The sequence below is a fragment of the Pediococcus pentosaceus ATCC 25745 genome, assembly GCF_000014505.1.
GTDB lineage: Bacteria > Bacillota > Bacilli > Lactobacillales > Lactobacillaceae > Pediococcus > Pediococcus pentosaceus.
Map to the genome: position 1 here is coordinate 1,557,130 of NC_008525.1, position 57,671 is coordinate 1,614,800.

General features: G+C 35.3%; 45 protein-coding genes and 1 riboswitch (2 of these 46 only partly in view). Of the genes, 11 read left to right on the forward strand and 34 right to left on the reverse strand.

What is annotated here, in order from left to right:
• The 8 genes from dltD to PEPE_RS07745 all read right to left on the reverse strand — a co-directional run.
• Positions 1–492 carry the 5' portion of a D-alanyl-lipoteichoic acid biosynthesis protein DltD gene (dltD, locus tag PEPE_RS07710; protein ID WP_002832984.1) on the reverse strand. It extends 795 nt beyond the left edge of the window, so only the first 492 of its 1,287 coding nucleotides appear in the window; its start codon is at positions 490–492; its stop codon lies beyond the left edge, outside the window.
• A 2-nt stretch (positions 493–494) separates the two neighbouring features.
• Complete coding sequence (gene dltC, locus PEPE_RS07715; protein WP_002832982.1) at positions 495–728, reverse strand: D-alanine--poly(phosphoribitol) ligase subunit DltC; 234 nt, start codon at positions 726–728, stop codon at positions 495–497.
• A gap of 22 nt (positions 729–750) precedes the next feature.
• A complete protein-coding gene (gene dltB / locus PEPE_RS07720) occupies positions 751–1,944 on the reverse strand; it encodes a D-alanyl-lipoteichoic acid biosynthesis protein DltB (RefSeq protein WP_002832981.1) in 1,194 nt (397 codons plus the stop codon).
• Positions 1,944–3,470 (reverse strand): D-alanine--poly(phosphoribitol) ligase subunit DltA, encoded by a 1,527-nt coding sequence (gene dltA / locus PEPE_RS07725; RefSeq protein WP_011673742.1) that lies wholly within the window; start codon positions 3,468–3,470, stop codon positions 1,944–1,946. Before dltA ends, dltB begins: the two co-directional genes overlap by 1 nt.
• Before the next feature lie 19 nt (positions 3,471–3,489).
• Positions 3,490–3,639: a teichoic acid D-Ala incorporation-associated protein DltX gene (locus tag PEPE_RS07730; protein ID WP_011673743.1), complete on the reverse strand. Its 150-nt coding sequence runs from the start codon at positions 3,637–3,639 to the stop codon at positions 3,490–3,492.
• A 279-nt stretch (positions 3,640–3,918) separates the two neighbouring features.
• Positions 3,919–4,437, reverse strand: a complete 519-nt coding sequence (locus PEPE_RS07735; RefSeq protein ID WP_011673744.1) for a biotin transporter BioY — start codon at positions 4,435–4,437, stop codon at positions 3,919–3,921.
• 43 nt (positions 4,438–4,480) lie between these two features.
• A complete protein-coding gene (locus PEPE_RS07740; RefSeq protein ID WP_229564428.1) occupies positions 4,481–5,065 on the reverse strand; it encodes an ECF transporter S component in 585 nt (194 codons plus the stop codon).
• A 115-nt stretch (positions 5,066–5,180) separates the two neighbouring features.
• Positions 5,181–5,305, reverse strand: a riboswitch (FMN riboswitch).
• 56 nt (positions 5,306–5,361) lie between these two features.
• Entirely contained in the window at positions 5,362–5,820 is a 459-nt protein-coding gene (locus tag PEPE_RS07745) for a MerR family transcriptional regulator (RefSeq protein ID WP_011673745.1), read from the reverse strand.
• Positions 5,821–5,968: 148 nt separating this feature from the next.
• Here PEPE_RS07745 and PEPE_RS07750 point away from each other — a divergent pair, with 148 nt between their 5' ends.
• Together PEPE_RS07750 and PEPE_RS07755 are read left to right on the forward strand one after the other, a co-directional pair.
• Positions 5,969–7,447, forward strand: a complete 1,479-nt coding sequence (locus PEPE_RS07750; protein ID WP_011673746.1) for an MDR family MFS transporter — start codon at positions 5,969–5,971, stop codon at positions 7,445–7,447.
• Positions 7,447–8,211, forward strand: a complete 765-nt coding sequence (locus PEPE_RS07755) for a DUF4811 domain-containing protein (RefSeq protein WP_011673747.1) — start codon at positions 7,447–7,449, stop codon at positions 8,209–8,211. The genes PEPE_RS07750 and PEPE_RS07755 overlap by 1 nt, the downstream gene beginning before the upstream one ends.
• A 50-nt stretch (positions 8,212–8,261) precedes the next feature.
• On the opposite strand, the gene PEPE_RS07760 is transcribed toward PEPE_RS07755, so the two are convergent.
• Both PEPE_RS07760 and PEPE_RS07765 read right to left on the reverse strand, forming a co-directional pair.
• A complete protein-coding gene (locus PEPE_RS07760; RefSeq protein ID WP_011673748.1) occupies positions 8,262–9,944 on the reverse strand; it encodes a DUF4091 domain-containing protein in 1,683 nt (560 codons plus the stop codon).
• 34 nt (positions 9,945–9,978) lie between these two features.
• On the reverse strand, positions 9,979–11,277 hold the full coding sequence (locus PEPE_RS07765; protein ID WP_011673749.1) for a PTS sugar transporter subunit IIC: 1,299 nt from the start codon (positions 11,275–11,277) through the stop codon (positions 9,979–9,981).
• A gap of 218 nt (positions 11,278–11,495) precedes the next feature.
• On the opposite strand from PEPE_RS07765, the gene PEPE_RS07770 reads away from it, so the two are divergent.
• Positions 11,496–12,650 (forward strand): AraC family transcriptional regulator, encoded by a 1,155-nt coding sequence (locus PEPE_RS07770; protein WP_011673750.1) that lies wholly within the window; start codon positions 11,496–11,498, stop codon positions 12,648–12,650.
• Positions 12,651–12,740: 90 nt separating this feature from the next.
• On the opposite strand, the gene PEPE_RS07775 is transcribed toward PEPE_RS07770, so the two are convergent.
• The 8 genes from PEPE_RS07775 to PEPE_RS07810 form a co-directional block, all read right to left on the reverse strand.
• Entirely contained in the window at positions 12,741–14,018 is a 1,278-nt protein-coding gene (locus PEPE_RS07775; protein ID WP_011673751.1) for an alpha/beta hydrolase, read from the reverse strand.
• A gap of 83 nt (positions 14,019–14,101) precedes the next feature.
• The gene (locus PEPE_RS07780) at positions 14,102–15,010 is read right to left on the reverse strand and encodes an ROK family protein (RefSeq protein ID WP_011673752.1); all 909 of its coding nucleotides are present in this window, start codon (positions 15,008–15,010) and stop codon (positions 14,102–14,104) included.
• Positions 15,010–16,440: a family 1 glycosylhydrolase gene (locus PEPE_RS07785; protein ID WP_011673753.1), complete on the reverse strand. Its 1,431-nt coding sequence runs from the start codon at positions 16,438–16,440 to the stop codon at positions 15,010–15,012. Before PEPE_RS07785 ends, PEPE_RS07780 begins: the two co-directional genes overlap by 1 nt.
• Before the next feature lie 201 nt (positions 16,441–16,641).
• Complete coding sequence (locus PEPE_RS07790) at positions 16,642–17,823, reverse strand: CDP-glycerol glycerophosphotransferase family protein (protein ID WP_011673754.1); 1,182 nt, start codon at positions 17,821–17,823, stop codon at positions 16,642–16,644.
• A gap of 87 nt (positions 17,824–17,910) precedes the next feature.
• Positions 17,911–19,035, reverse strand: a complete 1,125-nt coding sequence (locus tag PEPE_RS07795) for a serine hydrolase domain-containing protein (protein WP_011673755.1) — start codon at positions 19,033–19,035, stop codon at positions 17,911–17,913.
• The gene (locus PEPE_RS07800; RefSeq protein ID WP_011673756.1) at positions 19,022–20,758 is read right to left on the reverse strand and encodes a hypothetical protein; all 1,737 of its coding nucleotides are present in this window, start codon (positions 20,756–20,758) and stop codon (positions 19,022–19,024) included. Before PEPE_RS07800 ends, PEPE_RS07795 begins: the two co-directional genes overlap by 14 nt.
• A gap of 75 nt (positions 20,759–20,833) precedes the next feature.
• Positions 20,834–21,895 carry an ABC transporter ATP-binding protein gene (locus PEPE_RS07805; RefSeq protein WP_002832970.1) on the reverse strand — a complete coding sequence of 354 codons (1,062 nt, stop codon included), beginning with the start codon at positions 21,893–21,895 and terminating at the stop codon, positions 20,834–20,836.
• A 15-nt stretch (positions 21,896–21,910) separates the two neighbouring features.
• Positions 21,911–22,726: an ABC transporter permease gene (locus tag PEPE_RS07810; RefSeq protein WP_011673757.1), complete on the reverse strand. Its 816-nt coding sequence runs from the start codon at positions 22,724–22,726 to the stop codon at positions 21,911–21,913.
• A 177-nt stretch (positions 22,727–22,903) separates the two neighbouring features.
• Here PEPE_RS07810 and PEPE_RS09025 point away from each other — a divergent pair, with 177 nt between their 5' ends.
• Positions 22,904–27,904 (forward strand): bifunctional glycosyltransferase/CDP-glycerol:glycerophosphate glycerophosphotransferase, encoded by a 5,001-nt coding sequence (locus PEPE_RS09025; RefSeq protein WP_372237475.1) that lies wholly within the window; start codon positions 22,904–22,906, stop codon positions 27,902–27,904.
• An 82-nt stretch (positions 27,905–27,986) separates the two neighbouring features.
• Here PEPE_RS09025 and PEPE_RS07820 read toward each other — a convergent pair whose 3' ends face one another.
• On the reverse strand, positions 27,987–29,615 hold the full coding sequence (locus tag PEPE_RS07820; protein ID WP_011673759.1) for a glycosyltransferase family protein: 1,629 nt from the start codon (positions 29,613–29,615) through the stop codon (positions 27,987–27,989).
• Positions 29,615–30,541: a glycosyltransferase family 2 protein gene (locus PEPE_RS07825; RefSeq protein WP_011673760.1), complete on the reverse strand. Its 927-nt coding sequence runs from the start codon at positions 30,539–30,541 to the stop codon at positions 29,615–29,617. Before PEPE_RS07825 ends, PEPE_RS07820 begins: the two co-directional genes overlap by 1 nt.
• Before the next feature lie 98 nt (positions 30,542–30,639).
• Between PEPE_RS07825 and PEPE_RS07830 the strand changes: the two genes are divergently transcribed.
• A complete protein-coding gene (locus PEPE_RS07830; protein ID WP_011673761.1) occupies positions 30,640–31,059 on the forward strand; it encodes a GtrA family protein in 420 nt (139 codons plus the stop codon).
• Positions 31,060–31,070: 11 nt separating this feature from the next.
• On the opposite strand, the gene ligA is transcribed toward PEPE_RS07830, so the two are convergent.
• Both ligA and PEPE_RS07840 read right to left on the reverse strand, forming a co-directional pair.
• Positions 31,071–33,098, reverse strand: a complete 2,028-nt coding sequence (gene ligA / locus PEPE_RS07835) for an NAD-dependent DNA ligase LigA (protein WP_011673762.1) — start codon at positions 33,096–33,098, stop codon at positions 31,071–31,073.
• Positions 33,099–33,115: 17 nt separating this feature from the next.
• Positions 33,116–33,871: an exodeoxyribonuclease III gene (locus tag PEPE_RS07840; RefSeq protein WP_011673763.1), complete on the reverse strand. Its 756-nt coding sequence runs from the start codon at positions 33,869–33,871 to the stop codon at positions 33,116–33,118.
• A gap of 161 nt (positions 33,872–34,032) precedes the next feature.
• On the opposite strand from PEPE_RS07840, the gene PEPE_RS07845 reads away from it, so the two are divergent.
• Positions 34,033–34,533: a YbhB/YbcL family Raf kinase inhibitor-like protein gene (locus PEPE_RS07845; RefSeq protein ID WP_002832962.1), complete on the forward strand. Its 501-nt coding sequence runs from the start codon at positions 34,033–34,035 to the stop codon at positions 34,531–34,533.
• A gap of 112 nt (positions 34,534–34,645) precedes the next feature.
• Here the strand turns inward: PEPE_RS07845 and PEPE_RS07850 are convergent, their stop codons facing one another.
• The 3 genes from PEPE_RS07850 to PEPE_RS07860 form a co-directional block, all read right to left on the reverse strand.
• A complete protein-coding gene (locus PEPE_RS07850) occupies positions 34,646–36,391 on the reverse strand; it encodes a hypothetical protein (RefSeq protein ID WP_011673764.1) in 1,746 nt (581 codons plus the stop codon).
• Positions 36,392–36,607: 216 nt separating this feature from the next.
• The gene (locus PEPE_RS07855; RefSeq protein WP_011673765.1) at positions 36,608–37,579 is read right to left on the reverse strand and encodes an AEC family transporter; all 972 of its coding nucleotides are present in this window, start codon (positions 37,577–37,579) and stop codon (positions 36,608–36,610) included.
• A gap of 117 nt (positions 37,580–37,696) precedes the next feature.
• The gene (locus PEPE_RS07860; RefSeq protein WP_002832959.1) at positions 37,697–39,325 is read right to left on the reverse strand and encodes a malolactic enzyme; all 1,629 of its coding nucleotides are present in this window, start codon (positions 39,323–39,325) and stop codon (positions 37,697–37,699) included.
• A gap of 135 nt (positions 39,326–39,460) precedes the next feature.
• On the opposite strand from PEPE_RS07860, the gene PEPE_RS07865 reads away from it, so the two are divergent.
• On the forward strand, positions 39,461–40,348 hold the full coding sequence (locus PEPE_RS07865) for a LysR family transcriptional regulator (RefSeq protein WP_002832958.1): 888 nt from the start codon (positions 39,461–39,463) through the stop codon (positions 40,346–40,348).
• A 53-nt stretch (positions 40,349–40,401) separates the two neighbouring features.
• On the opposite strand, the gene PEPE_RS07870 is transcribed toward PEPE_RS07865, so the two are convergent.
• The 3 genes from PEPE_RS07870 to PEPE_RS07880 all read right to left on the reverse strand — a co-directional run bounded on the left by PEPE_RS07870 (position 40,402) and on the right by PEPE_RS07880 (position 43,585).
• The gene (locus PEPE_RS07870) at positions 40,402–41,772 is read right to left on the reverse strand and encodes an FAD-dependent oxidoreductase (protein WP_002832957.1); all 1,371 of its coding nucleotides are present in this window, start codon (positions 41,770–41,772) and stop codon (positions 40,402–40,404) included.
• A gap of 193 nt (positions 41,773–41,965) precedes the next feature.
• On the reverse strand, positions 41,966–42,880 hold the full coding sequence (locus tag PEPE_RS07875) for an aldo/keto reductase (RefSeq protein ID WP_011673766.1): 915 nt from the start codon (positions 42,878–42,880) through the stop codon (positions 41,966–41,968).
• A 75-nt stretch (positions 42,881–42,955) separates the two neighbouring features.
• Positions 42,956–43,585, reverse strand: a complete 630-nt coding sequence (locus PEPE_RS07880; RefSeq protein ID WP_002832955.1) for an HAD-IA family hydrolase — start codon at positions 43,583–43,585, stop codon at positions 42,956–42,958.
• 129 nt (positions 43,586–43,714) lie between these two features.
• On the opposite strand from PEPE_RS07880, the gene PEPE_RS07885 reads away from it, so the two are divergent.
• The 4 genes from PEPE_RS07885 (at position 43,715) to PEPE_RS07900 (ending at position 49,665) form a co-directional block, all read left to right on the forward strand.
• Positions 43,715–45,235 (forward strand): ClC family H(+)/Cl(-) exchange transporter, encoded by a 1,521-nt coding sequence (locus PEPE_RS07885; RefSeq protein WP_002832954.1) that lies wholly within the window; start codon positions 43,715–43,717, stop codon positions 45,233–45,235.
• Between the two features lie 347 nt (positions 45,236–45,582).
• Positions 45,583–47,097 (forward strand): glycerol kinase GlpK, encoded by a 1,515-nt coding sequence (gene glpK, locus PEPE_RS07890; protein ID WP_002832953.1) that lies wholly within the window; start codon positions 45,583–45,585, stop codon positions 47,095–47,097.
• 17 nt (positions 47,098–47,114) lie between these two features.
• Positions 47,115–48,932: a type 1 glycerol-3-phosphate oxidase gene (glpO, locus tag PEPE_RS07895; RefSeq protein ID WP_002832952.1), complete on the forward strand. Its 1,818-nt coding sequence runs from the start codon at positions 47,115–47,117 to the stop codon at positions 48,930–48,932.
• Positions 48,933–48,945: 13 nt separating this feature from the next.
• A complete protein-coding gene (locus PEPE_RS07900) occupies positions 48,946–49,665 on the forward strand; it encodes an MIP/aquaporin family protein (protein ID WP_011673767.1) in 720 nt (239 codons plus the stop codon).
• Between the two features lie 96 nt (positions 49,666–49,761).
• On the opposite strand, the gene PEPE_RS07905 is transcribed toward PEPE_RS07900, so the two are convergent.
• The 6 genes from PEPE_RS07905 to argF all read right to left on the reverse strand — a co-directional run.
• Positions 49,762–51,303, reverse strand: a complete 1,542-nt coding sequence (locus tag PEPE_RS07905; protein WP_011673768.1) for a YfcC family protein — start codon at positions 51,301–51,303, stop codon at positions 49,762–49,764.
• A gap of 371 nt (positions 51,304–51,674) precedes the next feature.
• The gene (gene arcD / locus PEPE_RS07910) at positions 51,675–53,096 is read right to left on the reverse strand and encodes an arginine-ornithine antiporter (protein ID WP_011673769.1); all 1,422 of its coding nucleotides are present in this window, start codon (positions 53,094–53,096) and stop codon (positions 51,675–51,677) included.
• Positions 53,097–53,261: 165 nt separating this feature from the next.
• On the reverse strand, positions 53,262–54,680 hold the full coding sequence (locus tag PEPE_RS07915) for a basic amino acid/polyamine antiporter (RefSeq protein ID WP_011673770.1): 1,419 nt from the start codon (positions 54,678–54,680) through the stop codon (positions 53,262–53,264).
• A 95-nt stretch (positions 54,681–54,775) separates the two neighbouring features.
• Complete coding sequence (gene arcA / locus PEPE_RS07920; RefSeq protein WP_011673771.1) at positions 54,776–55,999, reverse strand: arginine deiminase; 1,224 nt, start codon at positions 55,997–55,999, stop codon at positions 54,776–54,778.
• A 52-nt stretch (positions 56,000–56,051) separates the two neighbouring features.
• Positions 56,052–56,981: a carbamate kinase gene (gene arcC, locus PEPE_RS07925; protein WP_011673772.1), complete on the reverse strand. Its 930-nt coding sequence runs from the start codon at positions 56,979–56,981 to the stop codon at positions 56,052–56,054.
• A 13-nt stretch (positions 56,982–56,994) separates the two neighbouring features.
• Positions 56,995–57,671 carry the 3' portion of an ornithine carbamoyltransferase gene (gene argF / locus PEPE_RS07930; RefSeq protein WP_002832944.1) on the reverse strand. The gene runs 325 nt beyond the window's last position, so 677 of the gene's 1,002 nt are visible here — the last part of the coding sequence; the start codon falls outside the window, past its right edge; the stop codon is at positions 56,995–56,997.

A 57,671-nucleotide genomic window follows, 5' to 3' on the forward strand; every position in this document is an offset into this window, starting at 1 on the left:
ATCAGTTCTTGTACCATGCTGCTTTTGTAAAAAGTTAACAGCTTGCAGTTGTGAGAAATAAAATGAAAATGCTTGAGGATTAGCCCCTTTTTTGACAAACCATTGAGGAGAAATCACAAATACGGCCTTCCCATTTTTAAGCTGGTGATTGATTCCTTGCATCTGGAAATAATGCGTTAAAGATTGCGTCCCAGCTGCTCCCATTAAGAATGGACGGAAATCCCAATTATACTTTTCTGCCATAACTGAGGGATGCGTCAAATCAAAGCGTGAAAATTCTGACGATCCGAAAAATGGTACATAATATGGATCTGATAAGGCGGCTCGCTTAACTGCATCGCCCTTTAAAATATTTGGTGACAATGATGTCGCGGCTTGCTTCTCAATTGTTGGACTGATTCGGTTTATTTTGAATGGGGAAAATAAAAGCCCAATCAAAACAACTGATGCGACTAGCAATGGACCAAATATCATCCAAAGTTTTTTACCCACGATTACTGCATTGCCTCTACTTTAGCGATAATTTTATTTGGTGTATCCCATTCACTGCGCTCAAATTCTGAAACTGGGGCCATAATTCCCAATTCTGTTTGGAGTTGGAGTAATAGTTGCACCGTACCCATTGAATCTAACAAGCCTGTTTCAAAAAGGTTTTCATCCATACTATTACTTACATCTGAACCTGTAAGATCTGCCAAAATGTTTAAAACTGTTTCTTTTGTATTCATAATTAATTATTCTCCTTTATTTTTAGTGGAACCATAATGTGTCTAAAAATCCTGAAAATACGAGGAACGTGAAACAAACAAAGTTAAACGTAATAAAAATCGCCAAGTATTCAGTAAATTTATTATGTGGGAATCGATCCGGATTCTTTTTCTTCAAGTTTAGCCACCAGTCATTAATAACTAAGGCTACCCCATGAATTAGACCGTAAACAATGTAATACCATTTCTCACCGTGCCAAAAACCCATTAATAACATGTTTAAGACATAGGTGATATTGGCAGTTGTTTTAGGATTCTTAAATATTTTATGCTTCATGAAAAAGAATACTAATCGCATATATACATAATCTCTAAACCAAAATGAAAGTGTCATATGCCATCTATTCCAAAATTCTTTAATATTTTTAGATTTAAATGGTTGATTGAAGTTCATTGGTGTTTCAATTCCCATGAAATAACTAGTTGCTACAGCGAACAAACTGTAACCAGCAAAATCAAAGAAAAGATAGAAACTATATACGTACATTACTCCTACCAGCCCCCACGACAGACCAGTCGATTGCACAGCTAAATGCTGTACCTTTGGAAGTAAAATTGTCCCAAAGAGATATGCCAACATAAATTTGTAGACAAACCCTAAGAATACGTAATGTAAGGCTTTTTCCAACATATTTAAATACTTTTCGCGGTCCGGAACGCTCTCGTAATCTTTTCTAAAACGACGATAACGATCAATAGGACCGGATGAAATTGATGGGAAGAAGGCCATAAATTGTAAAAAGAACCACGGATTGTAATCCTTTAACACTCCATCGCGAATTTCCATAACGGTTTGTACAGCTTTAAAGGTCAGGTAACTAATCCCCAAGAATCCAATAATCGATGGAGTCCCCGACATCAATGGCGTTAATTTCACGACCACTAGTGGTGATATCGCAAGAAGAACCGCAATAACGAACACCCACGTGTCGTTTTTCTTTTTACGATATACGTTATAAAGTGAAACTAAAATCACTTCAAAAATTAAAAATCCAACTAGTGCAACGCCTTGCTCCCACTTAGGTCCTCCAAAGGATAAGAGAATGAATCCGATTGATACTAATAGTTCGTACCAACGAAATCTCTTGCCCCAAAGGATTCCTACAACAATGGGAATAAATGCCACAGCTAGCATGCCAAAATACATTGGATTTTCATATGGTGTTAATGAAAGCATTAGGCATTAACCTCAGCAATAACAGATTTAATATCGATTTTTCCGTTGGCCGTTTGCGGTAAACTTTCAACAAATACAAAGCGATTTGGAACAGCATATTCCATCATGTTATCCTTCAAACTATCTTTAATCGCAACTGTTAATTGAATTTGAGAATCGAACTCATTTTTTTCAGGAACAACATAGGCCACTAATTGAGCCACCTTTTGGTCTTTCCCATATTTAGGAACTGCCACTCCAGCCTGAATTAATGGATCGTTATTTAAGTAATGGTTAACCTCTTCAAGTTCGATTCGGTAACCATGCAGTTTAATTTGGAAATCAGTCCGTCCATGATAATAAAGCATTCCAGTATCATCAATCTTAACTAAATCACCAGTTTTATAGGCACGTTGACCTTCATATTCAAAAAAGGCTTCGTCCGTTTTTTCCGGATTATTGAGATAACCTTTGGAAACACTTGGTCCTGATAGAACTAATTCTCCTTCAGCACCAGCATTGGCCATTCTTCCATTATCATCAAGGATAAATCCCAGAGTATCTTCTTTTAAATATCCAATTGGTAGACGATCATATTGTTTAAGTACCTCATCTGTAATTTCGATTGCACTAACTGCGACGGTCGCTTCTGTAGGCCCGTACGTATTAAAGATTTTTGCATCTGGAAAACGTAGTTTAAGAGCTTGCGCAGTAGCGTGTGTTAATTCTTCACCACAGAACAAGAATCGGCTCAATGCTGGTAGATGTTCTGCATCAAAAGTCGGTTGCAACAAACAGATATCCATGAAGGATGGTGTTGAAACCCACACATTTAAGCCCAAAGTGGGTAATATTTCAAATAATTTTTTGAAATCATCCGTAACTTGCTTGGGCACCGCTTTGATTGTTCCACCCATAACTAATGTGGGATATAAATCCATTACGGATAGGTCAAATGAGTAAGGTGGCTGTGATAACGTCACTGGACGTTCAGGTAAACCTAGATTGCCAATTTCCCAATTCACAAAACTTAAAAGATTATTGTGACTGATTTGTACTCCCTTAGGCTTACCAGTTGTCCCAGACGTGAAAATAATATAATAATTATCATCTTTAGTGACGAAACTATTAGGTGTTACATTTTTATTTGCATTAAAAACATCGTTTAATTCTTGTCCTTCTAGAACTGGTAGATCACCCAAATTTACAGGCAAATCTTCAACCGCGATACACATCCCAGGATTAGCAATTTCATTAATCATTGTTAATCGTTCTGCTGGTGAGTGGCGATCAATTGGGACATAAGCGTGTCCACTTTTTACAACCCCTAAAAAAGCTGCAATCATATCAAAGGTTTGAGCACCATAAACCATAATTGGCGCATCTTCTTCCAACCCTTGCGTTAAAATATATGCAGCTAAGCTATCTGAATAAGCTTTTAATTCTCCATATGTGTTCTTAGTACCTAGATAATCATAAGCAATCCAATCTGGATGTTTAACTGCGATTGAATCAATTTGCTCAATCACGTTAATTACTTTCCCCATAATTAATTAAATCCCCCGTTTAAAATTCGTTATAGATAAATGTTCCGCCAGTCATTCCGCTGTAATCGTACAAGTACAACAAGACGACTAAAACTGCAAAGTAAAAAACAGTTCGCGTAATAAATTTTACTGAATCATGTTGCCATAAATCTTTAAAAAAATTCAGCATCACAATCCCCCCTGCTAATTTTCACTAATTTGATAGTGAATTTATAAAAATCTAATTGCGTTACGTAAAAGTATGCCATTTTTTTCGTTCTTTGTAAAACTCCTGTAATATAACGGGCTAAAAAAATTCATATTTATCACATAAAGTTCATATAGTTTTTAAGAAGTGTTCCCATCAATACAGCATTTTCGACACTTATTTTAAAAAAGTTTAAAAAAAGCTAAAAATTAGAAATACCGCTGTCTCCAGCGGTACTAAATAATTTCTAGCTTTTATGTGTTATTTAAGTTTGTATGCAATCGTTGCTACCAGGATTGCTTTAAGTATATCTCCTGGGATTAAAAGGCTATTGAGTGCTACAGCTCTGATTAGTGGAATGTGCATATTAACAGCAAAGCCCATGCTACCAAACAAATCGATAATTAAGACAGCTACAATCGCAATTTTTGCAAATAGCAAGAACCATTCATGGCGATGCTTCTTCGACCACCAAGCTAATAAAACGGCCCCAATCCAATATCCTAGGAGATATCCTCCAGTCGGTCCGATAAAAACGGCCATCCCACCTCGAAGTCCAGTCAAAATGGGTAGTCCTATTAACGCCAACAATAAAAATACTCCCGTTGTTAAAAATGCTTCAAACGGCGATAACAATAACCCAATTAATAGAATCCCAATGTTTTGAACTGTCAACGGTACTGGAATTATACCAATCGGAATCGCTGGAATTAATCCCAAAACAATGACTATAGCTAATAGCAATGCCATACGTGTTAATCTTTGAGCTTCGATGTGCATTAAATTTCACCCCACTAAACTAATGAGGTTATATTATACCATTTTAATTTGAAGCTCTTCTGATAATCGGAATTAATCTAAAATATACCAATCCAATTGCAATTCCAACGATAATCCCTTTTAACAAATTAAAAGGTACCACACCATAAAGAACCATATTTAAGGTCGAAACATTAATTTGGAAACTTGCTAACTTCATATATAAGGGCAATAGAATGAATAAATTTATCACACTCATAAATACCGTCATCAAAACCGAACCGATTAAGACCCCCTTAATCAAGGCCCCCACTTCTTTTTTATGCGTGCTACCTTGAACCGCTTTAATTGCGTAGTAAATCGGTAAGATATATGACAAAGCTGCCAACCAGTTAGCAAATGCACCCAATGCACCTGCTGGATTACTATCTCGAAGGATTATATCCATCAGTCCGGCTAAACCAGCTGTCACCATCCCCCAGACTGGCCCAAATAATACCGTCCCAATTAAAACTGGGACATCCGCGAAATCAATCTTTAGGAACGAAAATCCGGGTAAAATTGGAAAATCAATGAAAATCAAAACAAACGAGATAGCTGCTAGCATAGCGACTACAACCATTTTATTAACTTTAGAAACACTCATCATACTGCCTCCTTGGATTTAGGAGCACCTTCTTGGTTTATTTACACAAAAAACACCAATGCAACTGGGGCATTGGTGTTTAGACTGTTTTATTATTACGTTAGTCTGCGCAAATAAATTCAATCTTCCTTTATCTAGACTTTAACTATCGGTTTCGGAATTTCACCGAATCAGCCATCACGAATGACAGCTCATGGACTTTACCACCGGTCGGGAATCGCACCCTGCCCCTTGAAGATGAACCGTTATTTTTTTGTAAGTATTTCATTAATAAATATATAGTACAAATAGCTTATTCGTCAATCATTTGTACTTTCTTTTTTAACTTGAAAAAAACTTTCCCCATCTTCTAGCACTTCGATAAACAAACGTTGATCTTTTGGTAAACCCTTAATTTCACCTAAGTCAAATTCATAGCCATTAGGAATCTCACGACCACCACTAAAACGTTCTTTAAGAAAGTGACGTAACGCTTTCATAATGCGTCCGTTACTTTGCGCTTTTTCAGCTGCTTTGGCTAAAGTAAAACCATCTTCAATATAGCTAGCAATATTACCAGCTTGAATCATCGTAAAATAGGTATATTTTCGTTGACCTGTTTTTGAAATTTTAGACTCAATATAACCTTTTTTCTCCCAATAACGTAATTGTCTAGTTGATACATCGACAGCATTGGCCACATCACCGATACTAAGTAACATAGCTTCGCTATCAATTATTTTCTTTACCACTGCTAGGCGACCCGCGGGGTTTTCCATGTTTGCTCCTCCTCATTAATGCTGTATATCTTGTTGCATCTTTTAAACTAATTATAACTTCTCTAACATCTTTGTCAAACAAGTTGACAAAGATGTTATGATAACTTATAGTATTAAAGAAAAGTTTTTGAAAAGAGGTTGTAAGCTTATGCCACAAGCAATTGACGCACATGGTAAACCCTATAAGAGATCCTTATTGATCCTTGTGCTATTAATAGGTACTTTTTGTACCGTTTTGAACCAAACAATTTTAACCACCGCATTTCCTACATTAATGGATGCTTTTGATATCAGTACTTCTACTGTTCAATGGTTGACAACTGGATTTTTGATGGTTAACGGTATCATGATTCCCATTAGTGCCTGGTTAACAAGTCGTGTTCCTTCTAAACGACTTTATTTATCTGCTATGGCTGTTTTCCTAATTGGAACCATTCTATGTTACACAGCTCCTACGTTCCAAGTTTTACTTGCCGGACGTTTAATCCAGGCTCTCGGAGTTGGTGTTACCATGCCACTCCTCCAAACTCTAATGTTGACAATTTTCCCAGCTAACCAACGTGGTTCAGCCATGGGTCTTGCCGGATTAGTTATTGGGGTAGCTCCAGCAATTGGTCCTACTCTTTCTGGATGGATTATTGATAACTATCACTGGAGAACCCTATTCGGAATGATTATTCCAATCGTATTTATCGTTCTAATCGCTGGTCTATTATTTATGAAAGACGTTTTGGAAACCGACAAGAAGAAGCTAGATTGGATTTCAGCTGCTTTATCTACAATTGGATTTGGTAGTTTACTCTTTGGTTTCTCCGAAGTTGGAGACAAAGGCTGGGGTGACGCAGTAGTTATTACTACATTAATCGTTGGTGTTATCTTTGTTATTTTATTTGGTATCCGCCAATTGAGATTAGAAAAACCATTCCTTGATTTACGTGTACTAAAGATTCCAGAATTTTCAATTTCTGCTACTTTAAGTTCAGTTTCAATGATTGCCATGGTGGGGGCTGAAATGGTACTTCCACTTTATATTCAAACCGTGCGTGGCGAATCAGCTTTCCATTCAGGTTTAACACTATTGCCGGGTGCTTTAATGATGGGATTCCTAAGCCCTATTACTGGTCGCCTATTTGATAAAATTGGTGCCCGTCGTCTAGCAATCACTGGAATGTTCCTCTTAACTGCCGGAACGCTTCCATTTGCTTTCATTACTAAGACTACACCAATGATTTATATCATTGTCTTGTATGCTGTTCGAATGGCCGGAATTGCGATGGCAATGATGCCTGTAACAACTGCTGGTATGAACTCTCTTCCATTTGAAAAGATGGGTCATGGTACTGCGGTTAATAACACTCTTCGTCAAGTAGCCAGTTCTGTTGGAACAGCCATCTTGGTTAGTGTCTTGACCAACGTTACCAAGAACCAAATGCCTGGTAAGCATCTTCTCTCAGCCCAACCACTCGCTTACAAAGATCAAGCATTTGACGCAACCGTTGCTGGTTACCATGCGACATTCTGGATTGCTATTGGCTTTAGTGCCCTTGGTTTAATCATCGCATTCTTTGTAAGTCGTAAAGCAGGCAGCACTGCCAAAGTACAACCTCAAGCAGGAGGTAATAAATAATGATTATCTTTCTTTTAATTATCGCAGTCATCGCAACGTTCCTTTCGATGACACTTATCTCTAAAACAGCTGTCCGTGTTATTTGTTCTGCTATTTCTGCAATCGTCGTAATCGCTTCGGTTGCTTTGATGGTAATGAATGATCGTGAACATTTTGGGATGCATAAAATTACTGAAACAACTACCCAAGAAATCTACTCAGTCTCACCTTCTAAACAAATGAGCATGTTACTCTATAAGAGTATCGGTACCGCTGATAAAGATCGAGTTTATATCTACAATAAGACTACTTCTCAAAAGAAACCTAGTCATACTGAAACTGATAAAACTACTAACAAGGTTAAAACAACTAAAAAGAGTACGGCTCGTTTAGTTAAATCTACAACCCGTTGGACTTATAAGAACAACACTTACAAGTTCTGGTTTGGAATTGCCGGTAATAACCGTGAAGTTTCAAAACGTGTTAATACTTTCTACGTTCCTAATAATTGGATTACCTTATCAACAGAACAAGCCGCTAAGCTTCAAAAGAACGTTAAAAAGAATCAAGCTCAAATGAAAGCTGATGCTGAAAAGTATGTTAAAGCTAAGGTCACAGCTACTGTGAAGTCAACAATGGCTGCAGCACTTAAGAAGAATCCTACAATGAGTGCTAGTGATCAAAAGAAACTAATGGCTGATACAACGGCTAAAGCTTCTAAACAATATGCTGCTCAATATCAAGCTCAAATGATGCAGAAGATGATTGAAGAAGCTAAGAAATAATTACAACTAATAAAAACACGCTGAACTTTTGAAGTTCAACGTGTTTTTTGTTATTCAATTATTTTTAACAAAGCTTGACGAAACTTTTTAAACTGTTCATCGGTTGTTCTGAATAAATCTAATCGACTTAAATGGCTGTCTTGCATCCATTTTTTTGGATCTTCTTCGTGCAATAATTCTACCACTAACTCTTGCGTTTTTTCATAATTTATTTGTTCCGCTTTCTTTAATAAAGAAAAGTCTTCAATTCCTCGATATAATTGTTTTAACCTTAGTGAAGGTAGTAAATGTCCCGATGTACTTGGATATACTAAACATAAATCGCCAGTCGGCAAATTATTGGTATTGTACCTTATGTCTGTTATCGCATTTTCAGGCCAACAATTATAGGCCCACCGTAACAATCCATCTGTCCTAGTCCAATAAGCTAAAATTGGTAAAAGTCGTGTTTCTAGTAAATCACTACTCAAGAAAGTATTTGGTTTATCTGGATAATTACAAACATAAAATTGATTGCTATTTAATTCTGGATGCTGACATGTACAATTAAAAGATGTAACTAAATAATCTATATCCGAAGATAACGCTTCTAATGCTTTTTCTTTATCAAAAGTAACTTTAAGCTTTGCGTCAGGAATAATCTTCTTCAATTCTTTAATTGACTTTTTAAAAACATCTAGAGCATTAACTTTTGGTTCATCTGCGACAATATATGTCTTGGTCCATACTCCAATTTCTTTTAGATGCGTGACAACTTGTTTAAAATATTGTTCTAACTGTTCTTTTGTATTTAGATAAGCAAATTCTTGACATTCATCATCTAAATATCGAAGAATGATTGGCTCAGGATAGTCTAGTCCTTTAACATCAGGGAAAAATGGTGCTTGCCATACCCCTAACCATCCAAATAAATCAATTTCTTGATTGATTCCGGCCGACATCATAATATCTAAGTATTGATCTAGTTGCGTAAAATCACATTCGATATTTCCTTTTTTATTTTTATGAATCTGAATCATCGAGTATTCAAATAAATTAGCTGGGTAATCTTTAACTATATAACTAAACCACCCTTTCCAAGGAATCTCAGAACCAATCACCGTAACAGCCTTTTGTCCTAAATTTGATAAACTCTGTGCCATTTCTTTAATTAGTTGTCTATGCTTCTGACCCCAAGGTTCTACGCCGAAAGTTCGAGCTAAATTAGAAGGTTGCTGCCAGATATTCAGATTAAAATCCTTGGTGATTTTCTGAGGTAAAGTATAATCTAAAACCCTAACTATTAATTCTTTTTCCAAAATACATTTTTCAGAACCAATTAATGGAGCAAACATCAATCTTATTTTAACTTTATATTTGTCTGGTTTCTGTTCCTGATCAATAGGAATTTCAACATAGATTGGTGCCATTCGATCCCCAGTGTAAGTTTTTTCCTTCTCCTCTAAAATTTTATCCGCATAATAAACACCTTGTTCATCCTGATAATAGTCTACGAGGTGAGCTGATACTTTTAAATCACTTTCAATGTCCACTCGATACGTATTAACATTTAGATTATTCGGTAATACAAATTGCTGGTTTAATACAATTTGATTGGTCTTCCCGTCATGAAATAATAATTGGAAAGCTCCTGTACTATTGCGAGGTATCTTCAAACAATCCAAATTTTCAGGTTTACTATTACTCATTTTGGTAGATGCGCGATAGTTTTCAGTTGTAATATAGCCTTCCATATCCATTCTCCTTGCTTATTTCTAAACTAATTTTCTATTTTTCAGCATTAGCTTGTTCTATTTCATATTCATGATTATCAGCAACTTTAAAGAATGGAACCCAAATGAAGAAACTGATTACCATACAAATCAACATAATAATAGTCAGATTAATTCCACCTTCTAATGGCAATTTAGCAAACACTGGTGTTGTCCAAGGCATCAAACTAATTGTTGGATTTAATGAAACTGGTAAAATTGTTGTAACTAATCCCCAACTTAAAAATCCTGTAATTATTGGCGTAATACATTGTGGAATGAAAAACATTGGATTTAACATAATTGGAACCCCAAACATAATTGGCTCAGTAATATTAAATAAGGATGGAATAAAGGAAAGTTTACCTAATTCTCTAAATTTAGCTGATTTACCTCTAATCATAGTAAAAACAATCGCTCCCATAAAACCACTTGCAGCAATACCAGCATACACAACACTAGGAACTAAATATGGTAATGGTTTTCCGTGTTGATAAGCAGTAATATTGCTAACAATCATTGTCATAGTAATAACACTTACTGGCCCTTGTAAAACCGCATTATGAATACCAAAGAACCAAAGCACAGATAATAACTCCATAATTATAATAATTGAGATTGGACTTGTTGCTAAAGAATCCAACGGTGCTGCAACCACGTCTACAAAAAATTTAAAAATTGATCCTGATGCTGTTAATCCAAATAATACGCGCAAACCAAAAATTAATACAAAAATAATTGTGACTACAAATACTGGTGCTAGCGATTCAGTAACCATTGCTGGAACGCTATCTGGTAGTTTAACAATCAATTTTTTGCTTGATAAGAAAGCATATAAACGTGTGATTATTAATGCTACTATCATCCCAATAAAAATACCTTGTCCACCAAGATAATCAAGCTTTAAAGCGCCAATTGTTTGAGTAACAGCTTTACCATGTTGTATTACCGTTGTACTAATGGTTTGAGGCATTAACATAAAGAAGCTTGCCAACGAAATCAATGCTGCGTTACGCTCATTAACTTCTAATTGCTTAGCATAGGCGTAAGCTAAGCTATATACTACATAAACAGAAAATACTCCAGTAGCTCCATTGGTGATGGCTTGAACATGGTCATAAATACCAACCTTAGTTAGCATTTGCGTCCAACCAGGGAATGGAAAATTACCAATAATTGTAATAAATGCAATTCCTAATGTAATTGGTGTAGTTCGGATAAAACCTTCCATCAATGCAGCCAATACTTTATTACCTTGTAATTTTTCTGATAAAGGTAATAATTTGGCGTTCAATATATCTTGAAATTTACTCATAACAAACTCCTCACTTTATTAAAATTAATATTTTCGCTTTTCATGTAAGCGCTTTATACAATTCTAATTATGTAGCCTTACTCAATTTACAACTATAAAAATAATAAGGTTTATATCACATAAATTAACCCATATTATATAATTAAGACAAAATCTTCCTAAATTCAATTAACGTATAATTAGTTTAGCTATAATAATTGGAAAGGATACACTTCACTATGCAATTAACAGCTATGATAAAAGTAATGGATCTCTTATATCAAGAGTACTTAATCCCAATGGTAATTTTTGATGAAGAGGATACCCCACTCTATCCAAAAATGAATATTTCCACATCACTATTCAATAATCAAACAGACTCTAAAGTAACTTTGTTTAAGAAATCTGATTATTTATTTGCTACTTTCAATATCAAAAATATAAATGGTCCAACTTATCATTTTTTACTTGGTCCCTGTGGAATTACAGGTACAACTGCGACTACTTATAAAATGCGTAAGGAGATTTTCTATTCCAATATTCACTATGCCAAAGAGACTTTGGGCAATTTTATTTCTTTCTTGGAATTAATTTATCCGATCATGACCGGCGATATTCTATTACAATCAGATATAACATGGCATGATGCTTCTGTACCTAACGATCCAATTTCCGATACAACATCATTTGTTCAGAATCTGTATGAACGACGTGTTAAAGGTACTACATTAGATGCCTATCAAATGGAACTTCATTACATTGAATGTATTAAAAAGAAGCAACCCGAAAAAATCAAATATCTGTTAAAAAAATTAGCTGAGAACCGTGAAGAAAACTTATCTACTAACGAAATAGAAAGTCTAAAATTAAAGTTTGCCGCATTAACAGCTATACTTACTAGAATCAGTATTGAACAAGGCGTGCCTATTAACCAAGCCTTTAGTCTTTCAGATACTTTGATACAAGGGCTTGCTTCCGTTCATTCATTCGAAGCTTGGATAGAACATGTACAAATTGCCACAAATAGTTTCATCGGAATTCAAGAGGAAGCTACCAAAATTAGCCAATCACCTTTAATTAAAAAAATCATTAATCATATTGATGACCATTTATATGAAAAAGTCACATTAGACACCCTAGCTTCTGTTACTAACAAGAATAAAGCCTATCTTTCTACACAATTCAAAAAAGAAACTGGTTTAACAATTCATCAATATATACAAACTAAAAAAATTGAGGAAGCTAAGCATCTCTTATTGTTTACAGAACAACAACTTTTTGAAATTAGTGCACTATTATCCTTTGCCAGTCAAAGTCATTTTATTAAAGTATTTAAACAAATCACTGGAACTACTCCTAAAGAATATAGAAGTAAGCATTTCAATACGATTTAATTTTTATTCATTGTTCAAGAAAAGCGCTTCGTAATTTTTTACGAAGCGCTTTTCTATTTCAGATGCAAACATCTCTAACTGAATATCATTTTATTTAAAAATTAAATTTAAGTAATCACTGATAGCTTTATCGTAGCCATTACCGTCTATTGTTTGTGCTTCACCATGTCCCGCTTTCGGAACAAAAAATTTATAGTTATTATTCGTATCTCCCAATGTGGCTAAATACTGTCCATTGTCTTTAAAAGGTACAACCAAATCAGATTCTCCATGAATAAATAACTTTGGCATAATAGCATTAGTAATTCCTTGTGCCGGTAAATTTCCATCGATATCGACATTAGCTTTAGGTTTAATATAGTAGTTGTTAATTGTTTCCATCATTTTTTGTAAATTCATTGGAGTTACCGAAAAGTCCTCAGCAAAATCAGTTCCTGTCAAATCTTTAAGTTCATTTTTACCGATTGCAGCCATAGTATAAACATAACCTAATTCATTTCTTATATTAGCAAATCCACAATTTTCAATAATTCCTTTAATATTAGATGAATAATTTTTAGCCAGTACTGACATCATCGTCGATGCTCCCATTGAACCACCATAAAGAACTATTTTTTGATCGGGTTTATCTTTCAAGTAATGATTAATCCATGCCTGTACATCATCAGATTCGTATTGCCCAAAGGTTACATAATCACCACCGCTTAAGCTAGTAGCTCGATTATCAACACATAAAATATTGTAACCTTTATCGTAAAAAGTTCTTATTTCCGGAGTATCATTTCCGGCTTCATAACCTCCACGAAATCCACCATGCATTACTACTGTTTTATCTGCGTTTTTAGTTATATCTGGATTATGCGGTGTATAATATGCATAAGAGTCAATATTTGATCCATCCTCATTATTTTTAATAGATATTGATTCAGGACTTCCCGTTCCTGGTAGAAAAGCTCCAGTACCATTAATATTTACAGTCTTTTTAAATTTAGCATATACTGAGGGATTATTTTTAATCGCTTCAATGATTTTACTATCTTTAACAAAACCAAAATCAAAGAAAACATATGAACCCCAAAGCATTTTTACTTGAGCAGCATTTGCCTCTCCATATTTTTCAAAATCAGCTTTTTCTTTTAATGCAATTGTACTAAATAAGCTTTTTATGCTAACTGGATTTTGTTGTTTTACAAAATTCTCTATCTCATTGGCATATTTCGTCGGATTAAAATCTTCGGTTTGTTTCACATTTTTAACAGTATGTTGCAATTCTTGAGCCTCCACACTATCATTAATTGATTGCACTTCTCCACCTAATACTAAAGCTACAGCCATACTTATTGCAAAAATAGTATATTTCTTCTTCATAATATTTTCCCCTTTTTACCCAAAATATTAAACCCCCAATAAATTTATTAGTATAAAAGTGTTTTTCCATAAAACAAATTTTTTTAAAGCACAATTGTGTTAATGTATTCTTCTCCAAGTTGGTATCTTCGAACAGCTCCTATTAAATTTGCATCACTTCTAAATTCACTAGCTGTAAGCGTTGGACGCGGAATCGGTATTGATAAAGAATTATAAAAACGTTCGATTCCCACTCTAAATTGATTCATAAATATTTCATTCTGGCTTACACCACCTCCAATAATAAAACTGGCTGGATCAACAATTAGCTGTAAGTTATATATCAATCTTGCAAACGTTGTAGTATATTGATCAAATAATTTTAATACCTCCGGATCTTCTTCACTAATTAACTCCATTACCTGGACTCCGTCCAAGTCGTTGTTCCTCTTTAGGTTCTGGATTTCTTGTACAAAGTAAGAGAAGCTCAATTCGCGACCTTTTAAAGTAGCTGTTTTTGTATCATTACTATCTAGTAGGGCTGAAAATTCACCGGCTATCCGATGACTTCCCAATATAACTTTGCCCTTCTTGGCAATTGCACCCCCGATTCCAGTGCCAACCGTAAGCATGACCCCATCTTGGCTTTCCTTTAACTTCCCTCGCCACAACTCAGCTAATAGCGCACATCTAGCGTCATTTTCGATTGTCACTGGAACATTTAATTTTCCTTCTAGCAACTTTACCAAATTAATTTGATTATTGTATTGTAAACTTCCTCCTTGAATTATTAAGCCAGTTTTCGCGTCAATAGTCCCTGGTACACTAAGTGCTACACCTACATACTTTTCCCAAAATTGATTACATATCTTAAATAATACATTCGTAAAATCCTCAAAATTAGTTCTTGGAGTTAGAACTTTGTCTGTACTTTCTAAATGCTGAAATTCTAAATCGTAGAGGCCATATTTGATAAAAGTCCCACCAACATCAATACTTAAGAGCTTTACCATTACAACTCGCCCCCATTGCTTTCAATCACTTTTTGATACCAATAGAAAGAATCTTTTTTATAGCGTGACAACGTCCCTTTGCCTGTGTTATCCAAATCAACATATACCATACCGTACCTTTTTTTCATTTCTCCAGTACTTGCTGAAATCAAATCAATACAGCCCCATGGTGTATATCCAATAATGTCTACTCCGTCTTCATTAATCGCTTCAGCTAAAGCATTAACGTGTTTCCTTAGGTAATCAATACGGTAATCATCATGAATTATGTGACCAGATAAAACTTCATCTTCGTGTCCGTAACCGTTTTCAACAACAAATAAAGGTATTTCGTAACGTTGCCCTAACCAACGAAGGATTAATCTAAATCCATCGGGATCAGATTGCCATCCCCATTCGTTAGCTTTTAAATACGGATTTTTTAATCCCATGGAGAAGTTTCCTCCAATAGAACTATCTGCGTTCTTATCGATCTCACTTGATACCACCGAACTTGAATAATAAGATAAACCAATATAATCGACAACACCTGTCTGTATATCTAACAACTCTTCATCCGTTATATCTAATTCTAAGTGATTTTTTTGTACCATTCGTTTTACAAAACTAGGATAGTGTCCTCGAACATGAACATCCGTAAAGGCTAGCGTTCCACGTGTTATATAATCATCAGCAGCCAAAGCATCTTTAGGATTAGTAGTCTTAGGGTATCCCACAGTTGTTAACACCATACATCCAATCTGATTATTAGAATTAATTTCATGTCCCATTTGTACAGCACGTGCGCTAGCTACAAATAAATTATGCATTGTCTGACATTTCACTTGTAAATATTTAGGATCGTCATTTGAAATTTTAACTCCTGAAATAGCAGGTACGAACCATGTACTATTGATCTCATTGAAAGTCATCCAATATTTAACTTTCCCAGAATATCTTTTAAAGAGCACTCGACAATAATTCAAATAAAAATCAATCAACTTCTTATTTTTCCAACCACCATACTTTTCAACTAAGTATAGTGGCATTTCATAGTGTGATATTGTTATGACTGGTTTAATATTATTTGCTAACAGAGTGTCTATTAATTCATCATAAAAGGCTAATCCTTTTTCATTTGGAGATGCTTCATCACCTTTTGGGAAAATACGTGTCCATGCGATTGATGTTCGAAAACATTTCAACCCCATTTCCTTCAACAATTTTATGTCGTCTTTGTATTTGTGATAGAAATCGATCCCTCTATGGTTAGGATAATACTCTTGAGGATCAATTTCTGGAGTAGCCCTACGCCTTTTCGAACTATTCCCGACTGTCATGATATCCATGATACTCATTCCCTTCCCATCGATATCATATGCTCCCTCGCACTGGTTGGCAGCCATTGCTCCTCCCCATAAAAAACCATCTGAAAATTTTTTGTCCTTCATATTTTATACCCCTTCATTCAACTTTTTAGTAATCGTTTTCTAAATCGATTTAATTATAAGAAGATTGAAATAAAATCAATATCAAAAAAATTAGGTTTATATTAAAAATAAATTTTAATTTTACAAAAAAATAGTCGAAAAGATTTTAAAATCTTCTCAACTATTTTTTAAATTAAAATATTTCAGTTACACAGACAAAAATTATAAATTTCTTTCAATTTCTTCAACAATTCGCTTTGACGCATTTCCAGCATTAAGTCCACAAAAACGCTTATAAAACATCTCAAATTGTTGATTATTACTTATATCATTTTCCTTTAATTCGTTCTCAATTTCATCGTATAAATCAACCGAATTATATGCAATTTTACCAGGTAAGTCTTTTTGGTAATCCAAATAAAATCCCCGCAACTCGTCCTTATAAATTTCATAATCATACGGATAAAATAAAATCGGACGCTTAAGATATGCATAATCGAAAAAGACGCTCGAATAATCCGTTATTAGTAAATCCGATACTAAGTATAATTCAGAAATATCTGCATAACTAGATACATCGTATGCAAAATCTTCAAACCCTGAAATATCCATTGAATTCGCTATCAAATAATGCATTCTAAGTAAAAGCACTGCATTGCTTCCAAATCGTTCTTGGAATTCTTTTAAACTAAAAGGTAATTCAAATGAATATTTACCCTTTTGAAAAAATTGATTATCTCGATACGTTGGAGCATACATAATAACCTTTTTATCTAAAGGAATTCCTAATTTTTGTTTTAACAATTTAATTTCTTCTTTTGTGGGATTAGCCAATTTATCATTCCGTGGGTAACCAATTTCTACAATTTTATTCTGATAACCAAAAGCTTGTCGAAAAATATTAGTTGAGTATGTATTTGGACTAATTAACACATCCCAACGATTGGCTTCCCTAACAAAATTTTGATGATAACGTTCCGTGTTCGTCCCAGGCATCACAACATTTTTAATATCTAATCCGAGTTTTTTCAAAGGTGTCCCGTGCCATGTTTGGATTAATTTTATGTGATCGGGTTTCCGCACCCACTGCGGTAAACGAGCATTTTCAACCCAAACTTGGGCTTTTTCGATTGTTCGAACCCATTTGAAAGAGCCACGTATTACATAATCATATCCGTTCTTCTCTGCCTGGGTTGCTAATCCCTTGTTTACAACCCAAATCAAACGATATTCAGGATGAGTTTTTTTCAACTCTTTATAAATAGCTAACGGAGAATCACTGATTTGACGTCCACCAAAGCTTTCAAAGATGACCGTAGTATGTGTATACGGCCTGTAATTTAAATTAAACATCTGAGCTAAAATTTTGCGCTTTATCTTTTTTAATAATTCGATTAAATTCATAAAGTTTATCTTCCTAACCACATTATTTGATGTTAGTGTAATATATTTCTATAACCTCGTTTACAATTAACCATACTTTCAACATAGTTATTTTTCACCTAGAAATTCATTTGATAGTTGATCAACTTTCATTTTTAGATCATTTCTACCAATTCTTTTTTGATTACTAAATACAACAACTGCTTCTTTACCATCTTGGCTGATGCGCACATGATCCTCAAATCCATAGCCATAACCATTAGCAAATCGGTAAAATGGCTTATTTGATGTGTACAACCCTGCTTGGTACTTAGCCTTACCTGGCAAATAAAGTTTTGTAGCATTATTCTTGCCTAAAATTTTCCCATTCAATAAATTAGATAACACTTTATAATAATCAGGAGCTGACATATAAACCTGCCCAGTTCCCAACTCTGAATGAATCGTCGCGCCATTAGGTTTTTGTTCAACTTTTTCACTATCATTTTTTACCATATATCCAGAAGCACAGTTGATTCTCTCGTTATTTTCATAAGCGAATTTTGTCTGCTTAAGACCTAACTTCTTAATATATGTTTGATTAAATAATTGCTTATAGCTTTCCCCAGTAATTTCTTCAAGGATTTCTGATAAAATCACAAAATTAACTGGTTGATAACTCCATTTTTTATTTTTCCTAGCAATAGGATCATACTTAACATTATCAACCACATCATCTAAAAGTTCAGCGCTAGATAAGTCATCACCTGAAAAACTCATTTTTTTCAAGGTTAATCCCGAACTCATATCTAGTAAATCACGAATTGTTATATCTTTAGCACCAGGCAATTCGGGGATAAATTTATTAACCTTATCCGTTAACTTCATGGTACCCTTATTAACTTGCATCATTACTAAGCCAGCTGTTAAAACTTTTTGCAGTGAATCTATTTCGTAACTAGTAGATAACGTATTTTTACTATTAATATTTGCCCAATCAGAGGTATAGCTATCTACTATTTTATTATTTTTGATTAAAATTGCTGTACCACTGAATCTTACTCGCTTAAATTTTTTCTTTAGTACCCCTTTATATTTACTTTTTTTCACTACCGGAATTCCCACTCTAGTATTAGAACTTATAGTTGGTTTAATCGTTTGCGTAGTCCGATTTTTAAAGATCACAGCGCCTACACTGCAAATTAGAATAAAGAAAAAAATAATTATATATTTTTTAAAATTAAGAAACTTCATGCCGCTTCCTTCTTCCAAATGTATAAGATACTAGAGAAATCCCCCAGCACATATACATAGCACTTAAACTTACTTTACTTACAATTTTAGATTTATATTCTAATTTCACTACATTTTTACCCTTTTTATCTGATACTATTGTCGGAACACTCATTCTATCCAACTTCATTTCATTTTTAGATATTTTTTTTCCATTTAAAGTTAAAATTGAATTCTTATAAAGAGTAATTGGTATTTTCTTTTTACTTCCAACTTTTGAAGCGTGCCAACTAATTACCAATATATTTCCACGCACTTTTTTGCTTGCTTGGTTCTTAGTACTAATAAAATCTTCATTGTATTGTGCATAAGAATGCTCGGCCTTACTTTTTAAATTAGGCATCGGCATGTAATCTGGGGTAGGCTTTTCCACTATTTCTAATCCCCTTTTCAAATTATTGCTTCTGAATGCTTTTTTTATTTCACTGTCATTATTACTTTTAAAAATAACATTTGTTTTATTTGCTACCGGGCTCCCAGAACTACATCTAACACTTAAATTTTGAATGTTGCCATATGTTTGTATTACTCCAAGTAGGGCTATTACTAAAGTAAAAGTAGTAAGTATTTCAGTACTGATCCTAGTTTTTATTTCTAGAATACTTAAATTTAACCCTAGTACCAATAAAATAAATGCCATAGTTTCAAAACGAGCTGGAAATTGAAGGAATGTTTTAATTACAGGGTAATTATTATCCACAAACTCCCATGGAAACAAATTTGATGCTAGTACTAACAAAATTGTACCTAAAATTGTTGTTACCTTATTTATTACCGTAAACTCTGTCCAATGTACTACAAGTAAAGATATTTGGACCAAAAATAGTGCACTTACTGCCAACCCTAGATGCCAAAAATCTGGTTTATCTAGAGATAAATTAACCGCCGATTTAGCCAAATTAGATGGGTAAGGACCGTACAAACTATTTCCCGTATAGACTTCTATAAGTGCCCACCATACGTTAAAAGTTAGTATTAAACTTAATAATGCAGCTTTTACACATTTAAAAAACAGATCTAATTTATTATCATTTTTTACAATACTTACAACAAAAAACGATAACAAAACACCTATCGCAATAGCTGCACTTAATAAATGTACTTGAATAACTAACGAAACACATAAGGCGAGTTGTAAAACCCGGAGATTCTCCTCATCGTTCTTTAACATCTTTATACCCATTAAAACAATTAATGGCATTAAGGCGTTCCCTATGGACATAAAATTTTGATCTATTGTCCATTTTCCAACCCAAAAGCTTCCCATAAATAAAACCGACGTAATATTAGCTACTCTTCGTGAAGACCCTACCTTCACCGCTAAAACATTCATAGTATAGCCACTTAAAAAAAATACAAAAAAAGATGTTAAGACTTGAAACTTTAGCCAACTATGCACTATATATAGTAGTGCTCCCATCCCATATGCTAACAAAGGACCGTACAGAGCATTTATTATCCTGCCACTTTGCTGAAAGCCAAAATTTGTCTGAAAATAGCTAAAGTTTCCTGTCCTAAACTGCATATATGTATCATAAAACCTATTAAAATGAAAAATCGAATCGGCACCTAAAATAATACTTTTGTTCATTATTTGAGGTAAAACCAATATAAAACTGATAAAAAAAATGAATAAAATATTTTTTATACCGATTCTGTCCGCTTTTGCATTACTTAATTCCACTCTAACCACTCCTCCTTAATAAAAACCATGAATTAGATATACATCTATATCTCAAATCATGGTTTTTACTTTTAATTACCTAACTTTATGTTGTACTGGATGCATTAACGTTGTTGGATGTTCCAGCGAATTAGTAACTGAGTGGCCAGAAATGTTTACCAACGCAAAGAATGCAAGTCCTAATATTGCTATTCCAGTAACAATCCTGGTTGTCAAAGACATCTTGTCTGGAGTTATTTGATGATACATTCTTTCCTGTACATCCTTTTCTGCTTGATTTTTATCGATGCCCTTCTTGACTTCATCTTCAATTAGAGACTTACGATACTCATCAATGTTAAATTTAATTTGCTCTTTTTTCTTATCTTGTTGGTATTTTTTACGTTCTTTGGCTGTCTTCTTTTTGAAGTCACTTGAGAATTTACGGTAGTGTTCAATTACTTCCTCTGTCTCGCCAATTTCTCGTAGTTCTCCAAAATGCATCCATGCAACTCTATCACAAATCATTTTTACTTGATTAAGGGAATGACTAACAAACAAAATAGTCTTTCCTTGTTCCTTGAATTCCATAATCTTGTCCACACACTTTTGATAGAAAGTATCATCACCAACAGACAATGCCTCATCAATAATCATGATATCAGGGTTAATGTGTACCGCAATTGCAAATCCCAAACGGGAACGCATCCCACTAGAATAGTCCTTAACCGGTTGATCAATAAAAGTACCGATATCGGCAAAATCGATGATGGAATCTCTAACTTCATCAATCTCTTTGATTGTCAAACCTTGCATCAGACCCTTTAGACGGATGTTTTCGGCACCAGTTAAGTTTCTCTTTAAACCAGCGCCAATCGCAATAATTGAAGTATCACCTTTAACATCGACCATTCCTGTGGTTTGAGGAATGATTCCGGAAATAATATTTGAAATGGTTGATTTTCCTGAACCATTCACTCCAATTATTCCAAAAGTTTCCCCTTTTTTAATTGTTAGACTAACACCTTTTAAAGACCAGAAATGTGGAACATCTACTTTCCCAATATTAAAAAAGTTCTTTAGTTTATCACTTTTTGATTTAAAAAGGTCATACTCTTTTGTTACATTTTCTAATTTAATTTTATAAGTATTATCCATTTCAGACTCCTCGGCTTAAATCAAATCCACAAAATTAGCACGGAATTTATTATGTAGATAACTACCAAATATCATCACAATAAAAATAAACAACCAGAACGAAATCGTTAAGTTGAGATTTGGTTGTTGCCATACCCAGCCCTTAGAAAGCAACGACTCCCGGATTCCGTTAATAACGTAATAAAAAGGATTCAATTCTAAAAGACGTACTAATACAGGTGGAAAATTTGAAGTAACGAAGTTAAACAATACTCCACTCATATAAAACAGCATTCTTAACACTGATTGTAGGGCAATTTGCCAATCACGCACTAGTACACTCACTGTTGAATTAAAAATTCCCAACGCATACATAAGTGCAATCATACAAATAAAATAATATATGAATTGGACCCATGAAATGGTTGGCCAAATTCGATTAACAAACATCAAAAACACACCAAAAGCCATCATCGTCCAGAAACTATATAAATTTCCCATAATTTTAATAGATGGCAAAACGTTAATTGGAAATTTCATTTTAGAAACTAGCCCAACTTGTTGATAAATACTTTTAGAAGCATCTAAAGTTGTCTTATTCATATACAACCAAGGAGCAATTCCCATCACCATCCATGGCAAATATGGTACTCCTGGCATTGGATCTCCACGCTTCAAAGCCACCCCGAAGACGAGATAGTAAATTCCAATTTGAATCAGCGGATTCAAAAATTCCCAAGCTAAACCTAGATAATGACTTTGATAATTAGCACGGTCATCATACTTAGCCATCCGTCGAATTATCTTAAAATTAGTGAATTGGTCACTAATTATTTTGAACATTGTATTCATCGTTTGTATTGCTCCTTTAATAAATATAACTAATTTAAAACTTTACTATAATTTCAAAAGTAATTAAACAGTATTACTAAACTTTTAAAAATCTTATTTTCTAAAATTATGTAAAAACCAATAACGTATATTATAATACATTATTAGACACATAAATATTAAACAACTTAGGTAAAGGTGAACATTTTGAAAAACGTAGAAAAAGCAAACCGGCAAGATAACTTAATAAGTGTAATTGTCGCTTGCTATAATGTATCTGAATATTTAAGAGAATGCCTAGATTCTCTAGCAGAACAGACATTTCAAAAAATCGAAGTAATAATGATTGATGATTGCTCTGACGATACTACTCCTTCAATTATCGATGAGTATGCTCAAAATCATCCTAATTTTATTGCTGTTCATAATCCTGAAAACGCAGGTCCTAGTGCCTCTAGAAACAAGGGCATTGATTTAGCTTCTGGAAATTGGATTGCCTTTGTAGATGGAGACGATATCGTCCCATCCAATGCATATTCTACGATGATGCTTTCAGCTATGAATTCAGGCTCCGAAATTGTGACAGGTTTTGTGCGCCGGTTTGATAAGAGTCGTGATAAGCCTTCCTATCTTCACAAAAAAGCAATTATTGATGATTACAAACACACAAGTCTAAAAGAACATCCAGAACTTTTATATGACACTACAAGTTGGAACAAGTTGTATAAATTAGAAGTTCTCAAGAGAGAAAATATTAAATTTCCCATTAATCAAATTTATGAAGATGTTTCCTTCACTTCAAAGGCATTTTTAGCGAGTTCCGGTATAGATATCCTCACCAATGTTGTATATAGATGGAGATGGCGTGATGGTGGTAATTCATCTTTTACTCAAGTAAAAAATGAATTACCTAGATACCTCGACCGCTTAAAAAGTTTATATCAAGTAAAAAACATCTTAGAACAATATTCGCTTTGGCACGGTTCTAGTAAGCGCCAATTGTTATTTAAACTATTAGACGTAGATATTCCATTATTCATGGACGATATTGCCGATGCAGATGATACTTTTATTTATGCGTTTCAAGAGGCCACTATCAAATTTTTTAGAGAGTGGGATTTGTTAGATACACCACTCATCAAACTGTTGTCTGCTAAAAAGCAGTATCAATACTTTGCATTAAAAACCGGTAATTTTAACCTTTTAAAACAATTATCTTTTGGCCATCCATTGAATGGTAAAGTGGCAAATCTTGATAGAAAGAATCGAAACATTCCTATTTTTCATACACCTGCATCATTAAAGGTTCGGATAACAAAGGTAAAATATTTGAACGAACAGCTTAATTTTGCTGGAAGTTTACAAATAGGAAAAAAATCTCCTCATCATTTTCCTTTTAAGCAAGAAATCGTCAATGTATATCTGGAAAATATTGCTACAGGTAAAAAAGTTAAAATCAATACATTTACGCGTCCTTTTACCATTTTTAATTTCCATTTAAAACGCATGACGCCTCCTGCAAGTAAATTTAGTTTTTCAGTGAACCCAGTTAAATACGTTGAAAAGCTTGGGCTTGGAACTTACAAAATTAAGATTGATTATAAAAAAAGTAAAAGCTCTAAGTTACTTTCAGTCTATTTAGGACAGCCTAAAAAGGGGTCTGGATCAGTTTCAACTTTTACTGACCCAACAGGTGATATTTCGTTTATCTACGGACATAATACCAATTGGGAAACCACTATTAAGGCAGTTCCGACTTCCGATTTAGCAATTGGAAGTACTAAACTTCCAACAACAGTAACAGATGTTAAATTAGCCAGTTCTGGTAGTCTAATTATCAGCGGATCTTCCTCAGAATTAAATTTAACTGCTAAAATTCAAGATACTCTATTACCTTGTTCTTTTGATAATAACGGTAATTTCAAGTTAGAAATTGAATCAACTTTTTTAAAAAATTACTTTAATCAGAGTTGTAAAGTTAATTTTATAAACACTCAGACTGGACTAACGATTTTACCTAGTTTTAAAATTACTGAACAATTACTAAACAACTCTACTTTAAGTGTTGCACTTTCAATTAATCCAGCTAAGGGATTATGGATTAGACCTGATGTTTCGATAGCTCCAGCTAATAATGTACAATTTACTAAGAATTCTAATGCTGTTTCCCTTCAATTTGAGGTAATCCCCTCAATATCTACTGAAAAATTGAACGCTACGGGAAAAATCGAACTACTATCATCTGACCTAATCAATCGCTATCTAAATGGTGGTACAGCTACTGTTTTAGGCAATAAAATCGTTGGCACAATTCCCTTGGGAAACCCAACACAATTAAACGTTCTTTCTGGAAAATATCATATTTATCTAAATCTTTTAGATTCTAAAAATATTTCTTACAGATTTAAATTAGCTAATATTAATCCTGTACAAATAACTGTTCAAAATCATTCGATTAATAAAAGAACTAATTCTACCGTTCTTTTAGACAAATTCGGTTTTTTGAAGCTTAATATTAATCAGACCAAAAGTTGGATTGATCGGACAAAAATTCGTAGAGGGTTAACTTATTCCGTTCTGTATCCTTTAATGCGATTGTTACCCTTAAAAAAAGACACTGTTTTATTTGAAAGTCTTTGGGGTCAATCATATAACGACAGTCCAAGAGCTATGTATAAATATTTATCCAAACAACGTCCTAATATGAAATTCGTTTGGATCCTAAAAAATGAACAAACTCCAGTTGAGGGACCAGCAATTCGAGTTCGTCAGATGTCCTTTAAATACTGGTATTATATGGCCAGAGCTAAGTATCTTGTTCAAAATACTAACTTTCCAAATCAGTATTCTAAGCGAGCTGGCCAAATTGAGGTTGAAACTCTGCATGGAACATTTATGAAGGTAATGGGCTTTGACGAACCTCATTTTAAAAATGCATCGAATCGTGTTCAGAAAAATTTCGCTAAGCGAATCGGTCGTTGGGATTTAATGTCCGTGCCTTCTGACTTCATGCTGAAACATGGATCTGCCGCATTCGATTATCCTGAAAAGAAAATACTGAAAACGGGCTTTCCTCGCACAGATGAGTTGATTACCAATAATAATACTGACTATTTAGCCTCTATTAAAAAGAAACTAAATTTACCGGACAACAAAAAAGTTATTTTGTATGCTCCTACGTATAGGACAACAAAAGATGCTTTTAATTTTGAGTTGGATTTAGATATGATGCAAAAAGAACTCAGTGATGAATACGTCCTGCTTGTACGTCTTCATTACTTTGTATCTCATTCACAAAATTTCTTGAATAATTCTGGATTTGTTTATGATGTCAGTGACTATAACAATATTAATGATTTATATCTGATTAGTGATGTTTTGATTACTGACTATTCAAGTGTAATGTTTGATTTCGGTTACTTAAGAAAACCAATGATTTTCTTCGCATATGATAAAGATTGGTACTTGGATCCTTCTAACCGTGGTATTTATATGGATTATGATGCTACGGTTCCCGGACCGGTTGCACTAACTACCGCTGATGTAGTTAATTCGCTCAAACACATTGATGATGTAAAAGTAAAATATTCTGATAAACTTCAACAATTTTATGATAAATTTTGTGAATATGGGCGCGATGGAGATGCAGCTCAACGTTTAAGTGAAGCTATGCTTAGCTTAAAACCTGAAAACCAATCATCAGTAGAAACTAATCTAATACGCTCAAAAATCCAACGTTTGTTAAAACTAAATAACATACAACACAAATTATTAAATATTCTGGGACAACTTCTACCAAAGGCAAATATTGCAATGTTTGAAAGCTTCTTTGGACGTCAATATTCTGACAATCCAAAAGCTATTTATGAATACATGAAACAAAATTATCCAGAAATTAAACTTTATTGGAATGTCAATAAAGACTACGAGGAATACTTTAAAAAGCATAACATCCCCTATGTAATAAGGTTTAGCCTAAGAAGTATTTGGATTCAAGCACGCGCTAAATATTGGTTTACTAATGTTCGTCGTCCTTTTAGATGGTTTAAACCTAAAGATACAGTAGTAGTTCAAACCTGGCATGGGACACCCTTAAAAACAATTGGAACTGACGTTCAGCAGGTCACTATGCCTGGAGTAACTCGGATGAAATACCATAAACAAGTAATACGGGATTCAGCGCGTTGGGATTACCTATTAACGCCAAACCCATATTCATACGAAATCATGCAACGCGCCTTTAGAAAGCAATATCCACAGCTACTCCCAACTGGATATCCTCGTAATGATCGTTTAAGTAATGCAACTAAAGATGATATCAATCTATTAAAAGATGGCTTAAATATTGCTCATAATCAAAAGGTTGTCCTCTATGCACCAACTTGGCGTGACAATGACTTTGTACGAGCAGATCACTATCGCGCTGAATTGCACCTTGATTTAGATAAATTAATTGCAGATCTACCTGAAAACACCTTAATTTTAGTTAGAACGCATTATCTAATTGCTAATAACCTTGATTTAACCAAATATGGTAATCGAGTTATTAATGTTAGTGATTATGAAGATATTACCGACCTATATTTAATAAGTGATGTTTTGATTACCGATTATTCCAGTGTATTTTTTGATTATTCGATTCTTAGACGTCCTATGATCTTCTTTGCATACGATTTAAAAGCATATGCTGAAGATATTCGTGGTTTTTATATGGATTACAATTCAACGGTTCCTGGTCCAGTCGTTGAAACTAATGAAGAGTTAATTCCATTGGTTCAACAGGCTTTAACCGAGCCTACTAAATTCATTGACAACGATCAGTATCGAGCTTTCTTAGAAAAATTTGCTTCATGGGAAGATGGCCATTCAACAGAACGATTACTAGAAACGGTTCTCGAAAATAAACCTCCTTATGAACTTCAGCAATTAACTAATAGTGATAGTCTAGTTGTTGGCGATCAAATACAAATTAAAGATACCACGATTCTATGGTCAGGAATTCCTGGAGTGAAAGGAACTAAATTTATTAAGAATATTGATCTCTCTGAACGAGAAGAACCAGTATTCATAAAACAAATAGCCACTCTTACACCTAGAGATTTCCGTTCTTCAAACTTGTATACAGGCGGAGTTTGGATTAATGGTATTATTGATCATGAAAGTTTTTGGTTTAACGCCAAAAACGTATTAGCTAGTTAGTGCAACTAAGTTATAAAATAAAAAACCATAACGATTAGATTTATATATCTAATCGTTATGGTTTTTTATCTACAAAACACTTTCAATGTTTTCGTGGCTCTATCAATATTATAAATAATCCACAGCCTATTAGGCTAACGCAGGATACAAACATACTAATATATTCACTATACCTTGCCTTTGATACTAACTTAATTTTATGATTACCTTTTTTCAAATTGATAGTCAATATTTTTTTGTCTGACTGAAACTTCTTCTTTTTTCCGTCAACATATAAGTGATAATCTACATTTTTATACATATTAATCGGTACAGTAGTTATTTTTTCCTTAGCTTTAACTTCAAATGTTGCTGAATTAGATGTACCACTATAATTTTTTATACCAGTATTAGCTTCTGTATAAAGAATATTATTGTTGTTTTTGTCCACCAAAGTATAATCTCTTAAACCATGTGTTTGCTCATGCGCAATTCTGACAAAATTTTCATCACTTTTTACATAAAACCTTATTGGATCGTCATTTTTCTTTAAATGAAATTGTAAAATACTATCGACACCCATTAAAATTAATAAAAAACTTATAATTAGTAGAATATATTTTTTGTGTACTTTTTGTTCTTCTAAATAAATCGTAATTGCTATAGTTATTAATAATACAATTAAAGCTGAAATCCTACCTAGAAATTGTATATTTCCAAAAACAGAGTCTTTTAATCTTGTATTCTCTAATTGTAACCAAGATGTCGTACAAATAAATAATATTACTGCAAAAACGGTCCATGGCACCCAATTACCTATTTTATCTTTTTTAAATAGTTCTACACATAAGAATATAATTAATATTAATCCAACCAATCCTATATTAAATATATACCTATCATCTTGTATGCTATTATCTAATACTGCAGATACCATCTTAGATGGGATTACAGGTGCTAATCCTTTAGTAGGAGTAAACATCTTATTAGTACTGGCTATTTTTACAATATTAAGTAGTGAGTAGCAACTTATTAATGCAGCTATTAATCCGCTTATTAGAAATCTTTTTATTTCGATTAAATTTACTTTTTTGAAAAAAATCCTTGTAAATTCTATTACTATTAATAGTAGACAAATTAGGAACAAACTAATCACATGGGAATTAGCAATCATCCCCATACCTATAGCGAGATAAACCGGTCCCTTATTTTTTCCACTCCAAATTTGCAAACATCCTAACATAACCAATGGTGCAAAAGTATAAGCAACCGCCTCACCTAGAGCTTCTCTAGAAAATAACAATGTTAAATGATATGCATTTACTCCATAAAATATTGCCGAAAAGATTCGTACTATATTATCCGAACTTAATTCTTTTACCAGCAAATAAGCATTCAACATTGTTACTAAGTTCAACAGTACATATCCTGCAAACATTGATTGCATTGGACTTCCCAATATTAATCTAGGCAATGTAAAAAATAGTGCTGTGGAAAACCAAGGATACATTCCATTAAATGCATTAACATGATCACCTAGACCTATAAAATTCACCAGAGGTGGCAACTTACCAACAGAAAATGCCCCGAAAACTGATTCCAATCTCGAAAGATGGATACCTCCATCCATTGTCAGCTTTAGAAAATTTCCGCTGAAGGCCGGTAATGTTACAATTATCGCGGTAATCACAAAAATAGTCAGCGTCAGTAGTAAGGGTCTTCGGCTGGCCATTACTTCTCCTCCTTAATAATGTAAATTGGACGATTTTTTGTTTCTAAATAGATTTCGGCAATATAGCGTCCGATAATACCAAGGCTCAACAATTGAACCCCACTAAAGAACAATATAATCACTGCTAGAGAAGGCCATCCAAAGGCCGCTGTATGTGGGAATAGGATTGCCCTAATCACCACTGCTATAGCTCCCAAAACAGCTAACACGCACGTTAGTACCCCTGCAGAAGTAACAAACGACAATGGAGCTGTTGAAAATGAAATAAACCCTTCAATCGCATATTTAAGTAACCCCCAGAATGACCAAGATGTACTACCGGCTACTCGTTCACGATTTTCGTAGGAAATGTAATAGGTATTGAACCCCACCCAGTTAAAAAGTCCCTTACTGAAACGTTCACGTTCGTCCATAGATAATACACTATCAACCATTTGACGAGTCATTACGCGGAAATCCCGAGCACCATCAACTAATTCTAAAGAACTTACCTTATTAATCCACTTATAAAACATGCGCGCGAAGAATGAACGAATCTTGCTTTCGCCATCTCGATCTTGTCTTCGGGTGGCAACGGCATCATATTCGCCTTCTTCGACAATTTTAAGCATTTTAGGAAGTAGTTCCGGAGGATCTTGTAAATCAACATCCATCACTGCTACAAAATCTCCTGTCGCTTTTTGGAGACCAGCATACAAGGCCGCTTCTTTTCCAAAATTTCTTGAAAAACTAATATAGTGAACTTCTTCATGCTCTTTTTGTAATTTTTTTAATTCGATTAAAGTCTTATCTTTAGAACCATCATCTACAAAAATAATTTCTGGTTCCACATCCATTTGTGATTCTACTTTAGAGAAAGCGTCATAAAATAACCCGACTGTCTCCTCTTCATTATATGCTGGAACAATTATTGATAACTTTTTCAAACTACTTCACCTATCCAAACTATTAAATAAACTTTCTTTTTTTGTACTTTCATGTTTTACTTAATAAGTTAACCTTACAATGATTCGGAGATGACATCATGCTTAATCAACTATTTTACAAGTACAAGTCTGTTATATCATATCTCTTTTGGGGCGTGGTAACCACCATCGTAAATATTGGTGTCTTTGCCATTCTATCAGATTACTTACATCTGTTCTACCAAGTTAGTAATGTAATTGCTTGGTTTGTTTCCGTGCTTGTGGCTTATGTTAGTAATAAACTTTGGGTTTTTAATTCTCATACTGAAACTACTGGTCAACTTGTAACCGAAGCAGTTCGATTCTTCTTAATGCGAACAGCCACTTTAGCAATTGATATTATTATTTTATATATTGGAATTACGCTTCTAAACGGAAACGATATTATCGTGAAAATTATTGATAATGTCGTTGTTGTCATTTCAAACTATGCGTTTAGTAAAATGGTCGTATTCAAAAACAAACAAAAATGGGATTAAATCCCATTTTTTTATTGTTCAAATTTAGCAATAGCTTCGGTTTCATCTAAAATTTCGATTCCTAAAGCTTGTGCCTTAGTTAATTTACTACCAGCATCGGCTCCTGCAATGAGGATATCAGTTTTCTTCGAAACTGAACCCGCCACATCTGCACCTAAACTAATTAAACGCTCCTTTAATTCATTTCGTGTATACTGTTCTAATTTTCCAGTCAAAACAACTTTTTTCCCTTTGTAATAACCATCAGGACTTTCAGCTGGCTTTACACCCAAATATTCCATATTAACTCCGACAGCCTTCAATTCATCAATCATATTTTGGGCTACATCACTTTGGAAAAATGTTGCTAAATTATTAGCTAAGGTTTCTCCGATCGTATCTACAGCATCAAATTCTTCAATTGTTGTTTGCATCAAATTATCCATCGTTCCGAATTTTTCCGCTAAAGTACGCGCCATCTTCGTACCAACCCCTTGAATCCCTAATCCATTAATTAAACGCTCTAAAGAATTTTTTCGGCTATTATCAATGGCTTCAAGTAAGTTGTTAACACGTTTCTCTTTAAAACCATCTAATTGGCTTAATTCCTCTGAAGTTAATTTGTATAAATCGTCAAAGTGATGAATAAAATTCTTCGCGTATAATTGTTGAATTTGTTTTGGTCCAAGTCCCATAATATTCATCGCATTTCGTGATCCAAAATGCTCTAAACGAGCTACAATTTGAGCTGGACAATCAGGGTTAATGCAACGAAGGGCCACTTCGCCATTTAAGTGAACTAATTCCTTACCACATGATGGACAGTGGGTTGGAATATCTAACTCACTAATTCCTACTGGACGCTTTTCTAACACTACTCGTGTAATTTCTGGAATGATATCACCAGCTTTATGTAACAGTACCGTATCGCCAATATGAACATCCTTAGCTGTTAATTGGTCTACATTATTCAAAGTGGCCCGGCTAACTGTTGTTCCAGCCAATTGAACGGGGTCCATCACCGCTGTGGGGGTTACCACGCCTGTTCGTCCTACCGTCCATTCAATATCTCGAACTACTGTAGCTGCCTCCTCTGGTGGAAATTTGTAGGCAATTTCCCATCTTGGAATTTTGACTGTGTGTCCTAATTCTTGCTGAAGACTTAAATCATTAACTTTCAAAACGATCCCGTCGATTCCATAAGGTAAATCTTCCCGTTGACCTTCGTATTTAGCAATATAATCCCAAACTTCATCTAAATTAGCACATACTTCTTGGGTAGGGTTAGTGTTAAAGCCTAATTCAGCCATCATTTGAATTGCCTGATGTTGAGTTTTGGCCCCTAATTGATTTGAATCCACAACTGTATAAATAAATGTGTCTAAATCCCGCTTCTTAGTTACATTTGTATTTAACTGTCGTAAGCTTCCTGCTGCCGCATTACGTGGATTAGCAAAAACTGGTTTTCCATCCTCTAATTGTTGTGCATTCAATTTAGCAAACGAAGCTTTAGGCATAAAGCATTCTCCTCGAACTTCAATCGAGAGCGGACGGGTCAATTTTTGGGGGACTGACTTAATAGTCTTCAAATTTTTAGTAATATCTTCACCAATATTTCCATCTCCACGGGTAGAGCCCTGAATCAGCTCACCATCTTGATAAATTAATGAAATTGCTAATCCATCAATTTTTAATTCAACATTATAATCAACTGGATGCCCAACATTTTTTTGGATACGATTATCAAATTCAACTAATTCATCGCGCGAAAAAACATCCCCCATCGACAACATCGGTTCTGTATGGGTAACTTTGGTAAAGCCCTCTAAAATTTCACCACCAACTCGTTGAGTAATCGAATCTTGGGTGATGATTTCTGGAAAAGCTTCTTCTAACGCCACTAAATCCGCATATTTTTCGTCATATTCGTAATCTTCAACTTCAGGAGCATCTTTGGTGTAATATAATTTGCTCCAACGATCCAAAATCTCTCTAAGGTTTTGCGCTAATTTACTAGCTTCTTCAACCTGCATCTCTTCCAATTTTTTTGGTAAACTCATCTTTTCTCTCCCATGACTTATATATCAAGATCTAATTCGACTGGACAATGATCGGAACCAAAAATTTCAGTATGAATCTGGGCGTCAGTCAATTTTTGATCCAACGCCTTTGAACTAACAAAGTAGTCAATCCGCCATCCAGCATTATTAGCACGTGCATTAAATCGATAGCTCCACCAAGAATAAACTCCTTCTTTTGAGGGGTAGAAGTATCGGTATGTATCTGTAAAACCACTATTTAATAACTGTGTAAATTTATTGCGTTCCTCGTCTGTAAATCCTGCATTTTTATGATTAGTTTTGTCATTCTTTAAATCAATCTCTTGGTGCGCCACGTTTAAATCTCCACAGAAAATAACGGGTTTATGCTGATTTAACTGGTCTATGTATGCTCTAAATGCATCATCCCAAGCCATTCGATATTCTAGTCTCTTTAATTTTGGCTGTGAATTTGGTGTATAACAAGTAATTACGTAAAATTTTTCAAATTCTAAAGTAATTATACGACCTTCTTGGTCATGTTCTTCAATTCCAAGACCATATCTTACAGCAAGCGGCTTTTTTTTAGTAAAAATTGCCGTACCAGAATATCCTTTTTTCTCCGCATAATTCCAATATTGATAGTAGTGAGGCAATTCTAATTCAATTTGCCCCTCTTGCAACTTTGTTTCCTGGATGCAAAATATATCTGCATCTAGTTCCTTAAAAACATCCAGAAATCCATGCTTAACCGCTGCACGCAATCCATTTACATTCCATGAAATAAGCTTCAAAATGACTTCCTCCAGTGTAAAAATTAATTTACTAATATTCCCATTCTATTATCGCATATTTTATTACTGATAGTACGCAATACATCAGCTTGCTTTCCTAAAAACGATTCCTTCAAACGCTCTAAAACGCTATAATTAAATAAAAAAGGACGGTGTTTTTAATGAAAATTAGCGTTGACTTAATTAATGGCTACTTACCAGATCAATTTGGTAAGCATGCTCCCAAAGCATATACATCCCATGATTTTCCAACTCGCTCATTCCCTATCAATATTAGTGATATTCCGATTGGAACTAAAGCATTAGCATTAACTTTAATCGACTATGATGCTGTTCCTGTGGCTGGTTTCCCTTGGATTCATTGGATTGCTACTGATATTGATGCAACTAATTATATCCCTGAAAATATTAGTATTTTAAATACAGGTATCGTGCAAGGTAAAAATAGTTCTGTTTCTAAATATATTGATTTTCATGACCCAGCAATCGAGGCCCGTTACCTAGGTCCTAAACCTCCTGCTGATCACGACTATACTCTGACGGTCTATGCCTTAAAAGAAAAGACTGGTTTAAAACCAGGATTTTATCTTAATGATTTAATGCGCCAAACCAAAGAACGAACAATTGAAAAAGCAACACTTGAGATCCCATCGCGAGGTTAAAAATAAGCTGCTACCAAAGGAAATAAAATCTTTGATAACAGCTTATTTTTTTGTCTTAATATTAAGGAATATTTTCCTATTTTGTATAGAAAACACTTGTTACAACGCCTTTTTAATTACTAAATAAAAATGAACGTTTTACCTGTCTGAATAGACGTATAAAAGCATAAAATACTATTGAAATCCAGCTTAACATAGCTATCCACAGCATCATTACACTAACTTTTTTAGGCGTATACGTTACTTCCATAACATTTTTACCAATCTTTCCTTTAACCTTAGGAACCTTAATTATACCTCCCGAAGATCTAGGGATTACTGGTAAGCCGTTTAATTTAAAATGATTATTTTTATAATATGCAACTGGTGGATTATCATAAGTTCCATTGCCCTTCCATGTCACAATAATCTTATGTTGCGCTACTTCCTTTTTATAATTTTTATTTTTGGTCGGTTGGATAATTTTATTGTTATAATCCCAGTATACAGAATTATCTATGCTATGATTAGCAGGCATATAATCCGAAGTTGACTTAGTAATATAATTAATATCCTGTTCATTTAAAGGCTGCTTCATCAAATAAGTAATATGTTTTAAAGTTTTAGGATCACGTCCAATATATGGTATAGTAGTCGATTTTGAAACTAATACATTGTGGCTTGCACTCCGATTATAGCGAAAATTAGAGCGCATATTTACTACTAAGAAAAGTAACAACACTAGGATTAGTCCATTCCTAATTTGTTTGATAAAGAAATTTGTACACTCAAAATCACCAATGCTGGCAACTGTAATTAATGCTAACACTGTGGCTGGGCCTACTAAACGTGCTGGAAATTGTAGTAAACTACTAAAAACAGCACTATCATGCATGATAGTAGGCCAATCAATAATAATAGTTGTTGAACACAAAAATAATGTTAATGATAAAAACCCTGTAACCTTCATAGCTAGAGATATCTTTTTAAAGAAGAACAATAAAGTTGAAGAAACGGCTAAAATAAAAAACAAGTTAACCCATTTTCCAGAAAATATTTGTAAAATATTATAAATACCCTTGCCATCGACAAAATCAAACTTAACGATAGGCACTATATAGTTACCATTATATAATTCGAACATTCCCGCTACTACATTTAATGATAAGCTTATACAAAGCAAAACTGCGTAAATACCATTTTTAAGTAATTTTTTTCTAGAAGCTCTATTAATTATTAAGGCAATAATAGCATAGATAACTAACAAGAATACTGATTGAATAGCAGTTGCTAGGTGTGTTTGTACCACTACTGCCATAATAGTACCTAGTTGAACCCAATTGATAGGTTCATCTTTATTATTAACCATCCGCATGCCGCACCCGACTACCAAAGGAATAAGCATTGCACCAATACTGGTAAAGTTCTGTGCCGCATCCCATCTAATTACAGCTGGACTAAATGCGTACATAATACAAACCAATTGAATCATGAATTGATTTTTTACCTTTCCCATTTTAAGGGCATAATTCATAGATAACCCTGATAAAATAAAAAATAAAAAACGCGTTACAATTTCAAATTTATAAAAACTCCCGCAAATAAGCAATATTCCACCAAAAATATATGTGATTAACGGACTATATACTGATGTGACCATTCGACCTGAGTTAGAGAACCCATATAATTGAATAAAGTAGGAAAAATTATGATTTTTTATCTGCATAGCAGTATCATATATCCGGTTAAAATGAAATAATCCATCTGCACCAATAATCGTAATATGATGGTGTATCTGAGGGATCGTTATGAATATACCTATGACTAATATAATTATAAGATACCAGTGCGTCTTAATTTTTTTATTTAGAGCAACCATATATTTTCTCCCCACTAAACCTTTAATATATTTTTATACACGCAACGATATTAACAATGCCAGAATATCCGTCATAATGTAAAATGATATTTTAAATTCATAAATTATATTATTTAATCAATAGAACTTATTAAATTTTTAGTAAACAAAAAACATCAGCAACCACTCCAAGTGGCTGCTGATGTTTTTTATAATTGTGACTTTTAAATTATATTTTTAGATAAATTGGATCAATGTCATTACGATTGGTACAACGACAATGAATAAAATCGTACTAGTTGTAACCAAGTTGGTAGCGTACTTAACATCACCATGCGCTTCATTAGCTAAGATTGGCATAACAGCTAATCCAGGTGCAGCTGCTTGAACGATTAAAGTTTGCATTTCCATCGTTGGTAAGCTGTGACCTGTATGTGCTCCTAATAAGATCAACCCTGTAATTACAAGTGGTGAAAGAACAAAACGACCAATCAAGGCAAAGATTGTATCACGATCAAAATGAATACTCTTTAAACCTGCATCGTATAATACGATACCGATATAGATTAATGATAATGGTGTAACCAAGTTACCTACGTAACTCAATGTGTTACCAGCCCAACCTGGAACAGGTAAGCCAAGTACTAGCCAAACGATAGCTACTAGGAAGCCAAGTAATGGAGGTGGAAGAAGTTTCTTCCAGTTTATCTTACGGCCAGTAGACTTGTCGTCAGCTTTCTTAGTTGGATCATCATTAGCAATCAAGAAGACCCCAAAGGCCCATGTTGAAACTGTATTTGTTACATAATAAACCAAGAAGTAGGCTAAACTCTTTGTACCAAATAAAGCAATATTCAAAGGTAATCCGATAAAGATGGTATTAGCATTAACTATCGTGTTCATAAATAGTCCACGACGACCTGGACGCACCTTTAATAATTTAACCGTAATCCAAGCAATGATGTAACCAATAATTACTCCTCCAAATGAATAAATCAATCCACTTGAAAGACCAATCAACTTAGGTAATGTTAGATATTTCATTACTGACATGAAAATTGAAGCTGGTAAAGCCACATTCATAATTAATTTTGAAATACTACCACTAAATTGGTCGTCAAACCAACCCATTCCTCGCAACCCAAAACCAAGGCCCATCATTAAAAGAATCGTAACAATACTTCCAACAGACGTAATAAACGCAGTCATTTTCTCACACTCTCTTCTTTTCACAAAACTGAAACGCTCGGATTTACCAACGTCCTCTCCACAGTTTTGCTTCTCTTATTTTAATTCTCTCTTTTGCTTTCTCCGATTGTCCTGATTTTAGTATTCAGGATTCCAACGTGTATCTTCAACTGCTTGATCAACATTATCAATCTTTTCTTTTGTAAGTCCTTGATCAACAGCACTTTGAGCAATTGCCTTAGCAACAGTATTAGAGAAATCGCTCAATTTTGAAACAGGAGGTAATACAGCAGCTCCTGGTTGGTCAACATCCACGATACCACCTAATGAATGAGCAGCTTTAGAAATCATTGTGTCATTCAATACCTTAGCAGTCGAAGCAATCACACCTAAACCTAAACCAGGGTAAACTAAAGCATTATTAGCTTGACCAATTTGGTAAGTTACACCGTTGTATTCAATATCTCCTACTGGAATACCAGTAGCAATTAATGCGCGGCCATCAGTCCACTTAAGTAAATCTTCAGCTTTAGCTTCAGCTAACTTAGTAGGATTTGATAGTGGGAAGATAATTGGACGTTCTGTATGAGCTGCCATTTCACGTACAACTTCTTCTGTAAATGAACCTGGTTGAGTAGAAGTACCCACCATAATTGTTGGGTGAACTGCTTTAACAACTGATAATAGATCAGTTAGTTCATCAGCATTATCAAATTCACTTCGTTTGCGAGCAAATGGTTTTTGTTCTGGTGTCAATGTTTCATCGTCATCGAACAATAGTCCTTGCTTGTCTACCATGTAGAAGTGCTTCTTAGCTTCTTCTTCTGATAAACCATTTTCAATCATTTCTTCGTAGATTCGTCCTAAAATACCGGCTCCGGCTGTACCTGCACCAAAGCTTAAGTAAACTTGGTCTGTAATCTTTTGCTTAGAAATGTTTAATGCTCCAAGGATACCAGCTAATGTGATAATTCCTGTTCCTTGAATATCATCATTGAAGATTACATAACGATCTTTGTACTTATTCAAAATGTTAGCTGCATTATCACGACCAAAGTCTTCGAAATGCAAGTACATGTTAGGGAATAAGTTTTCAGCTGTTTCAACAAACTTATCAACAAAATCGTAGTAACGATCACCTTTAATCCGTTCGTGACGGTTACCTAAATACATTGGGTTCTTCAATAAATCTTGGTTGTTAGTACCGACATCTAGAACAACAGGCAATACTTGGCTTGGGTCGATACCAGCAGCAGCTGTATAAACCATCAATTTACCAACAGAGATATCAACACCGTTAGTACCCCAGTCACCAATACCTAAGATACCTTCTGCATCAGTAACAACAATCAAACGAATATCGCGTCCAGCAGCTGAATTTTTCAAAGCTTCTTCCATCATATCTGGATCATCGATTGATAGGAATGTTGCATTTTGTGATTGTACATATAATTCACTATAGTTTTCGATTGTATCTGCAATAGTTGGATCGTAAACGATTGGCATAAATTCAACAACGTGTTGACTAAATAACTTGTAAAATAACACGCGGTTTTCGTTGAAGATTTGCATCAAGAACAAACGCTTTTCAAGGTCATTGGCCTTGGTTTGAAATTGTGCATAAACTTGTTCAACTTGTTCATCGATTGTTTGGATGTATGGTGGAATTAAACCATTCAATCCTAATTGGTCACGTTCTTCTTTAGTGAACGCCGTTCCTTTATTTAAATATGGATTATTAAGAATACTCATTGCTTTTTCAGTCATTTTTCTTCCTCCAGTTCTTATTTACTGTGTAAGTCTAATCCCTCGTAAAAACTATAGTCAAATTTATTATTAGTTATAAATATTTTTTATATTAATTCTAAAAATGCTGTTATAATAGTATTTCGGAGGTGCAATATGAACATTAAAGATTTGAATTATTTTCATGAACTCGTAAAAAATAAAAATTTTTCTTCAGTTGCCGAAATTTTTCATGTTAGCCAACCGACAATTAGTATGTCAGTTCGCCGATTAGAAGAAGAGTTTAATACCACCCTTTTCACTCGCGACCAAGGACGTCACCACTTAAATGTCACTTTGAGCGGTCAACAACTAGATGAACATGTTAATGCGATTTTGGATCATATCGCCATTGCGCAAAATAGTATCAACAATATTAATACCAACAAACTCATTTTGGGATTACCCCCCATTATGACCAAATACTTTTTTCCAAAAATCGCTAAACAGCTTACCGAACAAAATCTATTAAAAGCAATTGTTCCCGTAGAAAAAGGATCAGCTGAGTTAGAAAAAATGCTTTTAAATGGAACCTTGGATATGTCATTAATGGGATCGGTTCAAAATGAACATCACCGAAATTTAGCCTACCAACACTTGGGAAAAGACCATTTTACCGCTATCGTTGGTAACCAATCACCTTTCTTTAAACGTGAAAAGATTTGGTTTTCTGAATTAAAGAATGAAAAATTTCTTACTTTTGATAGTAACTTCGTTCATTCTGAAGCCTTAAAAAATTTTAGTAAGATTACAAACTTTCGACCTAATATCGTCTATCAAAGTAACGACGCTCAGGTCATTCAAGAAATGGTTGCTCAAAATGTTGGAGTCGGATTTATCGCCAATTCAGCACTCACTACCCGCCCAGATATTAAAGCATTGCCTTTTTATGATGAAGACCAACCTTTCTTCTATATGAATTTGGTCCAACGTAAAGACCGGATTCTAAGTCCCAATCAACAAAAGATTGCCGATTTAATTTATGGAAATTCGCTAATGAAATAAAAAAGTTTGATACTTGATTAAAAATCGCGTATCAAACTTTTTTTGAATCTACTTTAGAAACGTGCATATCCTAAAGCATGTTGCGCAGCTAAATTAATTAAACTCCATTGTCGGTCGTAGCCTGGTTGGAAGAAGAAATCTGCTTCAGCCAAGTCTTCTACCGTCAATCGGTGTTCCACTGCCAAAGCTAAAACATTTCCTTGTGCCGTCATGTCAGCGGTCGAAAGTACCGCGCCGCCTAAAACAATGTGGGTATGGGGGTCAAACGTGATATCAACATCAACGCGCACATTTCCTTCCGCCTTGGGAACATACGCGGGGCGAATATGATCTACGTAATGTGAGTTAACAATTTCAACATTAGAACGTTCTGCCGTAAATTCATTTACACCGGTCGAAGCAAAATGTTCGTCAAACACATGTAAGGCTGATGAACCAACAACTCCCTTAAAAATTTGAGTTGGTTTCTTTTCAAAAATATGGTTCACAACATATTGAGCTTCTCGACGGGCGGTTGTAGCTAGGGCAATCGGCGATGGTTTTCCGGCTGGAATCGATAATGGTAAGATCGCATCTCCAATGGCGAATACGTCTGGCACATTGGTCCTCAAGTATCCATCTACATTGATGAATCCTCGATCAGTCAAGTCCACAACGCCCTTAAGCCATTCTGTATTAGGTTGGACACCCGCAGCTTGAATTACCAAATCTGCAGGATAACTTCCCTTTTTAGTTTCTACACTGGCAACTTTATCATCGCCTTTAAATGCAGTGATACTTTGGCTCATTTCTACTTGAATACCATTGTCAGTTAATGTTTTATCAATAATTTCCGTCATTTCATGGTTTAGGTAATTTCCGAGGGGACGGTCGATGAAATCGAATAAGGTGACGTGTTTACCTTTCTTAGCAAATACTTCAGCTGCTTCAATTCCAATATATCCTGAACCAATTACGGCTACGTTTTTAATGCTATCATCAGTCAAGGCAGCTTTAATCTTAGTTGCCCAGTCATAACCACGCATTAAATAAACATTTTTAAGATCTGTGCCTGGTACCGGTAGATTCTTAGGTGTTACTCCTGAACTAAGAATTAATTTATCATAAGCTACTTGTTCTTCTGAACCTGCTTTCAGGTCTTTGACTGTCACCTGTTTTTGATCAACATCAATTGCTGTAACTTGATGATTGTTATAAATCTTTCCACCTTTAGAAGTGATATCCTCTGGCCGGAAATTTCTTACGTCATTAACGTCTGTAACTTGGTCTTCTAAATAAAGTTGCATCCCACACGACATAAACGATACGAAATCTCCCATTTCATAGATCGTAACATCGACATTATCGTATTTATCTAATAGCTCAATCGCCGATTCGTGCCCTCCATGTGATGCCCCAACAATGATAACTTTTACTTTATCCATCTGTATTGTCCCCCTATTTCTTAATATTACGTCTACAGTCTAACTCTTTTTGTGAACCGCTTACAATTAAAACGCTTATAAACTACAAATAAAAAAAGCCATTAACCTATCTCTGTAGTGACTTCCAATAGCTAGATTTTTGGTCTAACTTTTTGGGCACTAGCATCTTTGTTAATGACTTTTGATTCAGTTATTAAAATTTAAACCACGCATCGATTTGATGGTATTCTTGATCGCTTAGTTCGATTGCGGTAGCTTTAACGTTACTTTTTACCTGTTCTGCTTTACGAGCTCCTGGAATTACAACGCCGAGGTTGGGGTTCTTTAGATACCATGCCAACACTACTTGAGCTACCGTTGCATCTTTACTTTCAGCAATTCCACGTACCTTTTCAACGGCATCGATGATTTGATCAAATTCCGCTTGGGAATATTGGTTGAACTTTCCGCTATCTGTCTTAGCATATTTACCAGTCAAAATTCCAGAAGCTAATGGAAAGTATGGAACAAAAGTAATATTACGCTCATTTAAATATGGAATTAATTCTTTTTCAGCATCACGATGCACAAGACTGTAATGATCCTCGACAACGTCAATAACATCATCAGCATTGGCCTCTTTAATTTGCTCTAAACTAAAGTTAGAAACTCCAATGGCTTTGATCTTACCCGCATCCCGTGCCTTGACTAAGGCTTCAATTGCTTCTGCTTTGTTAGTGGTTTCATCTGGAAAGTGGATATAAAAAATATCAATATAATCGGTTTTTAATCGTTTCAAGGCATGATCAATTTGTTGAGTTAAAAATTCCGGATTATTGTTAGGTTTATAATCATGGTTTACGTCCTGAGCTGCCTTAGTTGCAATCGTTATATTACTACGGTCATAATCTTTAATTACATCACCAATGATTTCTTCTGAACGACCATACCCGTATGCATAAGCTGTATCTAACAACTTAATGTTGCTATCCAAAGCGGTTCTAACTACTTCGTAACCATCTTGATCTTCTAACCCTTCAAACAAGTTATGTCCACCAACTTTATTGGTCCCTAATCCTAAAGTTGTAGTTTCAACTGCACTTTTACCAATTTTGATTTGATTTAACATTGTACTTTCCTCCTATCATCTAAACATGGTTAGAATAACAGAAATCGATTTTACAAACTAACAATATGCGACAAATTATAGTTTATCTACTGTGTCCATTAATGATGCAATCGATGCATCCTCAGACTTACGATCAATCTTAATCACGTTCCAACCAGCATCTTGGGCAGGTTTCAAATCTTTAACTTCATCTACAGCAACATGAACATGTTTCTCTACATCATTGCCGAGTTGATCATTAACATAGTCAAAGAATTTTTGATTAGGCTTATATGTCTGAACATCTTCTGCCGTAATAATCATATCAAATTCATGATCTAGATTAATCACATTACTTTGAATTAAATCTCTAGAATGGTTCGTCATCAATACTGTTTCATAGCCCTTAGCTTTAATTTGATAAAGCGCAGTCGGTGCATCAGGGAAAGGCTTCATCACGGTATGAGCAATCAAAACATCACTAAAGTCACTAGGGTCAACTTTAAATCCTAACTCATCTGCCGTTTGATTGAGGGCTTCTTCCATTAACTTGGAGTATTTTACAAACTCATCAGCTTTCATCAAAGCTAATTCTTTTTCAACGTAAGTGTTACGAACTAAATTATCGTCAATATTATAACGTTCACCTAATCGACCAATTGCTCTGTAAAAAACTTCTGTATCAAATAAAGTATCAAATCCTGCAAAGCTAACTACTTTTTTCATTATTAAAACACCATCCTAAATCTATTTCCTTCTATTATACCGTTTTTATTTATCAAATAAATTTGAACATTTTCAGCTTCTTCGTATGATACTATAGAAATAACTACGTTTGAATAAGGTGTGAAACAAATGCATTTGAAAATTGAAGATACTCGATTATCTACTTTACTAAACTCTATTTTTATTGGAATTTTGATTGGTTTAATTGTCAGCACATTTAGACTAGCAATCGAACATCTTCTAGAAATTTCACAATCAATTTATCGACTAGCCAGTTCCAGTTGGCATTGGTTGGCCCTGATTGTAGTAATTAATATTATTTTAGCAGTGTTGGTAGGATTGTTAGTTAAAACTTCTCCCCAAATATCTGGCTCAGGAATTCCTCAAATTGAAGGACAATTATCTGGTGAATATGAAGAAAAATGGTGGCCAGTACTTTGGAAAAAGTTTACTGGTGGGATTTTAGCAATCGGATCTGGCTTGATGCTAGGGCGTGAAGGCCCTTCTATTCAGTTAGGAGCGGTAGTAGGTCAAGGTTGGAGTGAAACCCTCCACTATAGTGGTTCTCAACGTCGCGTTTTAATCGCTGGTGGAGCCGCAGCTGGCCTTTCAGCTGCTTTTAATGCTCCTATTGCTAGTACTCTATTCGTTTTGGAAGAAATCTACCATAACTTTTCTCCGTTGGTTTGGATTAGTGCCCTTACCAGCGCCGTTGTGTCAAACTTTGTTTCTCTTAACTTTTTTGGTTTAACTCCAGTTTTAGCGATTAGATATCCTCATTCTTTGCCTCTTGGGCTTTACTGGCACCTAATTGCCTTGGGGATTTTATTGGGCCTTTTTGGACGACTATATCAGCTTTGTACATTAAATCTAAAAAAATGGTATCAAAAAATTAGCTTTTTACCACGTTGGCTCCATAGTTTAGTGCCTTTTATAACGATTATTCCCATCGGAATTTTATGGCCATCATATTTAGGTGGTGGAAATTCCATCATTACTGCAATTGCTAACAAAAATCCGATTTTTATGACGCTTTTCACCCTATTAATTATTCGATTCATTTTTTCCATGGTATCTTATGGGTCCGGATTACCCGGAGGAATTTTTCTTCCAATCCTAACCCTGGGTGCTATATTTGGGGCTTTGTACGTTAGTATCATGGCTAATCTTAATCTAATTGATATCCATTACTTACCCAACTTTGTGATTTATGCCATGGCTGGCTACTTTGCCGCCATTGGTAAAGCGCCATTTACTGCAATTCTACTGATTACTGAAATGGTTGGTTCGCTACAACATTTAATGCCACTAGCCGTTGTGGCGCTTACCGCCTACATTGTATTAGATTTACTCGGCGGTGAACCAATTTATGAATCTTTACTTCATCAATTAGTTCCAACTATTACTGCTACTCCTAGCGGGCCTCAAGACCGAGTAGAAATTCCAATTGTCGAAGGTTCTAAGCTGGATGGTTTAGCAGTTCGCAATATTTCTTGGCCCAAAGAAAGTTTATTAATTAGCATTCGTCGCGGCTCTAATTCAATTATTCCAAGTGGTGATTCAGTAATTAAACCTGGTGATACGTTGATTGTTACTACTCATCGGGGAAATCGTAAAAAAATCGCTGCCCATTTTGCAAAAATAAACTAAACCACTAAAGAAGCATCCAACAGCACTTAGCGTGCTGCTTGATGCTTCTTTTTATAGTGAGTTTACGACTAGTTCCTTTATTTGTACCAAATAATGATTGAATCATTAATTAATAGCACTTTTTTGTCAATTATCCGCATCAAAATCCCCTATAACAGTCACTTCGGATTATAAAATGATATTAACTTTCAAATAATAAAACATTTTTTAAAAAAATGATAAATATTAGACAATATTTCACAAGCGTTTTTGTTTTTTAATTATTAAAAACGATTTATAATTAACAACGAGATCTTTAGAAAGCGCTTTCTTGAATCTTAACAATTTAAAAAAACGGAGGTACGGACATGGCAGACAAATATATTCTTGCCATCGACGAAGGGACGACTAGTACTCGTACAATCATCTTTGATCATGCTGGAAATAAAATGGCAGATGCTCAAAGAGAATTTCCACAGTACTTTCCGAAACCTGGATGGGTAGAACATAATGCCAACGAAATATGGAATGCCGTATTGTCGACCATTGCTAATGCATTTATCGAGTCAGGAATTAAGCCCAACCAAATTAGTGGAATTGGTATTACCAATCAACGAGAAACTACCGTGATTTGGGATAAAAAGACCGGGCTTCCCATTTATAACGCTGTAGTGTGGCAATCTCGACAGACAGCAGAAATTGCTGAACAACTCGTAAAAGATGGGTATGGCGACATGATTCACCAAAAAACGGGACTAGTTACAGACGCTTACTTCTCGGCAACCAAAATTCGCTGGATTCTTGACCACGTTGATGGCGCACAAGCACGCGCCGAACGCGGCGAGCTGTTGTTTGGAACCATTGATACATGGCTAATGTGGAAATTAACGGATGGTGATGTGCACGTCACTGACTATTCCAACGCTAGCCGCACCATGTTATATAACATTCACAAATTAGAATGGGACAAAGAAATTCTCGCTTTACTTAATATCCCCGCTTCAATGCTTCCGGAAGTTAAACCTAACTCTACCATTTACGGTAAAACCAAAGATTACCACTTTTATGGTAGCGAAGTTCCCATCTCTGGAATGGCTGGCGATCAGCAAGCGGCCTTATTTGGTCAATTAGCTTTCGAACCCGGAATGGTCAAAAATACCTACGGGACTGGTGCATTTACCGTAATGAACACAGGTGAAAAACCGCAATTATCTGATAATAATTTATTAACCACCATTGGTTACGGTATTAATGGCAAAGTCTATTACGCACTAGAAGGTAGTATTTTTGTGGCTGGTTCGGCAATTCAATGGCTTCGTGATGGAATGAAACTGTTTAAAAAGGCTTCTGAATCAGAGGCAGCCGCTGTTGCTTCTCAAAATGATAATGAAGTCTATGTTGTACCAGCTTTTACCGGACTGGGTGCTCCGTACTGGGATCCTAATGCTCGAGGTTCAGTTTTTGGAATCACTCGTGGAACTACCCGTGAAGATTTCATTAAAGCTACCCTTCAATCCCTTGCATACCAATCTCGTGACGTTATTGACACTATGAAAAAGGATTCAGGAATTGATATTCCTTCCATTCGTGTCGATGGTGGCGCTTCTAATAATGATTACTTGATGCAATTCCAATCTGATATTTTAGGAATTGAAATTGATCGTGCTAGTGATCTCGAAACCACCGCTCTAGGCGCCGCATTTCTTGCGGGATTAGCAGTTGGATTCTGGAAAGACCTTGAAGATTTAAAGAAAGAATATAAGCCAGGGAAGGTATTCAAACCAAAGATGTCAACTGATGAGCGTGAAGACTTATACACAGGTTGGCAAGAAGCGGTTGCAGCAACTCGTCAATTTAAACATCGACCACGACAATCAAAATAACTTAGGAGGCTTATTTCATGTCATTCTCATTAATTAGTAGAAAACAAGATATCGAAAGATTGAAAAATGAAACGCTCGACTTACTTACCATCGGTGGTGGAATCACCGGCGCAGGTGTTGCTATTCAAGCAAGCGCCATGGGTATGAACAACGCCCTAATTGAAATGCAAGATTTCGCTGAAGGAACATCTTCTCGTTCAACCAAGTTAGTTCATGGTGGAATTCGTTATCTTAAAAACTTCGATGTCGAGGTAGTTTCTGATACCGTTAAAGAACGCGCGGTTGTTCAAGGAATTGCCCCTCATATTCCTCGCCCTGATCCAATGCTTCTTCCAATTTATGACGAACCTGGATCAACCTTTGATATGTTTTCAGTTAAAATTGCAATGAATTTGTACGATCAACTTGCTGGTGTTACAGATCCTAAATACACCAACTACACTATTTCAAAAGACGAGGTTCTTCAACGTGAGCCTCAACTTAATCCGGAAGGTCTTTTGGGTGGTGGTGTTTACCTTGATTTTCGTAATAATGATGCTCGTTTAGTGATTGAAAACATCAAAAAAGCTCATGAAAATGGTGGCTTAATGGTCAGTCATATCAAAGCTCAACACATTCTGCATGATGAAAATGGTCGTGTAAATGGTGTTAACGTTAAAGATCTCTTAACTGGTGAAGAATTTGATATTCACGCTAAATTGGTAATCAACACAACGGGTCCTTGGTCGGACTTTATTCGTGAAATGGATGATAAAGAAGAAGTTGTTCCACAGATGCGCCCTACTAAAGGGGTGCACTTGGTTGTTGATCGCTCACGTCTAAACGTCCCTCAGCCAACTTACTTTGACTCTGGCAAACAAGATGGTCGTATGATTTTCGCAATTCCTCGCGAAGGAAAGACCTATTTTGGAACCACCGATACAGATTACAAAGGCGACTTCTTGCATCCACGAGTTGAGCAAGAGGATGTCGATTACTTGTTAAGTATCATTAATAAACATTATCCAGAAGCTAAGATTACGATTGATGATATTGAAGCTAGTTGGGCAGGTTTACGTCCTCTAATTTCTTCCAATGGTAGCTCAGACTACAATGGTGGTAATTCCGGAAAAATTACTTCGGATAGCTTTGATGAAGTCATTGATATTGTAAATAAGTATGAAAATAAAGAAGCTGATCGAGTTGACGTTGAAGATGTCCTTAATAATCTAGAAAGCACCCTCTCAGAAAAAAATCCTTCTGCTGTATCTCGTGGTAGCGCCCTCGACGTTGCAAACGATGGGCTAATCACCCTTGCAGGTGGAAAAATTACCGATTATCGTAAAATGGCTGCTGGAGCCATTGCTCTAATCACCAAAGTTCTCAAAGAAGACTTCAACGAAACATTCAACGAAATTGATTCTAAGCATCTCCAAGTTTCTGGTGGTGACATCGATCCTAATAACGTCGACGCTACCCTTTCATTCTTCGCTAAACAAGGAATTGAAAGTGGTCTATCAAAAGCTGAGGCTGAACAAATAGCTAACCTATTTGGATCAAATGCTGCTCGTGTATTTAGCCAGATTGGGAAAATTGAAGCAGCACCCGGACTAACACTTGCTGAGACAATTAGTCTACATTATTCAATGAATGAAGAAATGACGCTGACACCTGTTGACTACTTGCTCCGCCGTACCAATCACCTTCTTTTCCACCACGATACAATTGATGATGTTAAAAAGGGTGTTATTAATGAAATGGCTCGTTACTTCGAATGGTCTGACGAAGAGCGTGAAGCTCAAGCGAAGAAACTCCAAGAAACAATCGATGAAGCTAGCCTTACTTACCTAAAATAGGAGGAACCTTTTCATGGATAATAGTTTATCGCTTCAACTACTGGGGGAGTTTATTGGAACATTTGTACTAGTTTTACTTGGTGACGGTGTTGTGGCTGGAGTTAGCCTTAGAAAGTCAAAAGCTGAAGGCTCTGGTTGGATCGCCATTACTTTAGGCTGGGGATTAGCTGTTACATTAGGGGTTTATGCATCCTCTTTTCTCAGCCCTGCCCATTTAAATCCTGCAGTTTCAGTCGGAATGGCAATTGCCGGTAAATTTCCTTGGTCAAGCGTTATTCCTTATAGCATTGCTCAAATTTTAGGTGGTTTAGTTGGTGGAATTATCGTTTGGATTCATTATTACCCACATTGGAAAGAAACCAAAGATAAAGATGCTATTCTTGGTACCTTTGCTACAGAACCTGCTATTCGCAACTACAGCATGAACTTTATTAGTGAAGTTGTTGGTACAGCAGTACTTATTTTCGGTTTATTAGCCTTTACTCGGGGACAATTCACTCAGGGTCTTAATCCCATCGCTGTTGGGGTTCTCATTACAGCAATCGGACTTTCACTTGGCGGAACTACCGGTTACGCCATCAATCCTGCGCGGGATTTAGGTCCTCGTCTCGCACATGCGATGCTTCCAATCGCTAACAAAGGCGGCTCAGATTGGGCCTATAGTTGGGTTCCTATTTTGGGACCAGTTGTTGGTGCCATTCTAGGAGCAATTTGCTTCAATTTGATCCCTTAACAATTAACACTTTATAATTCATCGACCCTTTTTACCCTTTATGCTTAATATTAAAGCAGCAAAACACCGGAATTTAAATTCCGGTGTTTTTATTTTTTAATATATTAAAACTTGTGCTACTAGGATTCCTCCGCCAAATACTAATAAGAAGACCACCACAGGCCATACAAATCTTAACCAGTGTGAATACTGCATGTCTAACATTTGCAACGTCGCCATTACTAATCCAGTTGGTGCTAAGAATAACATTGCATATTGACCAAATTGGTATGCTGTTACTACCACAAATCTTGGTATTTCAACTGTATCAGCCAAAGGGGCCAAAATCGGCATCGATAAGACTGCTAATCCAGAAGAAGACGGAACAATGAATCCCAATACAAAATAAATCAATAACATCACAATAATAAATATTGGACCACTCATGTTAGCTACTAGAGCTGAAGAGAAATCTAGAATTGTATCAGAGATCATCCCCTCATTTAAAATAAGGTTAATTCCACGTGCTAGCCCAATAATCAAAGAAACTCCTACCAAACTAGATGCTCCATTAACAAACGCATCTACAACGCCTTTTTCACCAATACCATTTGCTCCTGTACCAGTCAGAAACATGATAATAATCGCAAATGCTAAGAACGAAGACGCCATGGTTGGAAACCACCATCCCTGCGTCATTACCCCCCACACCATCAGTGGAAATCCGGCAACGAATAACAATAAAATAATTTTCTTCCGTTTAGTAAAACTTGCCTCACTGTCATCAGTACTTTCAACCGACCACTTACTATTGAACGTGTTACGATCTTCATACGAATATGAAAACTGAGGGTTGTCCTTAACTTTTCGACTATACCAGTATAAATAACCTACAACAAAAATAGCTGCCACTATGCATCCAAACACACGCCATCCAATTCCTTCTGTAAAATTAATTCCCGCCGCATTCGATGCAATTACGACTGAAAACGGATTAATCGTTGAAAATGCTGTTCCAATCGAACTTGCTAAAAAGATTGCTCCTACACATACTATGGAATCATATCCCATTGCAATGAATACCGGCACTAAAATTGGATAAAAAGCTACGGCCTCTTCTTCAATCCCACACAACGTTCCACCTAATATCATCAAAATTGCTACCAAAAAAATTAATAAAAATTCATGACCTTTAGTTTTCTTGGTTAAAGCAACCAGTCCTGATTCAAATGCTCCACTAGCCCTAACAACCCCAATCAACCCGCCTAAGACAAAGATGAATACCATAATGTCTACAGCTTCAATTGTTCCACGTACCATACTCGTAGTCACTTTAGTAATACTAGCTGGATGTTGCTTCAAACGCTGATATGTATTGGGAATCGAAATTTCTTGCGTAATCCCTCCTGAAGTAAATTTTTTTATATTAATCTTAACTCCCAACTTATTTAATTCCTTTTGAGTGGCAGGTACCTTATGAACCTTGCCCCCAGGATCTTTAACCTGCAAACTTGAAGTAGTCTGATTATAGGCTAACTTAGCATAACTACCAGAAGGGACTGTCCATGTCGCAATAACTGCTACAATTGTTAAAATAAATAAAATTACAAAGGTCCCGGGCATTTTTAACTTAAAACGTCTTTTAGCTTTACTGGTCATTTTTATCACCTCATATTTTATGTGGATATAAAATATGGCCTTAAGCGTCAGACACCATTTTGGAAGTTAAACTTTCTAAACTTAAAACGCTTCAGGCCATATATTAAAATTTTTGAACTTATATTTTTTCAATCAACTACTTTAAATTATTTACTTAATTAAAAATGATTTTTAAATATGATCTCTTTGAGGCTATACAAATTTTTTGTTGTTTAATGAATGTGAGAAATATACAAATCTCCGGCACACTTTGTTATCAAAGCTTGTATAAGCTTTGATTGCACACTCGAAGTGGTTAATGTTTTAGTTCGCTGGCTAATGCTTCCATATCTTGAATTTCTTTAATCGTTGTACCTTTATTTTTCTACAATTCAAACTATAATTTTTCCCATTATCACTAACCCCATTCCAATTAGAGCACCAATTGTTATAAATACTGTTACTATCAATTCTCCCTTAGAGAGGAAATATTCGTGTCCATTATTTTTACGAGCCTGACCATAAAAATAAATTCCAGGGATGTATGCAATAAAACATAGCAATAAATGACTTAACCCTGCCATTAAAATGCCTATTACTTCAAACAACAAGGCTAGGACACCAATTACCAATTGTTGATGATTTCCTTTTTCATGGATATGTGTCCACGAATATTTAATCTGGTAAGCCGCAACTAGGATATAACACACAATCACCGCTGCGGTACAAAGAGAATAAGCAAAATTGTATGCTTTAGTTGTAAAAAATAGGGTGAATAAGAAAATCTGTATTAATCCAGCCGTTAAAATTAAGGCAAAGGTGGGAGCTTTTTTATCATTAATTTTCCCAAAATATTCTGGTAATAGTTTTTGCTTTGCCATCAATAACATTGTCTCGGCTGGTAACATCGTCCAAGAAAGCCATGCACCTAGGATTGATACAATTAATCCAATTCCAATGAAGTATCCACCCCAAGTACCAACCATCTTTTCAAATATATATAGCATGGCTGGTTGTTTAATCGTTGCCAACTGTTCTTGGGTTAAATATCCATATGGTAAAACTGATGCCAAAATGTAGATAACTAATAAGCTAATCAAACCCAAAATGGTTGCTTTTCCCGCATCCGATTTCTTTTCAGCTCGTGCTGATAGTATTGAGGCACCTTCAATTCCAACAAAAACCCACATCATTACCATCATGCAGTTCTTAACTTGACCTATAACATCTCCACCAACAAAATTATTATTCATATTATTCCAAAAGGCATGCGTAAACATTCCGCCTTTAAAAAGAATAATTCCAAATACAATAAATACAAATAAAGGAATCAATTTGCATACGGTTACAATTGTATTAATTATGGCAGCACCTTCGATGCCGCGGTTAACTAGATATGTCAGTCCCCATGAAAAGATACTTGCAATTAGAATTAATGGTAAGTTTCGTTCTGACCTAAGAATTGGAAAAAAATAACCTATTGTGCTCATCAGGAAGGTTGCAAATGCCACACTACCCAACCATGCCGACAACCAATATCCCCAACCACTAATAAAACCCATGAAAGGGCCAAATCCTTTCTTGGGATAAGAAAATATTCCCTCTAGCTCTGGTTCTTTTAATAATAAGTTATTTAACGATAAAGCCAGCATCATAACACCCAAACCAACAATAAACCACGTAATTAAAACCGGTCCCGGCGCTGCAGCCCTCGCAAGATCTGACATAATTCCAAAAACACCACTACCAATAGATGAACTAATCACTAGGGCACTCAAAGTTAATAAGCCTATTTTCCCATTTTTCTCTGTCATTCAAATTACTCCCAAAAATTTTAATTAGTTATTTGATATACGTGATGCTTCAGAATATTTATCTAAATTCTTCGTAACTTAAATTAGTGTCCAATACCCTATATAATCAAAAAAATCATATTTCGTCTTAATTTCTTAGGCAAATTATACTTTTAACCTGCTTAATTAGCTCACAACAATTGTTCCATTAACTACCAAATAAATGGCAATCAAACTGAGAATCAAAATCATCCCCATCATACCTTTCTCTTTACCAGTTAAAGTACGTTTATTTTCTTTCGTTGCTTGATAATAGATAATGAATCCTGGGATGAAACTGATAGAGACTAACAAAATTTGTTGCCAACCAGATAGCACCATGCAGGCAAACTGGAATAAAGCTGCAATTAAGCCAATTGTCCACTGTCCCCATTGCTTTTCCTTGTAGCTGTATTTCATTTGATACAATCCCACAAATAGGTAGGAGAATAGAATAGCTGCTGAAGCTAATGAATAAGCAAAATTATAAGCTTCGGAGGTGAATAGCAATGAGAATAAGAAAATAGTTTGTAGAACCGCTGTAATCATTAGTGACGTTGTTGGAGCTTTTCTTTCATTTAATTTACCCCAAACTTTTGGCATAACCTTATCTTTAGCAATTAACATTGTAGTTTCAGCTGGTAACATCGTCCACGATAACCATGAGATAACCGTAGAAATGATCAAACCTATATTAATAATCATTGCGCCCCAACTACCAACAATTAATTGTAAATCATTTCCTAAAGCTGGTTGTTCAGCACCCGCCAACTGGGCACGTGTTAGTGTTCCGTAAGGGATAATTGAAATCATGACATAAATTATCAGAAGTAAAACAAAGCCGATAATCGTGGCTTGCTGAGCTTGACTTCTAGTTTTAGCACGATGGCCCATAACTGAAGCACCTTCAACACCAATGAATACCCAAATTAAAGTTGATAATGTTCCCTTCAATTGTTCAAAAATTGATCCGGTTGTAGTTCCTTTGGAAAAGTTATTGGCAACGTTTCCCCAAAAATCAGTTGTAAACATGTGACCTTTAAAGAAAATAATTACAATGATAATAAACAAAACTAGTGGAATTATCTTAAAGAAAGTTCCAATGGTGTTAACAAACGAAGCACTTTCTACCCCACGATTGACAAGTAGAGTTAAAGCCCAACAGAAAATAATTGCTACAATTATTGATGGTAAGTTTTGGCCACCCTTGAAAGCCGGTAGAAAAGTTCCAATCGCGCTCATCAGCATGGTTGCAAAAGCAATGTTTCCAAGCCAAGCTGAAAGCCAGTAAGCCCATCCAGAAATGAATTCACCTAATGGACCAAATCCAGCTCCCGCATAACTAAAAATTCCTGCTTCTAAATCGGGGCGTTTTTCAGATAAATTATTTAATGATAAAACTAAGAACAAAAAACCAATTCCAACAAACAACCAAGACAATAATGCTGGTCCTGGTGCGGCAGCAGCGGCAACCGCATTGGTAATTCCAAAGATTCCGGTTCCAATACAAGAGCTAACAATTAAGGCGGTTAAGCCTAGTCGCCCAATTCCGTTTTTATTTTCCATGTTCTTCACTCCATTCTTAAATTTAATAAAAATGGCAAAAGTAAACTGTCTACTATTTTCTAGTACCACAGTTCACTTCTGCCATAAAATTATTTTTAGATGTCTTCACGAACAATTGGGCAGGACATGCACCGTGGACCGCCACGTCCGCGAGATAATTCACTTGAACGAACCTCATGGACCAGAATACCGTGTTGACGTAGTAAGTCGTTCGATACGTAATTTCTGTCGTAAGTTACAACAACGCCAGGAGCGATTGATAACGTATTTGAACCATCATTCCATTGTTCTCTTGGAGCCACAATTGGATCACCATTACCAGTTGGAATTAAGTCAATTTCAGACTTATTAAGAGCCTTCTTCAAGACTTCCTTAATGTCTGTATGATGTTCCATTGTAATCTCACCATCTTTACCAGGATGAAGTACCCAGTTATCAACTTTTCCATCACCAGTTAAAATTGCTGGATGTACTGTAAATTGTTCATAATTAATCATCGTAAATACTGTATCCAAATGCATCATTGCATGATTATGAGGTATTGAAATTGCAATAATCGTGTCATAATTAGAATCTTTGAATAAATTACGAGCGATATCTTCAATTGCATTCGCTGTCGTACGTTGAGAGATACCAATTGCTAATACATGATCATTTAAAACTAATTCATCCCCACCTTCAATATGGGTACGATGATTACGGTCTCGCCATACCTTGACTTTTCCAGCAAAGCGAGGATTGTAGTTCATGATATATTCGGTAATTAAGGACTCCCGCATGCGTGCTTCAAAAGTCATCTTGTTGATAGATAACCCATCTCCAATTGATGCTTGGGGATCGCGAGTAAAGTATGCGTTAGGCATTGGGTCCATTAAGAAGGGCCAATCTGTATTCTCAGAAACGGATTGTAAGTCAGGAGTAACAATATTAACATCGCTTGCTCGTACCCCTTCAATAATTTGATTAATCATCATCTGAGGATCCATTGCGTAAAGATATTCCATTAAAGCGTCATGGATTACTCCAACTGCATAGCCAGATTCAGCAATCATTCTATTTAAGAATTCTTTTCTTACTCCATCGTCACTTAAAGCATCAGCTGCCAATTTTTCAAAATAAATCACTTCAATCCCTTGATCTGTCAAGGTCTTAGCAAAAAAGTCATGTTCTTTTTGAGCGATTGGTAGATATGGAATATCATCAAACAATAATCTTTCCATCGAATCCGGGGTAATATTTTCAATTTCTTTACCCGGACGATGTAACATAACTGTCTTAAGTTTTCCGATTTCTGAAGTTACATGAATTGCGTTCGCCACTATAATCACACTCCTATTCTTATTTTTTCTACCTGGTACTTAAATAAATTATTTAGCCGTGAATTACTGTACCTAAATTACCTTTCAAAGCGTCATCCAAACCATTTAATGAGGTAATAATTGCTTCACGTTCAGGGTGTCCCTTAACAAAAGATAAGCATGCCTGTACTTTTGGTAGCATACTTCCAGCTGCAAATTGTCCGTCATCCATGTACTTTTGGGCTTCTTCAACGCTTAGTTGCTTGAGTACTTTTTGTTCTGGCTTATTATAGTTAACGTAAACATAGTCAACAGCTGTGAGAATAATTAATTTATCGGCATCGATGTTATCAGCTAGCAAGGCGCTCGAACGATCTTTATCAATTACAGCTGGTACTCCCTTTAAGCCAGTTTCAGTTTTAATGACTGGAACGCCACCACCACCGCCAGCGATTACCAAATCACCGTGTTCGACAAGCGTTTTAATACTATTGATTTCAATAATTGATTTTGGTAATGGAGAAGCTACAACTTGGCGATATCCACGTCCTGCATCTTCGACAAATGTATATCCTTTTTCAGCTTCAATTTGTGCGGCTTGTTCTTTGCTGTAGAAATCACCCACTGGTTTAGTCGGTTTTTGAAAAGCAGTATCATCTTGGTCAACTTCAATTTGAGTTATAGTTGTCACAACATTTTTATCCATGTTTCGTTTTGCAAGTTCATTTTGTAAACTTTGTTGTAGATGATAACCTATATAACCCTGACTCATTGCCCCACACTCTGGGAACGGAAAAGCTGCTGTTTTACCATGTTCGGCGGCGTAGTTCATCCCAAGATTGATTTGCCCAACTTGAGGACCATTCCCATGACTAATTACTACTTGATGATCATCACGTACCAAACCAATCAATGATGCAGCCGTATTTTTCACTAACTGTAACTGTTCCTCAGGGCTCTTTCCTAAAGCATTACCACCTAAGGCAACCACCATTTTTGACATAAACTCGCCCTCCTTAGTCACCTAAAGTTGCAACCATGACAGCTTTAATTGTGTGCATCCGATTTTCAGCTTCTTGGAATACAACTGATTGACTACTTTCAAAGACTTCATCAGTAACTTCCATTTCAGATAGACCATATTTTTCTTCAATCTTTTTACCAATTGATGTGTCTGTATTGTGGAATGCAGGCAGACAGTGTTCAAAGATTGCATTTGGATTTTCGGTAGCTTCCATCACTTCTTTAGTTACTTGATATGGCTTCAATAATTTAATACGCTTTTGCCACATTTCATCTGGTTCACCCATTGATACCCATACATCGGTATAGATAACATCCATATTCTTAACACCAGCTTTAACGTCATTTTCAACAACGATTTTACCGCCTGTTTTAGCAGCAATTGCGTTAGCTTTGTCTAAGACGTCCTTGGTTGGTTCAAGTTCTTTAGGGGTTACAACGTGATATTCCATTCCCATTACAGCAGCACCTAGCATCAAAGCATTAGATACGTTGTCTTGACCGTCTCCAACAAAAGCAAATTTAATATCTTTATATTCTTTCTTCAAAACTTCCTTAGCCGTTAGGAAATCAGCTAAAACTTGAGTTGGGTGATCTTCATCAGTTAGACCATTCCATACAGGAACACCTGAATATTCAGCTAACGTTTCTGCTGAGCGTTGTGAGAATC

Bases quoted from the DNA above. Each gene is read 5' to 3' on its own strand.
- dltC (WP_002832982.1), bottom strand. From the start codon at position 728: ATGAATACAAAAGAAACAGTTTTAAACATTTTGGCAGATCTTACAGGT.
- PEPE_RS07875 (WP_011673766.1), bottom strand. From the start codon at position 42,880: ATGTTAAATCAAATCAAAATTGGTAAAAGTGCAGTTGAAACTACAACT.
- PEPE_RS07820 (WP_011673759.1), bottom strand. From the start codon at position 29,615: ATGGCCAGCCGAAGACCCTTACTACTGACGCTGACTATTTTTGTGATT.
- PEPE_RS07735 (WP_011673744.1), bottom strand. From the start codon at position 4,437: ATGCACATCGAAGCTCAAAGATTAACACGTATGGCATTGCTATTAGCT.
- PEPE_RS07900 (WP_011673767.1), top strand. From the start codon at position 48,946: ATGGATAATAGTTTATCGCTTCAACTACTGGGGGAGTTTATTGGAACA.
- PEPE_RS07845 (WP_002832962.1), top strand. From the start codon at position 34,033: ATGAAAATTAGCGTTGACTTAATTAATGGCTACTTACCAGATCAATTT.
- PEPE_RS07805 (WP_002832970.1), bottom strand. From the start codon at position 21,895: ATGGATAATACTTATAAAATTAAATTAGAAAATGTAACAAAAGAGTAT.
- arcD (WP_011673769.1), bottom strand. From the start codon at position 53,096: ATGACAGAGAAAAATGGGAAAATAGGCTTATTAACTTTGAGTGCCCTA.
- glpK (WP_002832953.1), top strand. From the start codon at position 45,583: ATGGCAGACAAATATATTCTTGCCATCGACGAAGGGACGACTAGTACT.
- glpO (WP_002832952.1), top strand. From the start codon at position 47,115: ATGTCATTCTCATTAATTAGTAGAAAACAAGATATCGAAAGATTGAAA.
- PEPE_RS07865 (WP_002832958.1), top strand. From the start codon at position 39,461: ATGAACATTAAAGATTTGAATTATTTTCATGAACTCGTAAAAAATAAA.
- PEPE_RS07855 (WP_011673765.1), bottom strand. From the start codon at position 37,579: ATGACTGCGTTTATTACGTCTGTTGGAAGTATTGTTACGATTCTTTTA.
- dltB (WP_002832981.1), bottom strand. From the start codon at position 1,944: ATGCTTTCATTAACACCATATGAAAATCCAATGTATTTTGGCATGCTA.
- arcC (WP_011673772.1), bottom strand. From the start codon at position 56,981: ATGTCAAAAATGGTGGTTGCCTTAGGTGGTAATGCTTTAGGAAAGAGC.
- PEPE_RS07830 (WP_011673761.1), top strand. From the start codon at position 30,640: ATGCTTAATCAACTATTTTACAAGTACAAGTCTGTTATATCATATCTC.
- PEPE_RS07770 (WP_011673750.1), top strand. From the start codon at position 11,496: ATGCAATTAACAGCTATGATAAAAGTAATGGATCTCTTATATCAAGAG.
- PEPE_RS07790 (WP_011673754.1), bottom strand. From the start codon at position 17,823: ATGAATTTAATCGAATTATTAAAAAAGATAAAGCGCAAAATTTTAGCT.
- PEPE_RS07750 (WP_011673746.1), top strand. From the start codon at position 5,969: ATGCCACAAGCAATTGACGCACATGGTAAACCCTATAAGAGATCCTTA.
- PEPE_RS07740 (WP_229564428.1), bottom strand. From the start codon at position 5,065: ATGATGAGTGTTTCTAAAGTTAATAAAATGGTTGTAGTCGCTATGCTA.
- PEPE_RS07745 (WP_011673745.1), bottom strand. From the start codon at position 5,820: ATGGAAAACCCCGCGGGTCGCCTAGCAGTGGTAAAGAAAATAATTGAT.
- PEPE_RS07780 (WP_011673752.1), bottom strand. From the start codon at position 15,010: ATGGTAAAGCTCTTAAGTATTGATGTTGGTGGGACTTTTATCAAATAT.
- PEPE_RS07755 (WP_011673747.1), top strand. From the start codon at position 7,447: ATGATTATCTTTCTTTTAATTATCGCAGTCATCGCAACGTTCCTTTCG.
- PEPE_RS07765 (WP_011673749.1), bottom strand. From the start codon at position 11,277: ATGAGTAAATTTCAAGATATATTGAACGCCAAATTATTACCTTTATCA.
- PEPE_RS07730 (WP_011673743.1), bottom strand. From the start codon at position 3,639: ATGCTGAATTTTTTTAAAGATTTATGGCAACATGATTCAGTAAAATTT.
- PEPE_RS07795 (WP_011673755.1), bottom strand. From the start codon at position 19,035: ATGAAGTTTCTTAATTTTAAAAAATATATAATTATTTTTTTCTTTATT.
- ligA (WP_011673762.1), bottom strand. From the start codon at position 33,098: ATGAGTTTACCAAAAAAATTGGAAGAGATGCAGGTTGAAGAAGCTAGT.
- PEPE_RS07785 (WP_011673753.1), bottom strand. From the start codon at position 16,440: ATGAAGGACAAAAAATTTTCAGATGGTTTTTTATGGGGAGGAGCAATG.
- PEPE_RS07775 (WP_011673751.1), bottom strand. From the start codon at position 14,018: ATGAAGAAGAAATATACTATTTTTGCAATAAGTATGGCTGTAGCTTTA.
- PEPE_RS07905 (WP_011673768.1), bottom strand. From the start codon at position 51,303: ATGACCAGTAAAGCTAAAAGACGTTTTAAGTTAAAAATGCCCGGGACC.
- PEPE_RS07810 (WP_011673757.1), bottom strand. From the start codon at position 22,726: ATGAATACAATGTTCAAAATAATTAGTGACCAATTCACTAATTTTAAG.
- PEPE_RS07760 (WP_011673748.1), bottom strand. From the start codon at position 9,944: ATGGAAGGCTATATTACAACTGAAAACTATCGCGCATCTACCAAAATG.
- PEPE_RS07915 (WP_011673770.1), bottom strand. From the start codon at position 54,680: ATGGAAAATAAAAACGGAATTGGGCGACTAGGCTTAACCGCCTTAATT.
- PEPE_RS07850 (WP_011673764.1), bottom strand. From the start codon at position 36,391: ATGGTTGCTCTAAATAAAAAAATTAAGACGCACTGGTATCTTATAATT.
- PEPE_RS07880 (WP_002832955.1), bottom strand. From the start codon at position 43,585: ATGAAAAAAGTAGTTAGCTTTGCAGGATTTGATACTTTATTTGATACA.
- PEPE_RS07870 (WP_002832957.1), bottom strand. From the start codon at position 41,772: ATGGATAAAGTAAAAGTTATCATTGTTGGGGCATCACATGGAGGGCAC.
- dltA (WP_011673742.1), bottom strand. From the start codon at position 3,470: ATGGGGAAAGTAATTAACGTGATTGAGCAAATTGATTCAATCGCAGTT.
- PEPE_RS07885 (WP_002832954.1), top strand. From the start codon at position 43,715: ATGCATTTGAAAATTGAAGATACTCGATTATCTACTTTACTAAACTCT.
- PEPE_RS07860 (WP_002832959.1), bottom strand. From the start codon at position 39,325: ATGACTGAAAAAGCAATGAGTATTCTTAATAATCCATATTTAAATAAA.